Source organism: Rathayibacter sp. VKM Ac-2762 (assembly GCF_009866585.1).
In the GTDB taxonomy this organism is placed as follows: Bacteria; Actinomycetota; Actinomycetes; order Actinomycetales; family Microbacteriaceae; genus Rathayibacter.
In genome coordinates this window covers 2372172-2426925 of record NZ_CP047419.1, presented here as the reverse complement: position 1 = coordinate 2426925, position 54754 = coordinate 2372172, and the positions used below count along the sequence as shown (strand labels likewise).

Sequence of the window (54754 nt, the reverse complement as noted above, 5' to 3'; positions counted from 1 at the left end):
GCGCCCCCGGAGGGAGTAGGGGGCGATGGTCGTCTTCGCCGCGCTGTTCTGGCTCCAGTCGACGAGGACCTTGCCCTCGCGCAGGGTCTTCTTCATGTCCGAGACGACGAGGTCGCGGTGGTCCGACTCGAGCGCGCGCGCCAGCTCGTGCGCGACCGCCGAGATCTGGTCGCTGGAGGCGGAGGCGTCCAGCGGGCAGTAGAGGTGGATCCCCTTGCTCCCGCTGGTCACCGGCAGCGGAGCCAGCCCCATCCCCTCCAGCAGGTCGCGGGCGAGGAACGCGACCTCGGCGCACTCGGCGAGGCCCGCCCCCTCGCCCGGGTCGAGGTCGAGCACGAGGCGGTCGGGCGGACGGCGCTCGCCGTCGGAGCCCACCCGCCACTGCGGGACGTGCAGCTCGAGCGCCGCCTGCTGCGCCAGCCAGGTGAGCCCGGCGACGTCGTCGACCAGCGGGTACTCGACGTCGCGCGACGAGTGCGCGAGCCGGGTCCGGCTCAGCCAGTAGGGGGCGGAGGAGGGGAGGTTCTTCTCGAAGAAGACCTCGCCCGGATGCTCGGCGGTGCCCACTCCGTCGACCCAGCGCTTCCGGGTGACCGGGCGGCGCGCGAGATGGGGCAGCATCGCGGAGGCGACGGAGGCGTAGTAGGAGAGCACATCGGCTTTGGTGAAGCCCGTCTCCGGGTAGACGACCTTGTCGAGGTTCGTCAGCCGCAGCCTCCGCCCGCCGACCGAGACGATCTGCTGCGAGGCGGCCATCCCCCCATGGTGGAGGCAGGCGCGCGCGGAGGGAACCCCGGACCGTCGCGGGAACCCGCAGCGAGCCGCCTCCACGACTCGGGGTTCCCTCGGCGGCGGGGAGTAGCGTCGACGCACCACGTCCGAAGGAGCCCTCCGTGCCCGACACGATCGCCGACATCCCCCTCACCACGATCGACGGCACCACGTCGACCCTCGCCGACTACCCGCCCGTGCGGCTGATCGTCAACGTCGCCTCCCGCTGCGGCCTCGCCCCGCAGTACGAGAAGCTCGAGGCCCTGCAGAAGAGCTACGGGGAGCGCGGATTCACGGTCCTCGGCTTCCCGAGCAACCAGTTCCTCCAGGAGCTGAGCGATGAGGACAAGATCAAGGCGTACTGCTCGACGACCTGGGGGGTCACCTTCCCGATGTTCGAGAAGGTCCGCGTCAACGGCCGCTCGGCGCACCCGCTCTACGCGGAGCTCACCAAGGCGGAGGACGAGAACGGCAAGGCCGGCCGGGTGAAGTGGAACTTCGAGAAGTTCCTGATCACGGCCGACGGCACGGTCCACCGGTTCCGCCCGACGGTCGAGCCCGACGACCCTCGGATCGTCGACCTGATCGAGGCGTCGCTCCCCGCCTGATCCCGCTCAGCGGCGGGCGCGGGGCGGAGCACGCCACCCGTCGCGGATCAGCGGTCGCGGAGCCCCAGGGTCGAGCGGGCGTCCGCGGGCTCGACGCCCTCGGGGCAGACGATGTCCGAGACGTCGAACGGCGTCGCGCGCGAGAACGGGATCATCTCGATCCCGTCGACGTGGCGCAGCAGCACGAGGCCGCCCTCGCCCTCGCGCAGGCTCCGGCGCACCTGGCGCAGGAAGATGCCGGCCATGTCGAGCTCGACGACGAAGGAGCGGCCGCTCACGTCGATCCGGCAGCCGATGACCGGCTGGGAGCCGACGGAGACGGAGTCCGGCACGCGGCGCGGCTCGATCGGCTGCTCCTTGCGGAGCGTCCGCACCGGGGTGAGGGTGGGCAGGCCGGTCGCTCGCGCGGTGTCCGTCATGGTCGTCTCCGTCCGTCGACGTCCGCCGATGGTTCCGGGGACGTCTTCTCGACGGTACTTCGCGTCCCCCGCAGAGGGGACGGGGTTGACGGCCGTGCGATCAGGGGGCAGCGGGGCCCAGGAGCGGCGGAGCTCAGGAGCCCTGGCGCTGCTCCTCGGGCTCCGGCAGGACCGAGAGCTCGCCGTGCATGCTGGCGACGCTGAGCATCTGCTCGATCCACGCGCGGTTGAGCTTGGGCTGGGGCGCCTCGGTGAAGCGGAAGTGCAGCGGCACCGACGGGTGCAGCCAGACGGAGCTCCGGCCGTGTCCGGTGGAGGCGTCCTCCATCCACGAGAGCGAGAAGGCTTCGTTGCGGCGCAGCTTCGAGAGGACGGCGACCTTCAGGTGCGCGAGGACGCGCTCCTCGAATTCGATCTCGAGGTTCTGCGGTCCGTAGATGAGCGTGGCCACGGGCCCCCTTCGTTCATCGGGCCGGCCCTGGCGGACGGCTCCTCGGGGGACGGTATCCGCTCGGACCCCGGTGCGGGGAATCGGGCGGGAGACACGCCGGACCCCCATTGACAGTCCCGCGGACGGGACGTAGCACTGCCGGGCGTGCTGGGCGCCACGTTAGCCGACGCATGTAGCGAGAGTCGATGCTCCGTCGCGGATCTCCCGTCGGCCGGGGCCGGCCCGGGAGCGAGCGCGGGCACCTCCGGCTGCCGGCCGCGCCGCTCAGGATCCCGTCACGGCCCGGCCGGCGCGTCCCACCCCTCCTGCGGAGTCGCGCAGGTGCCGCGGAAGACGTACTGCGACGGAAGCTTCCGCTGGTGCGAGGACCAGTCGATCGCCGGCCGCCGCTGCTCCGGAGGCAGGTAGCCGAGCCGGTACACCGCCATCAGCTCCAGCTCGTCGGGCACGGCGAGCAGCGACTCGATCCGCGCCCACGCTCCCGGCACCTCCATCGGGAACGACACGAACTGGATCCCCATCCCCAGCTCGACCGTGCTCAGCCAGACGTTCTCCATCGCGGCGCCCATGCTGAACACCGAGTAGAAGGAGGAGAGCTCGCCCGGCCGGTACTCGGAGCGGTCGAGCATCACCCCGAGCAGCAGCGGCGATCCCGCGACGAGCCGGCGGTTCTCCTCACCGAGCGTCTGCGGGACGCGGAGGGAGTTCATCAGGAACTGCCCGCGCTTCGTGAAGACCTGCTTCGTGAAGGGGCGGAGCGGAGCCGGCAGCTTGTCGAACAGCATCCCGTCGCGCCGCCGCTCCATCTCCTCGCTGCTGAAGCGGAAGTAGGGCTTGTAGCGCTCGAAGAACGTGCCGTTCGACATCGCGGTGGTCATGCTCTCGCCGCTGATCGCGGCGATCCGGTCGATCGTCTCGCGCTCCTCGACGAGCACGAACCGCCACGGCTGGCTGTTGAGCTGCGAGGGCGCCCGGCCGGCCACCTCCATCAGGAGCCGCTGGTGCTCCTCGGAGACGGGGTCGGGCAGGAACGCGCCGTTGGTGGTCTTCCGGCGCCGGACGACATCGAGGAACTCCATGCCTCGATCCTGCCCCGATCGATCGCGCAGAGGGGGGAGCGGCGGCGGCCCGGGGCGCGCGCGGTAGCATCGAGGGTCCTGTGCAGGCTCGAGGGAAGCGGTGGAACGGTGAAGACGAGGGTCATCTTCTACCTTCTCGGAGGTGTGTTCGTGCTCGGCGCGGGCATCAACTCGGTCGTGGGCAGCGGCTTCTCGGTCCCGAACCTGCTGACGATGCTCTGCGGCGCGCTGATCCTCGCGATCGCGGGCTGGCAGGCGCTGCGCTCCTACCGCTCCGACCCCGACCGCGACGTCGAGCCCCCGCGCTAGAAGCCGGGCGCGTCAGTGCAGGGCTGACCCGGCCCTGAGTCGCTGGAGCACGCTTCGGCGCCGCGCCGGCCGCCGCGTCCGCCCCAGAGCCGCGAGCACGAACGGAGCAGCCGCCAGCGCGATCGCCGGGTGCCGGCGTCCGTGCGTCCCCGCGAAGGGGATCACCGCCAGCGGGACAGCGGCGGGAGCCAGCGCGGACGCGGCGCGGGGGTCCGACCGTCGCAGCGTCGCCCAGGCCAGAGCGGTGAGCGTCGACGTGCAGATGTAGAGCGCGTGGTGGATCCAGTGCCAGCGGCCCGTGCGGAGAGCGCCGGTGGCGACGGCGGTGCCGAGGGCGCAGTTGGCGGAGTAGCTGACAGCGGCGGCGCGCAGCCAGAGCGGACCGGACGCGCTCGCCCTCCGCCGCGTCCTCACACCTCGCCCCGCGCGAGCAGCAGCCGGTAGGGCGCCACGCGCTCGACCCGCCACCCCTCGGGCGCCACCGCCCGCAGCTCGGCGGCGGTGAAGCTGCGTCGCACAGACAGCGACCCGTCGTAGTGGAGGAACGATCCGGCCGCGATCGGTCGCGTGGCCAGCAGGTAGGCCGTGTAGGCCAGCCGCGAGCGCTCGATGTCGTTGTGGAGGGCGCGCGGGGCCAGGCTCTCGCTGTCGGCGAGCAGGTCGGCGAGTGATTCCGGCGACAGGTGGTGCAGCACGTGGTTGGAGGTCACCAGGTCGAAGTGCTCGCCCTCGGCGACCAGGTCGGCGCTGCTCGCGCGGCGGAACTCGACTCCGGGCGGCGCGGGCGTCGACGTGGCGAAGGCGGAGGCGCGCTCGTCCGGATCGACGGCGGTGATCGCCAGGCGGAGGCCGTCCTCGCGGGCCCAGCCGGCGAGGGAGCGGGCGACGTCGCCGCCTCCGGAGCCGATGTCGAGCAGGCGGAACGGCTCGTCGGGCCGCAGCAGCGGACGGAGGCGCGAGCGGTAGAGGCCACGCCACCCCGAGACCAGCCGGTTCACGGTGCCGAAGCGGGCGTAGGTGGCGTCGAGCAGGGTGCGGTCGCAGTCCGGGTCGTCCATCAGCTCCTGCTCGGAGACCTCGCGGTGGCGCAGGTCCGGCGCGAGAGGGGCTCGCGGAGTCACTCCCCGCCCCGCTTGGTGAGCAGCGCGAGCTCGACGGTGAGGCCGGGGCCGAACGCCATCGCGCCGATCCGCTCGCCGTCGGCCGCCTCGCCGTGCAGCAGGCGCCGCAGGATGAAGAGGACGGTCGCGCTCGACATGTTGCCGTTGGTCCGCAGCACCTCGCGCGACGGGGCCAGCTGCTCGTCGCTGAGGGCGAGCGAGGCCTGCACCTTGTCGAGGATGCTGCGGCCGCCGGGGTGGATCGCCCAGCGCTGCACGTCGCTCCGCTCGACCTCGGCGCCGGCCAGCAGCGGGGCGACGGCCGCCTCGATGTTCGCTCCGATGATCGAGGGCACGTAGGTGCTCAGCCGCATCGAGAAGCCGTGGTCGCCGATCGTCCACGCCATCTCGGTCTCGCCCTCGTCGGTGAGCGTCGTGGCGAGCGCGTCGAGCTCGAGCACCGGGGTGCCGGGCGCGGCCTCGCGGGCGGTGACGACGGCCGCCGCACCGCCGTCGGCGAAGACGGAGGTCGCGACGATCTGCTCCGGGTCGTTGGAGCTCGTGAGGTGGATGGTGCACAGCTCGACCGCGACGACGAGGACGACCGCCTCCGGGTCGGCCTCGCAGAACTGGCGGGCGGCGCGCAGGCCGGGGAAGGCGCCGTAGCAGCCCATGAAGCCGAGGTGGAAGCGCTGCGTCGAGGGTGCGAGGCCGAGGCGGCGGACCAGCTGGTAGTCGGGCCCCGGGGCGTAGAAGCCGGTGCAGGAGACCGTCACCACGTGGGTGACGTCCTCGGGGGTCATCGACGCGGACGAGAGGGCGCGGCGGGCCGCCTCCGTGAAGAGCTCGGGAGCGCGCTCGGTGTAGACGGCGTTGCGCGCGGCCGTCCCCGGGTCGAGCACCAGGCCGCTCCCCGCGTCGTAGAAGACGCTCGCACCCTCCCGCTCGACCCGGTCGAGCTCGTCGACCACCGTGCTGCGGGTGTCGATCCCGGACGCGTCGAAGGCCGCGCCGATCAGGCGGGACCCGAGCCGGGTCATCGCGGGCTGGGACGCGAAGAGGTCGCGCACCTCGGACTGGCGCAGGACCGTGGTCGGCACCGCCGTCTCGATGCTGCGGATGTGCACACTCACCCGCAGGAACCTATCGCGGAATCCTGCGGGTGAGCGGTGCCCTGGAGCGTGATCAGAGGATCGGCTTCCCGCCGGTGACGGCGATCGTCGACCCGCTGATGTAGCTCGCCTCGTCGGAGGCGAGGAGGACGTAGGCGGGGGCCACCTCGGCCGGCTGCCCCGGGCGGCCCAGCGGGACCTGCTCGCCGAACTCGGCGACGGCCTCCTCCGGCATGGTCGAGGGGATGAGCGGCGTCCAGATCGGGCCGGGCGCGACCGAGTTGGCGCGGATGCCCTTCTCGCCGAGCGCCTGCGCGAACGAGGCGGTGAGGCTGAGGATCGCCGACTTCGTGGCGGCGTAGGGGAGCAGCTGGTACGACGGCTGGTCGGACTGCACCGAGCTCGTCGCGATGATCGACGCGCCCTCCTTCAGGTGGGGCAGCGCCGACTTCACGAGGTGGAAGTAGGCGCTGATGTTCGTCGCGATCGTGCGGTCCCACTCCTCGTCCGGGATGTCGGTGACGCTCTCGCGGCTCATCTGGAAGGCGGCGTTGCTGACGAGCACCTCGAGGTGGCCGAAGCGCTCGACGGTCTCGGTGACGACGGCGCGGCAGTGCGCCGGGTCCTGCAGGTCGCCGGGGAGGAGCAGCGCCTCGCGGCCGGCCTCCCGGACCCACTTGGCGGTGTCCTCGGCGTCGTCGTGCTCGTCGAGGTACGAGATCGCGACGTCGGCGCCCTCGCGCGCGAACGCGATCGCGACGGCCTTGCCGATGCCGCTGTCGCCGCCCGTGATGAGGGCGACCTTGCCGCTGAGGCGGCCGGTGCCGCGGTAGCTGGTCTCGCCGTGGTCGGCCTTCGGCGTCAGCTCGGCCTCGGTGCCGGGCGGTGTCTGCTCGGGGGATTCCGGAGTCATGACTCTCCCTCTCGTGTCGTCGGTCGGTGCCTCCATGCAAGCGGGTGGGAGGGAGGGGGCGCAGGGGGTTGACGACCGGACCGCTCCGTCCTGTCGTCAAGCCCGCGACACCGAGGGCTCCCTGGGTCTTGACTGAGCGTGTCGCCCTTCTTCGGGGCGCTCGGCCAGGAGGTTCGACATGAGCACGACAGACAGGGATCCGGCTGACGGCGGACTGCCGCGACGGGCAGAGGGCTCGGCGGCGGGCGGCACGGCGCGCATCGACTCAGCGCGGGACACGGGAGCGGCTGCGGCGACGGACCGCTCCGCGACTCCGGACCGTTCCGCCTCCTCGGACCGTTCCGCCTCGACGGACCGCTCCGCCTCGACGGACCGCTCCGCCTCGACGGACCGCTCCGACTCGGCGCACTCGGCCCCCGAGCACCGCGCGCCCGTCGACCCCGACTCCGCCGAGGCGAAGCAGGCCCGTGCGGCCGCGCGCAAGGACATCCACCAGCGCGAGCGCGACCGCTTCGGCGGCTTCAAGATCGGCTGCGCCTTCTTCGGCTGGCTCGCCGCCACCGGACTCGCCGTCCTCCTGACCGCCCTCGTCACCGCGATCGGGGCCGCCGTCATCGGCACCCAGGACGTCACCGGCGACCTCGCGGCCGACCCCGCCGCGTTCGGCTGGGCGGGCGCGATCGCACTGCTGGTCATCCTCCTCGTCGCCTACTACTGCGGCGGCTACGTGGCCGGCCGCATGGCCCGCTTCAGCGGAGCGAAGCAGGGCGTCGGAGTGTGGGCCTGGGCGGTCGTCGTCGCGATCGTCGTGGGCATCGTCTCGGCGATCACCGGCGGCAGCCAGGCGCTCTCCGCGGTGAGCGGCTTCCCGACGATCCCCCTGGACGCCGGCGACGCCACGGCCGCGGCGGTCGTGACGGCGCTCGCCGCCCTGATCGTCGCGCTGGTCGGCGCCGTGCTCGGCGGTCTCGCCGGCATGCGCTTCCACCGCCGCGTCGACCGCGAGGGCCTCTCCGGCCTCTCCGTCTGACGCTCCCGTCCCTCCTCCCTCCGCGAGACGCCGCTCCGGTACGCCACGCACGCCGTGCCGCGCACCGGAGGGGCAGCTCGCGGAGGGGAGGTAGGGTCCTTCGCGTGACGGGGGAGCGAGGGACGCGGCTGGCGGGCGAGCTGCGGGAGTGGGACGCGGGCGCGCTCGCGGACCTGCGGGACGAGTACCTGGCGTTCCTCGAGCAGCGCGGCGAGTCGGCGCTCGAGCGCGACGGCGGCCCCGAGCACGTCACGGCGAGCTGCTTCGTGCTCTCGCCGAATCTGGCGCAGGTGCTGCTCTGCTTCCACCGCAAGGGCCGGTTCTGGGTGCAGCTCGGCGGTCATGTCGAGCCCGGCGACGACTCCACGGCCGACGCGGCCCTCCGCGAGGCGCGGGAGGAGAGCGGAGCGGCACGGCTGCAGCCGCTCGGCGTCCTGCCCCTCGACCTCGACCGGCACGCGCTCGGCGACGGCTTCGGCCGCTGCTCCTGCCACTGGGACGTGGGCTACGGTGCGATCGCCGATCCGGACGCTCCGGTGAGCGTCAGCGACGAGAGCGACGACGTGGCCTGGTGGCCGGTCGATGCGCTGCCCGCCGAGGTGCCGCCGGGGTTCGCCGAGCGGCTGGCCGGGGCGCTCGCCGCGGCGCGTCTCCTCCGCGGTGCGGGGTCGCTCGGCGGCTGATCGAGGCCCGCCTCCACCCATTCCGCGTCCCGGCAGCGCGCCTGCGACGAGTCCTCCCCGTGACTCCGGCGCCGTGCGGCACGATGGGGCGATGAGCAGCACCGCTGACCCCGTCGTCGTCCTCGCCGGTGCGAGCGGATTCCTCGGGACGGACCTCACCCGCCGCTTCACGGCAGACGGCTGGACGGTGCGGAGGATCGGCCGCTCCGGGCCGGACGCGCGCTGGGGCGACACCGCCGGCATCACCCGGGTCCTCGACGGTGCGCGCCTCCTGGTGAACCTGGCCGGCAAGAGCGTCGACTGCCGGTACACCGCGGCGAACCGCGCCGAGATCCTCCGCTCGCGCGTGGCGACCACCGCGGAGCTGCACCGGGCGGTCGCGGCGGCCGCGACTCCTCCGCCGGTCTGGATGAACGCGAGCACGGCCACGATCTACCGGCACGAGGAGGAGCGGGCGAACACCGAGGACGAGGGCGTGCTCGGCGAGGGCTTCTCGGTCGACGTGGCGCGGGCGTGGGAGTCGGAGTTCTTCGCCGGGGAGACGCCCGGCGTGCGGCGCGTGGCGCTGCGGATGTCCATCGTGCTCGGAGACGGTCCGGCGACGGCGATCCTGCTGCGGCTGGCGCGGCTCGGCCTCGGCGGTCCGCAGTTCGACGGGCCGTGGCCCTCGACGCGCGCGCGCCGCGAGGCCGGTGTGCACCACGAGCACCGGCGCACCCGCGGCCGTCAGCACTTCAGCTGGATCCACGTGGAGGACGTCCACCGGTCGATCCGCTTCCTCGAGGAGTCGACCCTCGACGGGCCGGTGAACCTCGCGTCGCCGAATCCGAGCGACAACACCGAGCTCTCCCGGCTGCTCCGTGCCGCCGTCGGCCGCCGGATCGGCGTGCCGGCTCCGCGCTTCGTCCTCGAGCCCGCGACGCTCCTGCTCCGCACCGAATCCGAGCTCCTGCTCAAGTCCCGCTGGGTCGTGCCGGCCCGCCTCGAGGACGCCGGCTTCACCTTCGCGCATCCCCACCTCGCCGAGGCCCTCCGCACCCTGGCCTGACCCGCCCCCGCGGGGCGACCGACCTCCGCCGCGAGCCCGTGTCGCGGAGGTCTGAGTCCGAGCGCGGATCCACCCCACCCCCGGCCACCTCGCGGCGTCGACCGGAACGCGTGCCGAGCGTTTCGGACGCGCCGAACGCTCCCCGGTCTCCGAGACCCGGCCACTCTCCCAGCCGACTGCGCCACGCCGCGCGGGGAGCGGCGTGGCCGACATCACGTCGGAGGTCGCGCTACTGCGCGACCTTCGCCGCGATGTCGCTCCGATACAGCCCGCCGTCGAGGTGGATCAGGTCGAGCGCGCGGTACGCCCGCTCCCGCGCCTCGGCGAAGTCGGCGCCGCGCGCGACGACGTTGAGCACGCGGCCGCCGGTGGCGACGAAGCTCCCGTCGACCAGCTGGGTCGCCGCGTGGGCGATGGTGACGCCGGGGACGTCCGCCGCCGCGTCGAGTCCGGTGATGGTCCGTCCGGTGACGGCGTTCTCGGGGTAGCCCTCGCTCGCGAGGACGACGGTGACGGCGACCTCGTCCGTGAACGCGGGCCACGGGACGGAGGCGAGCGCGCCGGTCGCCGCCGCGTGCAGCAGCGCGGACAGCGGGGAGGCGAGGCGCGGGAGGACGACCTGGGTCTCGGGGTCTCCGAAGCGGGCGTTGAACTCGATCACGCGCAGGCCCGCGTCGGTCACGATGAGGCCGCAGTAGAGGAGTCCGACGAAGGGGGTGCGCTCGCGCTCGAGCTGGCGGATGGTCGGGATGGCGACCGTGTCGATCACCTCGTCGACGAAGGCGCGCTCGCTCTCCCAGCGGTCGGCGAGCCAGGGGAGCGGGGAGTAGGCGCCCATGCCGCCGGTGTTCGGCCCCTCGTCGCCGTCGCTCAGGCGCTTGAAGTCCTGCGCGGGGGAGAGGGGGACGACGTCGTGGCCGTCGGAGAGGAGGAAGAGGGAGACCTCCTGGCCGGCGAGGAACTCCTCGATGAGGACGTCGCCGGACTGCAGCCAGAACTCGGCGTGCGCGATCGCGGCGCTGCGCGACTCCGTCACCAGGACGCCCTTGCCCGCGGCGAGGCCGTCGGCCTTGACGACCGAGGGGAGTCCGTACTCGTCGATGGCGCGGGTGGCGTCGACCAGGGTGGAGACGCGGGTCGCGCGGCCGGTGGGCACGCGGGCCATGTCCATCACGCGCTTCGCGAAGGTCTTCGAGCCCTCGAGTGCGGCGGCGGCCCGGTCGGGGCCGAAGGTGGGGATGCGGCGCTTGCGGAGCGCGTCGGCGACTCCGGCGACCAGGGGCGCCTCGGGGCCGATGACGACGAGCTCGATGCCCTGCTCCACCGCGAAGTCGCTGACCAGCCGGGGGCTGTTCGTGTCGAAGTGGATGACCTCGACGTCGCGCGCGATGCCGGCGTTGCCGGGCGCCGCGATGATCTCGTGGTGCTCCTCCTCCGCGAGGAGAGCCGTGATGATGGCGTGCTCACGGGCACCCGAACCGAGGACGAGGATCTTCACCCTGACAGGATAGGGCGCCCCGCGCCGGGGCTGGTCCCTGTGACGTCCTCCTCCGCAGGGCGCCGCTGCGGACGCCGACACGCCGGGCGGAGCCCCGCGGAGGCCTCCGGGAGCGAGCGGCGGCGGCAGGATGGGTGGATGGCCAAGGGCAGGATCGACGAGGCGAGCGGGCAGTCCGCGGTGCGGGCGGCGCTCGCCGGAGGAGCGGACCGGAACACGACGGCGACGGCGGTGCGGTTCCTCCTGCAGATCATCGAGACGAACGTCCCCGGACGCAGCGTCGAGGTGCGCGTTCCGCCGTTCGGCGCGGCCCAGTGCGTCGAGGGACCGGGCCACACCCGCGGGACTCCGCCGAACGTGATCGAGATGGACGCGGCGACCTGGCTGCCGCTCGCGACAGGCTCCCTGCCGTGGAGCGAGGGCCTCGCGAGCGGGCGGATCCACGCCTCCGGAGTGCGCGCGGACCTCACGCCGTTCCTCCCCATCCTGCGCGTCGGCTGAGCGTCGGCGAGTTAACTTCTCGTAAACGCGGCGGCGAGCCGTCGTCCGAACGTTTGACCTGCGGTCCGCCGTCGGGTTGTCTGGGAATAACCCCCTCACGCGGCACGAATCCTCTCCGGATCCACCGCTCGATGCTTGGAGTCCCCTTCACGATGCGCAGTACTTCCCCGGGCCGACGCGGCCTCACCCGACTCCTCTCCGCGACCGCCGTCGGCGCCGTCGCCGGAGCGGCCCTCCTCGGCGCCACGCCCGCCGCGGCGGCCGAGGGCGATGTCGCCATCGACATCCTCTCGATCAACGACTTCCACGGGCGGCTCGCCGCCGACCGCGCCGTCGCCGGAGCCGCCGTGCTCGCCGGTGCCGTCGACTCCTACCGCGCCGCCAACCCGAACACGCTGTTCGTCTCGGCCGGCGACAACATCGGCGCCTCGACCTTCGTGTCGAAGGTGCAGGGCGACATCCCCACGCTCGACTCGCTGAACGCGATGGGCCTCGACGTCAGCACCCTGGGCAACCACGAGTTCGACCAGGGCCGCGCCGACGTCGACGGCCGCGTCGTGGACGCCTCGGCGTTCCCCTACGTGAACGCGAACCTCTACGACACCGCGACCGGCGAGCGCGCCTACTCCCCGTACGTGATCACCGAGCAGGACGGCGTCTCCGTCGCCTTCATCGGCGCGATCACCGAGGACCTCGGCAAGCTCGTCAGCCCCGCCACGATCTCGACGCTCTCCGTCGAGCCGATCGCCGAGAACGTCAACGAGGTCGCCGCGCAGCTCCAGGACGGCGACGCCGCCAACGACGAGGCCGACGTGGTCGTCCTGCTCCTGCACGAGGGAGCCGACGCCGACGCGGCCGAACTGAACACTCCGGAGGCGGACCCCAAGTTCGGCGCGATCGTCAACGCGGTCGCCCCGAACGTCGACGCGATCGTCTCGGGCCACAGCCACCAGGAGTACGACGCGGGCATCGACGCGGGCCGGGCCTTCCCGACCGTCGTGTCGCAGACCGGCAGCTACGCCGAGAACATCGGCCGCATGTCCCTGACCGTCGACCCGGCGACCAAGCAGCTCACCTCGCTCACCAGCGAGGTCGTGCCGCTGACGAAGGTCGTCGACGACCCGGCCTCCGACGACCCGGCCAAGACGATCGTCGTCGGCGCCTTCGAGCCCGACCCCGAGGTCGAGACCATCGTCGCCGACGCCCAGGCCGTCGCCGTCCGCGAGGGCAGCGTGAAGGTCGGCACCATCACCGAGGACATCTCGCGCGCCTACCGCCCGGACGGCACCACGACCAACCGCGGCTCGGAGTCGACCCTCGGCAACCTCGTCTCGGACGCCCAGCTGTGGGCCACCCGTGAGCTCGGCACGCAGATCGCCTTCTCGAACGCGGGCGGCCTGCGCGACGACCTGTCCTACACCGCGACTCCGGACCAGCCCGGCGACGCGGACGGCGTGGTCACCTACGCCGAGGCCTCCGACGCCCAGCCCTTCGCGAACACCCTGGTGACCCTGCAGCTGACCGGCGAGCAGATCTCCGACCTGCTCGAGGAGCAGTGGGTGGGCAGCTCCAGCTACCCGCAGCTGAACCTCTCCACCTCGAAGGACCTCACGTACGTCTTCGACGCCACGGCGCCCGAGGGCTCGCGCATCTCGCAGGTGTTCTTCCAGAACGAGCCGATCGACCCGGCCGCGACCTTCACCGTCGTGACCAGCAGCTTCCTCGCGAGCGGCGGCGACGGCTTCAGCACCTTCACCGAGGGCACCGGCACGGCCGACTCCGGCCGCATCGACCTGGACGCCTTCGTCGGCTACATCCAGGATCTCGGCACCGTCAGCCCCGACCCCGTGCAGCGCACGATCGGCCTGACCGACAACGTCCCGGACTCGGGCGAGTACGCGGTCGGCGACACCATGACCGTCGACCTCTCCTCGCTCCTGTTCAGCACCGGAGCCGCGGCCGACACCACCGTGACCGCGAGCGTCGACGGCACCGTCGTCGGCACCGCGACGATCGACCCGACCCGGGCCGTCACCGACGACTCGACCGGTCGCGCCTCGTTCTCGGTCCCGATCGACGAGAGTCTGGCGGGCGGCGCGCACACCGCGACGTTCGCGCTCGACACCACCGGCACCGAGATCAGCGTCGGCTTCGCCGTCGCGGCCGGCGCCGGAGCGGGCACCCCGACTCCCGGACCGACCACGGAGCCGACGCCCGCGCCGACCACGCCGCCCACCACGGGCCCCGCGCCGACGCCGACCACCGCTCCGGTCGCCGGCTCGCACCACCTCGCCGAGACCGGAGTGGACGCGACCCCCGCGTTCGCCGCCGGGATCGCCGCTCTGCTGCTCGGTCTGGGCATGACGGTCGCGCGCCTGCGCCGCCGCACCGCTGCGAAGTAGCCGCACCGCGCGCACGACGGGCCCTCGACTCCGGTCGGGGGCCCGTCGTCGTGTGCGGGGCGAGCCGATGGTCGACCCCTGGGAACCGTGGCGGGGAGGCGCTCCCCGAGGAGCGGCAGGAGCCCCCGGAGACGCGAGAACGCCGCCTCCCGATCGGGAGACGGCGTCGGAACGCGATGAGGTGCTGTCGCGGAGCGGCGGGGCTCAGTGCTGCGCGGGGACCTGACGGTAGCCGTCGCGGCTGGCGACGAGCACCGTCGACACCGTGCCCCATGCGGCGAGGCCACTGAGGACGACGAGGATTGCGATGCTCATGAGTGTTCTGCCTTTCGTTGCGGCGGCTTCTGATCCATCCGCCGGGATGCTGTGTACAACGTACAGTGTCCGGCCCCGTGTTCCGTAGGACAATCGAACTGTTCTTGCCTTGACGTGTAGTTTCTCTACATGGACGTGCGACGGCTGGAACTGCTCCGCGAGCTCTCGATGCGCCGCTCGATCACGGCCGTGGCGGAGGCGACGCACCGCACGCCCTCCGCGGTCTCGCAGCAGCTCAAGGTGCTCGAGCGCGAGGCCGGCGTGCCGCTGATCGAGCGCTCCGGCCGCGGCGTGGTGCTCACGGCGGCGGGACGCGAGCTCGCCCGGAGCGCCACCGAGATCGCGATCGCGCTCGAGCGGGCCGACGCCGTCTGGCAGACGTTCAAGAACAACCCGATCGGCGAGGTCACCATCGCGACCTTCCCCACCGCGGGCCAGATGCTCCTCCCGAACGCGCTGGTCGCGCTCCGGAGCGTCGAGGGGCTCGTCGTGCAGTGCGAGGACGCGGACCCCGGCACCGACGAGTTCGCCGACCTGACCGCCGACTTCGACATCGTGCTCGCCCACTCGCCCACCGGCAGAAGCGCCTGGGCCGGCCGCGGCCTCGCGATGGCGGAGCTGATGATCGAGCCTCTCGACATCGGCCTGCCGGCCGGGCACCGCCTCGCGGACCGGGCGACGGTCTCGGCGGCGGATCTGGTCGGCGAGACCTGGATCGGCGTCCCGGACGGGTTCCCGTTCGAGCGCGTGATGCAGGACATCGAGACCGCGTCCGGCGAGGCGGTGCGGGTGGAGCAGCGCTTCGCGTCGACCCGCGTGACGGAGGCGTTCGTCGCGGCGGGCCTGGGCATCGCGGTGCTCCCGCGCTACACGGCGGGCGGCGCGGGAGTGGTGGTGAAGCCGCTCCGCGGGGTGAACTCCGTGCGGCACATCGTCGCGCTGATGCGGCCGGACCGGGCGGAGCGGCTCTCGGTCCGCACCGTCGTCCGCGAGCTGCGCGCGCAGGCGGGCCGGCTCGTGCACGCGCTCTGAGCGATCACGGTGCCGTGCCCTCGCCCGCGCGGGGGAGAATGGAGGCATGAGCGATCCCGCCCGCCCCGAGGTCACCCGCGAAGAGGTCGACGTCCGCCGCTCCCCGCGCGTCTGGCGCATCCTGACCCTCGGCGTCGGGCTCGGAGCGATCGCGGCCTTCGTGCTGACCTTCGCGTTGCCCGAGACGCAGGGCTTCTCCCGCGGGCAGGTCTTCGGCTTCAGCCTGCTGCTCTTCGTGACGCTGTTCGGCGCCCTCGCGGGGCTCGTCGTGGTGCTGCTCGACCGGGTCGTCGGCAGGAAGGTCGTCCGGACCACCGCCGAGCGGATCGTCGAGCGCGAGGACGCGGCCGAGGAGCCCGGGGCCGAGGAGGCCCTGCCCGACGCGCGGACGACGTCCGATGAGGACGACCCGCAGACGGGGTCCGACCGGGTCTAGCCGGCGGAGGCGGGCCGCCCTGCGGCCGCTGCACTCCGCCCTGCGCTGAAGGTCCCGCCCGCGGCTCGCGCTCGCGGACGGGACCGCGGCGTCAGCGTCCCCGGCGCGACGAGGAGCGGCGGCTGCTGCTCGGGGTGGACGTCGGGCGCTTGGCGGCGGCGCGCTTGGCCTTCTGCGACTTCGAGATCTTCTTGGCCACGAAGGTGAGCAGGAACGGAAGGATTCGGTAGATCACGGGGGACTCCTCGGGTGCATGCGCGCGGGGCCGCGCACCCTCCGATCATGGAGCGGCGCACGGATCCGCGGCACCCGTTGCGCCGCGCCCGGCGCTGTGCAGAGCTCAGCTCAGCTGCGTGCGCTCCACCCAGTCGAGGTACTCCGGGGTGACGGTGCCCGTGACGTACTCGCCGGTGAAGCAGCTGGTCTCGAGGTCGGTGACGTCCGAGCCCTCGAGGATCGCCGCCTTCATGTCGGCGACCTCCTGATAGATCAGCTGGTCGGCGCCGATCGCCTCCGAGATCTCGGGGATGCGGCGGTTGTGGGCGACGAGCTCCTGGCGCGAGGGCATGTTGATCCCGTACACGTGCGGGTAGCGCACGGGGGGCGCGGCGGATGCGAAGGTGACCGTGTTCGCGCCGGCCGCGCGGGCCATGTCGACGATCTCCTTGGAGGTGGTGCCGCGGACGATCGAGTCGTCGACGATCAGGACGTTCTTGCCCTTGAACTCGCTCGACATCGCGTTGAGCTTCTGCCGCACCGACTTCTTGCGGATCGCCTGCCCGGGCATGATGAACGTCCGGCCGACGTAGCGGTTCTTGTAGAAGCCCTCGCGGTACTCGATCCCGAGCTTCTGCGCGACCTGCATCGCGGCGGGGCGGGAGGAGTCGGGGATCGGCATGACGACGTCGATCGCTCCGCCCGGGGTGTACTGCGCGATGGTGTCGGCGAGGCGGTCGCCCAGCCGCAGGCGCGCCTCGTAGACCGAGATGCCCGACATCACGGAGTCGGGGCGGGCGAGGTAGACGTACTCGAACGAGCACGGGATGAGTCGCGGGTCCTTCGCGCACTGGCGGCTGGCCATCCGGCCGTCGGGGGTGATGAAGACCGCCTCGCCGGGAGCGACGTCGCGGACGATCTCGAAGCCCTGCGCCTCGAGTACGAGCGACTCGGAGGCGACGACCCAGTCGTCCGGCGCGCCCGTGTTGCTGCGGCGGCCGACGATGAGCGGGCGGATCCCGAAGGGGTCGCGGAACGCCAGCAGCCCGACGCCGGCGATCAGCGCGATGGTGGCGTAGGAGCCCTCGACGCGCTCGTGCACGCGGGCGACGGCGTCGAATACCTCGTCGGCGTCGAGGTCGCGGCCCGACATCGAGGCCTGCAGCTCGTTCGCCAGCACGTTGACCAGCAGCTCCGTGTCGGAGGTGGTGTTGAGGTGGCGGCGGTCGATGCGGAAGAGCTCCTCGGTGAGCTCGCGCGTGTTCGTGAGGTTGCCGTTGTGGACGAGGATGATGCCGTACGGCGCGTTCACGTAGAACGGCTGGGCCTCCTCCTCGCGCTCGGCGTTGCCCTTCGTCGCGTAGCGCACGTGGCCGAGGCCCATGGATCCGAGCAGCGAGCGCATGTCGCGGGTGCGGAACGCCTCGCGGACCTGTCCCGCGGCCTTCTTGATGTGCAGGGTGCTGCCGTCGGCGGTCGCGATGCCGGTCGAGTCCTGGCCGCGGTGCTGCAGGAGGGAGAGGCTGTCGTAGATGGACTGGTTGACCGGTCCGGAGGACACGATCCCAACGATTCCGCACATGCCGGAGGGGCTCCCAAGGGGATAGCAGGGGGGTTTGACGGTCCATCCTGGCACGCGGGGGACTCATCCCCTAATGGTTCGCCGTGGGCGGATCCGTGGTCGCGGGGGTGCTCAGGGCGGGGCCGACCGGCGGATCGGCCGGGCGGTCGGTCGGGGAGCCGTGCGGCCGCTCAGCTGCTCGGAGCCGTCCAGGCGCCGGCGAGGCTGCGGTCCAGGACGCGGCGCCAGCCCTGCGGAGCCGCGGACTCGCGGCTGGTCGTGCCCGCCATCCAGAGCAGGGCCATCAGGTCGTCGTGGGTGAAGTCGGGGGAGAGGGATCCGTCGCGGTGGGCGGCCTCGACGAGATCCCGGCCGAGCTCGATCGAGCGGTCGTCAGGAGAAGCTGGACGGCCTGGCCGCCCGCCTCGCCGAGGAGGGCATCGAGGCGACGGGGTTCGCCGCCGACATCGCGCAGCCCGAGACCCTGACCGCCGCGCTGCGGGCGATCCGTGCCGACCTCGGTCCGATCGACGTCCTCGAGTTCTCCCCCCGCCGACTCCGCTCTCACCCCGGTCGGCGTCCTGGACGTCACGCCCGAGAACCTGCAGCCGCAGATCGACTTCTACCTCGGCGGCGCGCTCCGCGCCGTCGGCGAGGTGGTTCCGGACATGATCGCCGCCGGCAGCGGGACGATCCTCGTCACCACCGGCGGCGGCTCCGTCTCCCCGCACGCGGCGCTGGCGAACATCAACATCGCCGCCGCGGGCCTGCGGAACTGGGTCCTCAACCTCCACTCCGCGCTCGAGCCCCGGGGCGTCTACGCCGCCCACGTGGCGATCACCGCGCTCATCGACGGCGGCCACCCGGACGCGGCGGCCGAGGTCATCGCCCGGTCCTACCTCGACCTCCACCGCAGCCGCGACCGCGCCGAGCTGCACTACGTGGCCTGGGACGCGTGACCGCGGGCGCGGAGCGGGAGCCGCCGGTGCGGCGGACCCGGATCCGCGCCGCGGCGGGAGAGGGCAGTCGGTAGGGTCGTCGCGTGAGTGATGAGACGAGCAGCTACGCCCGCGCAGGAGTCGACACGGCGGCGGGGGACCTCGCCGTCGAGCTGATGAAGTCGGCGGTATCGGCGACGCACGACAGCCGGGTCCTCGGCGGGGTCGGCGGCTTCGCGGGTCTGTACGACGTCTCCTTCCTCCGCGACTTCCGAGCCCCCCTCCTCGCGACCTCGACCGACGGCGTCGGCACCAAGGTCGCGCTCGCCCAGGCGATCGACAAGCACGACACCATCGGGCAGGACCTCGTCGGCATGGTCGTCGACGACATCGTCGTGGTCGGCGCCCGCCCCTTCTTCATGACCGACTACATCGCGTGCGGCAAGGTGGTCCCGGCCCGCGTCGCCGACATCGTCGCCGGCATCGCGCGCGCCTGCTCCGAGACGGGCACCGCGCTCGTCGGCGGCGAGACGGCCGAGCACCCGGGCCTGCTCGGACCCGACGACTACGACGTGGCGGGCGCGGCGGTCGGCGCGATCGAGGCGGACCAGGTGCGCGGCGCCGACCGCGTGCGCGACGGCGACGTCGTGGTGGCGATGGCCTCCTCCGGACTGCACTCGAACGGCTACTCGCTCGTGCGCCACATCCTCGCCGAGCGCGGCATCGGCTTCACCGACCGCTCCGAGGAGCTGGGCGGCGTGGTCGGCGAGGTGCTGCTGGAGCCGACCCGCCTCTACACCCGGCCCCTCCTCGATCTGCTCGACGACGCCGAGCTCGGCCCGGCCGTCCACTCCATCAGCCACGTCACCGGCGGCGGGATCGCGGCGAACCTCGCCCGGGTGCTGCCGCGCGGCTCCTGGGTCGAGGTCGAGCGGGCGAGCTGGAGCCCGTCCGACGTGTTCCGCGCGCTCGCCGGGATGTCCGGCGCGACGCTCGAGAGCACCGAGGGCACCTGGAACCTCGGCATCGGCATGTTCGCCGTGGTCGCGGCGGAGGCGGCCGACGGCGTGATCGCACGCCTCGAGCACTCGGGCGTCCCGTCGTGGGTCGCGGGCCGCGTCTCGACGGCCGCGCGCGGGTTCGAGGGCTTCGAGCAGGGCGCGAAGGGCGTCGACGGCGGAGCGGTCCGCCTGGTCGGGTCCTACGCGGGCTGACCTCCGGAGGCGCCGCGGATCAGCGCGGTACGGCGTGCGCGCGCTCCCAGGAGTGCTCGTGCCGGGTCAGCAGCCACGAGCCCGCAGCGCAGAGCGCGCAGGCGGCCGCGGTGGCGAGCAGGGCGGTCGCCCAGGTCGGGGCGTCGCGGCTGACGAGCAGGTTCGCACAGGCGACCAGCACGCCGAGGCCGGCGCCCGCGCTGGTGCCCAGCACGAACGGGCCGTCGCGGCGGCTCGCGACGCGCACCGCGACCATGCCGGCGACCGCTCCCGCGCCTCCGACGACTCCGATGCCCGCGCCGGAGGCCGCTCCCATGAGCAGGCCGAAGCTCACCAGCCCGGGCGGGCCGTCGGCGGCGAGGACGCCGGGCAGGTAGAGGACCAGGGCGACGGCGGCGCCGACCGCGCCGCCCACCAGGATCGCGCCGACCAGCAGGGCGGCGGTGACGTAGCCGACCCGCGCGACAGGCCGCGCGGATCCTCCGGGTTCGAACATTCGCGGCTCCATCGACGCGGCCTGCGGGGCAGCGGGCGGTCCTCGGACAGTACGCCCGAACGCCCCTCGGCGGAACCGCCGTCGGGGATCGGCGGGACTAGCGCCGGAGGGTCTCGCTCGGGAGCTCGCCGAACCGCGTCGCGTAGTGCTGGGCGAAGCGGCCGCCGCTGATGAACCCCCAGCGTGCGGCGACGTCGCCGACCACCAGCGAGCCGATCGATCCGGCCGAGAGCTCCTCGTGCGCGCGCTCGAGGCGGACGTCGCGCAGGTAGTGCCGCGGGGTCTTGCCGAAGGCGCGCTGGAACGCCAGCTGCACGCCGCGGACCGTGAGCCCGGCCGCGTCGGCGATGTCGGCCACTCCGAGGGGCAGGTCGGCGTTGGCCTGCACGAACTCCACGGCCCGGCGGAGGCGCCGCGCGCTGACCGAGGGCGGCACGGCCGGCAGCGGGGCGATGCGGTGGGCGAAGGTCTGCAGGGCGGCGAGCGCGGCGATGCGGGCGACGCCGTCGCGCTGCAGCATGGTGGGCGTGTGCGCGGAGGCGAGGGTGTCGCGCAGGAGCCGGATCGCGGCCCACCAGGCGGTCGTGTCGCGCGCCACGGGGGCGAACCGCAGCGGGCCGGGCTCGGTGCCGTGCAGCTCGGCGGCGATCGCCTCGAGGTGGGCGGCCTCGAAGTGCACGAGCGCGTCGCGGTACTCGAGGGCCTCGAAGCCGAAGGGCCGGCCGCTCGGGAACATGGCCGGGCGCCCGACGACGAGGCGGTGCTCGTCGCGCCCCAGATCGAGGGAGGCGCGCCCCGCGGTCAGCCAGAGGGCGACGTAGACGTCGCTCGGGGCCACCGTGCCGCGCACCCGGCCGAGGAAGGAGGCGGAGTGGAGGCTCACGGGCCCGGGCCCGGTCGTGGTGTAGCGGAACGCGAACGGCACGACCGAGCGCTCGGCCCGGAAGCCGGAGCCGTTGTACGAGCCGGCGTAGAAGTCGCGCGCCTCGTCGAGGTCGTTCCCGCGACGCTCCGACTGCCACACGGGCAGCCGTGCGGGCGGGGAAGTGCTCATCCGGTCAGTGTCCCAGGGGGCACCGACATTCTGCACTCAGTGGCGGAAAGCGGGAGAACGTGCTCAGCCGAGCGACCCGCGCTCCAGGTGGAAGAGGGCGAGCGCGGCCACCGCGGCCGTCTCGACGATCGCCCCGGAGCGGACCATCTCCGCGATCTCCGCATCGGGGAACCACTGCTGCCGCATGTCCTGCTCGGTGTCCTCGCGCTCGTGCTCGCCGTGCTCGAGACCCTCGGCGAGGAAGACGTCCACGGACTGCGCGACGAAGCCGTACGCCTCCGCGAGCCTGCCCAGGTGCGTCAGGCGCTCGGCCCGGAGGCCCGTCTCCTCGCGCAGCTCGGCACGGGCGAGAGCCTCGGGGTCGCCGCCGGCCGAGCCGTGCGGCCAGCTGCCGGCGGGGAACTCCCACGCGCGGCGGCCGATCGGGTACCGGTACTGCTCGACCAGCCAGAACCCGCCGCGCTCCCGCGGAAGCACGAGGGCGTAGTCGTCGCGCTCGACGACCGAGTAGACGCCGCGCGTCCCGCCCGGCCAGAGCACCTCGTCCTCGCGGACGCGGATCCACGGGGTCTCGTAGGCGACCCGCGTCGACAGCTGCCGGACGGCGACGTCGGCGGGGGCTGCGCGGAGCGGCTCCTCGCTCTCGGGTCCCTCACCCGCCGGATCCCCGTCCGCACGCAAAACGGGGCCGCCCCGAGGGAGCGGCCCCGATTCACGGGAGGAGTCACGCACGCTTCTGGTGCGGCTCCTCGACGAGGTCCGTGTCGTCGCCGTCGTCCTCGGCGTCGATCCACTTCGAGTAGTCCGGCTCGTCCGGGTGGCTGAGCTCGCGCTCGAGCGCGCTGTAATCGACCGCCGGGCTGAACGACTTCAGCTCACGGGCGATCTTGGTGTTCTTCGCCTTCTGACGGCCGCGCCCCATGGGTGACCCCCTCACGATGACAGGCCAGACGGGCAGTGAGCCGGCTGGGGAAAAGAGCAGACAGGGAAAGTTGAAATCTACGCGGTAGTTTAGCAGACGGGGGACACGCCACCCCGGGCCTCGATCTGCCGGACGGCCGCCCATCCTCGACCGCGTCAGGAGCACCGTGGACAGCGTCGCCCCACCGCGTCCCGTCGTGGTGATCGGCGCGGGCCAGGCGGGTCTGTCCGTGGCCTACTACCTGCGCCGTCTCGGCCTCGTCCCTGGGCGCGACCTGATCGTCCTCGACCGCGGTCCGGAGCCCGGCGGGGCCTGGCAGTTCCGCTGGGAGGCCCTGCGGCTCGGCTCCGCGCACCGCGTGCACGATCTCCCGGGCATGGAGCGGATGGGGTTCTCGTTCCGCACGGCCGATCACCGGCGACCGGCACGGGACGTGGTCCGCGAGTACTACGGGCGCTACGAGGAGGAGCTCGGTCTCGAGATCCGCCGTCCGGAGTCTGTGCGGCGCGTCACGAGTGCGACGCCGCACGACACGGGGTCGCCGCTCGTCGTCGAGTCCGACCGCGCGGTCGAGCGCGCGAGCCTGCTCGTCAACGCGACCGGCACCTGGGGATCGCCCTTCGTCCCGCACTACCCCGGGCGCGACCGCTTCCGCGGCGTGCAGATCGACCCGACCGAGTACGTCCGCGCCGAGGACTTCGCCGGGAAGCAGGTGCTCGTGGTCGGCGGCGGCACCTCGGCGATCGGCTTCCTGCTGGAGCTCGAGCGGGTGGCGCGCTCCCTGACGTGGGCGACGCGGCGACCGGTCGTCTACCACGACGGCGAGCAGCTGGCGATGGAGTCGGCGGTGGAGGCGGTGGCCGAGCAGGACCGCGCCGCCCGCGCCGGGCTGCCCCTCCCGAGCATCGTCGGCGGCACGGGCGTGCAGCGCACCCGCCGGGTGGTCGCCGGGATCGAGCGCGGGCTCCTGCACGAGCGGGGGATGTTCTCGTCGATCGAGGAGGAGGGCGTGCGCTGGCCCGACGGCTCCTTCACGCGCGCCGACGCGATCATCTGGGCGACGGGCTTCCGGCCGGAGCTGCGCCACCTCGCTCCGCTCGGGCTGCGCGAGCGCGAGGGCGGCATCGCGGTCGCCGACGGAGCCTCGCTGACGGATCCGCGCGTCTTCTTCGCCGGCTACGGCCCGACGGCCTCGACCATCGGGGCGAACCGCTCGGGCCGGCGCATCGCGCGCGCGGTCGTGGCGCGCCTGCCTTGAGCGCGCCTGCCCTGAGCCGGCCTGATCTGAGCCGGTCCGCCCTGAGCGGCGCGGCGCCTCAGATCCTGCCGTCCCAGTCTACCGGCACAACGGAGCCGCGGTAGCGGATCCCGTCCACGCGGATCGGCCCGGCGAGCGCGGGCGAGAGCGGCGCGACGACCAGGGTGTCGCCTCCGGGAGCGAGCCCCAGCGCCGCCGACAGCACGGCGACGGACGCGGCCGCCGACCAGGCCTGCGGTCGGCAGGCCGCCGGGTACGGCACCGGCGCGTGCACCTCGGCGGCGGGGTCGCCCGAGTGCAGCTCGGGCATCCGGTAGCCGAAGCCCTCGGCCGCGGCGATCAGTCCGCGCGAGAGGGTCGTCGCCTCCGCCCCGAAGCCCTCCCGGGCGAGCCCGGTGACGGCGATCGCGGTGTCGTGGGCCCAGACCGAGCCGCCGTGGTACGACAGCGGCCAGTAGCCGCCCGAGCCGGTGTCCAGGGTGCGCAGGCCGAAGCCCGAGTCGAGCCCGGGGGAGACCAGCAGCTCGGCGACCCGGGCGGCGTGCTCGGGGGAGAGGATGCCGGTGCCGAGGAGGTGGCCGAGGTTGCTGGTGATCGTGTCGACCGGGCGCCCGGCCGCGTCGAGCGCGATCGCCGGGTAGCCGCCGTCGGCGTCGTCGATCCAGAACGCCTCCGCGAAGCGCGCCTTCAGCGTCGACGCCGCCTCGCGCCACTCCGAGCCGTCGCGGCCGAGGTGCTCGAGCAGCGCCGCTCCGCCGACCATGGCCTCGTGGGCGTAGGCCTGCACCTCGCAGAGCGCGATCGGACCCTCCGCGAGCGTGCCGTCGCGCCACTGGATCGAGTCGCCCGAGTCCTTCCAGCCCTGGTTGGCGAGGCCGTGCCCCGTGGTGTCGACGTACTCGAGGAACCCGTCGCCGTCGGAGTCGCCGTCGTCGCGGAGCCAGCGCAGCGCCGCCTCCAGAGCGGGCAGCAGCTCCTCGACCTCGTCGTCCGGGAGCCCCCAGCGCCAGGCGTCGTGGAGGAGGCAGACCCAGAGCGCGGTGGCGTCGACCGTGCCGAAGTAGAGCGGGGGCAGCGAGACGCCCTCGCCGGGGATCTCGAGGGTCGTGGCGCGCAGCTCGTGCATGATCCTGCCCGGCTGCTCGGCGGTGTCCGCGACGTGGCGGGTGCCCTGCAGGCCGGCCAGGACGCGGAGGGTGGAGGCGGCGATCCCGGTCCCGAGGGGGAGGAGCATCCGCGCCGCCCAGATCGAGTCGCGGCCGAAGAGGGTGAAGAACCACGGCGCTCCCGCGGCGAGGAACGGCTCGCCGGGGCGCTCCACGGTGACCATGCGGAGGGCGTCGAGGTCGTCGAGCGCGGCGCGGCACCAGGAGGCGAGGCGGGAGTCGCCGGTCTCGAGCGCGGTCCCCGCCCATTCGGCCGGTCCGGACGCGGCGGCGACCACGGCGGAGGCGTCCTCCGCGGCGACGCTCCACACGACCTCGACGCTCCCGTGGGCCGGGACCACGACGCTCCAGGTGAGCACCGTGCCCGAGATCGAGGCGCCGGGTGCGCGCAGCTCGGCGCGGACCGGGCCGTGGGTCCAGTCGAGGCCGCCGTCCACCGGAGCGGTCGCGAAGGAGGGCTCGTCGCGGAGCCCCGCCTTCACCACGTGCACGAGCGAGAAGTCGGGGTCGAGGGTCAGCTCGACGGTGGTCGCGACCTCGTCGGGGAGCGCCGACTCGAGGCGGATGCTCTCGCGGACGCCGCCGGCGGAGACCTCCCGCGAGCGGACCACGCGGATCCGCGGGTCCGCGGCGGCGTCGTCGAGATGGCGGGCGAGCGCGGTGAAGCGGGCGGAGGAGGCGCCGTCGCGGCCGGTCGCGATCGCCTCGAGCGCCGCGCCGCCCACGCGGAGCGAGGCGCCCGCGAGCACGCGCACGTCGCCGAGGTAGAGCCCGTGCACGGGGCGGGAGCCGACCTCGCCCGTCTCGTCCGACCACAGCTGCACGGGTGCGCGGAGCAGGACGAGGGAGTCGTGGAGGAGGGGCTGGCGGGGCGGGGTCTGTCGGTCGTCGCGCTCGGTCGTCACGGTCGACTCCTCACTGGATCGTCGGTGCTGGGGGCGTGCCGCCGATCGTCCTCCGCCGGCCCCGGAGGTGCCGGAGCGTGGCGGACGGTTGACAGCGGCGTCGTCGGAGGTAACCTTACCGAAGGATTTGATCGATCAAACCGGTGGATCCCACCGGGTTGGAACGATCAAGAGCACGTCGAGGAGGACGCATGGCACTGCCGACCGTCGAGGACGTCGCCCGTGCCGCCGGCGTCTCGCGCCAGACCGTGTCGAACGTGCTCAACAGCCCGCACATCGTCCGCGACAGCACCCGCGAGCGCGTCGAGAAGGCGATCGGCGACCTCAACTACCGGCCGCACGCCTCGGCCCGCCGCCTCCGCACCCGCAAGTCCGGCACCATCGGCGTCCGGATGGACCGCGTGCTCGACGGCATCTCCGGCAGCCTGCTCGACCGCTTCCTCCACGCCGTCACCGAGCAGGCCGACGCGCGCGGCATGCGCATCCTCCTCTACACGGCGAAGAGCCCGGAGGAGGAGATCGAGCGGATCGGGCGCCTCCGCGACGGAGCCGACGTCGACGCCTTCGTGCTCACCTCCACCTTCTACGGCGACCCCCGGACCGCCTGGCTGATCGAGCAGGCCGTGCCCTTCGTCACCTTCGGCCGCCCCTGGGGCGTCGACGACCGCAACGACCCGCAGCACCTCTGGGTCGACGTCGACGGCGCCGCCGGGCTCGCCCAGGCCACGGCGCACCTCGCCGACAGCGGCTGCTCGCGCATCGGCTTCCTCGGCTGGCCGAGCGGATCCGCGACCGGCGACGACCGCCGCAGCGGCTGGGAGCGGGTGCACCGCGAGCGGTTCCGCGACGCGCCACTGCTCGCCGCCTCCTCCGAGGACGACGTCCAGCAGGCCCGGATCGCGGCCATCGAGTTCCTCCGCGCGACCCCGGAGCTCGACGGGCTGGTCTGCGTCTCCGACTCGCTCGCGCTCGGCGCCTCGATGGCCGCCGTGGCCGTCGGCCGGCCCTCCCTCCCGATCGTCGGCTTCGACAACACCCCCGTCGCCGCGGCCGTCGGCCTGCCGAGCATCGAGCAGGACCTCGACGCGGTGGCCGCGGGCGCGCTCGAGCTCCTGCTGGGCGAGCGCGGCGACGACGTCGTCCACCGCTCGCTCGCTCCGGGTGAGGCCCACCGCCTGATCGAGCCCCACCTCGTGCTCCGCACACCCCTTCACCACCCCGCCGACTGAGGCGCCGTCACTCCGACCGGCGCCCCTCCCCACGAAAGGCCAGACCATGACCCCCACCCACCGCGCGGCACGCTGGGGTGCCGCGATCCTCGCCGGAGGCCTGCTGCTCCCGCTCGCCGCCTGCTCGAGCGGCTCCGACTCCGGTGACGCGGGCGGCGACTCCGCCCTCACCGTGATGATCGGCTCGTCCGGCGACGCCGAGACGACCGCCGTCACCGACGCCGTGAACGCCTGGGGCGAGCAGAACAGCACGACGGTCGACGTGGTCGCCGCCAGCGACCTGACGCAGCAGCTCGGCCAGGGCTTCTCCGGCGGCAACCCGCCCGACCTCTTCTACATGAGCTGGGACCAGTTCCAGACCTACGCGAGCAACCGCTACCTCGAGCCGTACGCCCAGGACGCCGGGAACGCCGACGCCTTCTACCCGGCGCTGCGCGACGCGTTCAGCTACGACGACCGGTTCTACTGCGAGCCCAAGGACTTCTCCACGCTCGGCCTCGTGATCAACACGGACCTCTGGGCGGCGGCCGGCCTCACCGACGCGGACGTCCCCACCGACTGGGCCTCGCTCGAGTCGGCGGCGACGAAGCTGACCGCGAACGGAGTGACCGGGCTCTCCTTCGGCGCCGAGTACGCGCGCATCGGCACCTTCATGAACCAGGCCGGCGGGTCGCTCCTCTCGGAGGACGGCACCACCGTCACCGCGGACACCCCCGAGAACGTCGCGGGCCTGACCGAGGTGAAGACGCTGCTCACCGACGGCGTGCTGAAGTTCCCGGCCGCGCTCGACTCCGGCTGGTCCGGCGAGGCGTTCGGCAAGGGCGCGGCGGCGATGGTCATCGAGGGCCCGTGGATCAACGGAGCGCTCGCGGCCGACTACCCCGACGTGAACTACCGCGTCGCCGAGCTCCCCGCCGGCCCCGGCGGGAAGTCGACCTTCACCTTCAGCAACTGCTGGGGCATCCCCGTCGGCAGCGCCACGGCCGAGAAGACGGAGTCGCTCGTGTCGGCCCTGACCTCGGACGAGCAGCAGCTCGCCTTCTCGGACGCCTTCGGAGTCATCCCCTCCACCGAGACCGGAGCCGCCGAGTACGCGACGAAGTACCCCGAGAACGCCGCCTTCGTCTCCGGCAACGACTACGCGGTGAGCCCGGTGGCCTTCGCCGGCGCGGCGACCGTCATCACCGACTTCAACTCGGCGCTCGAGGGCCTCGCGACCGGCGACCCGGAGTCGATCCTCGGCGACCTGCAGACCAACCTGCAGGACGCGCTCGACACCGCGAACGCGAAGTAGCCCGGCCGGGAGGCGGCGGACCCGACCGCCGCCTCCCCGTGCCCGACCGGCACGCCCCACCCCGCGCACGTGAGTCGAAGGAGACGCATCGATGAGCACCACCGCCGCCCCCCGGAGCCGCCGCTCCGGCATCCGCGGGCACGAGGCCCGCTACGGCTGGCTCTTCACCCTCCCGGCGATCGTCGTGATCGGCGTGTTCCTCGTCGTCCCGATCGGCCTCGCCCTCTGGGTCAGCGTGAGCAACTGGAACGGGCTCGGCTCGCCCCTCGGGCCGACCGCGCAGTTCGTCGGAGCCGACAACTACCGCGCGGTGCTCACCGACTCCGGCCTGGCGCAGAAGGACTTCGGCACCGCGATCCGCAACAACGTCTACTACGTGCTGCTCGTGGTGCCGCTGCAGACCGCGCTCGCGCTCTTCCTCGCCGTGCAGGTGAACCGGCGGATCCTGCGGGGCCGGGGCTTCTTCCGCACCGCCTTCTACTTCCCCTCCGTCACCTCCTCGATCGCGATCACCGTGATCTTCCTGTTCCTCTTCTCCGCCTCGGGTGTCGTCAACGCGGTGCTCGGCTGGTTCGGCGCCGACGGGCCGACCTGGATGGCCGACCCGACCGGTGTCCTGCACTCGCTCCTGGGCGCCGTCGGCGTCGACGGCTCCGGGCCGCTGGCCGCGGGCGCCCCGCTCGGCCTCACCTGGTGGGACTGGCTGTCCGGCCCGTCCGTCGCGATGTGCGTGCTGATCACGATGGCGATCTTCACCACCTCGGGCACGTTCATGCTGCTGTTCCTCGCGGCGCTGCAGAACATCGGCGCCGAGATCGACGAGGCGGCGCTCATGGACGGCGCCGGCCCGCTCCGGAAGTTCTTCTCGGTCACTCTGCCGATGCTCAAGCCCACGCTCTTCACCGTGCTGACCCTCGGACTGATCGGCACCTGGCAGGTGTTCGACCAGATCTACCTCACCGGAGGAGGGGCGCCGGGCAAGACGCTGCTCACCCCGGCGTACCTCGCCTATGAGTCCTCGTTCACGGATCTCCGCTGGGGTCAGGGCGCCGCGATCGCCTTCATCCTCTTCTTCATCATCGTCGTGCTGACGCTCCTGCAGCGGGCGCTCCTCCGAGAGAAGGGGGAGCCGCGCCGGCGCCCCCGCCGCGCCGCTCGCGCCGACGCCGCGACGACCCTCACCACGGGAGGCATCCGATGAGCACGCTGACCGAGCCCGGCACCCGCGCCCGCGAGACCCCCGAGCCCGCCGCGCCGGTCCCGCACCGCCGCATCCGCCTCGGCGCGCGCGGCCGCGCGTCGCTGATCGGCGGCTACCTGCTGCTGATCGCGCTGGCGCTGGTGTACATCTACCCGTTCCTGATCTCGGTCGCCTCGTCGTTCAAGTCGGACGCCGATGCCACCGCGAACCCGCTGTCGCTGCTGCCCGCGACCTGGTCGTTCGCCTCCTACGAGCGGCTGTTCACCGACGTCCCGCTGCCGCTGTGGACGCTCAACTCGGTGATCGTCACCGTGTTCGTCACCGTCGGCCGGGTCTTCTTCGACTCGCTGGCCGGCTACGCGCTGTCGCGGCTGCGCTTCCGCGGACGGGGCCTGCTGTTCGCGCTGTTCATCGGAGTGATGAGCGTGCCCGCGGTGGTGCTGCTGATCCCGCGGTTCCTGATCCTCAAGCAGCTCGGCCTCTACGACAGCTACGCGGGGATGATCGTCCCGCTGATCGTGGACGCGGCGGGGATCTTCATCATGAAGCAGTTCTTCGACTCGATCCCGCTCTCCATCGAGGAGGCCGCGCGGATCGACGGGGCCGGAGTGTTCCGGACCTTCCGCTCGATCGTGGTGCCGATGGCGCGTCCGGCGATCGTGACGCTGTTCATCCTGTCGTTCCAGGGCTCGTGGAACGAGTTCTCGCACTTCGTGGTGTCTCGGCAGTCGCCGGAGCTCAACACGCTGACGACCGGAGTCGCGTCGCTCGTGTCGGGGCAGCTGGGCACCGGCAACCAGTACCCGCTGCAGCTCGCGGCCGCGGTGCTGATGTCGATCCCGGTGGCCGTGCTGTTCTTCGTCTTCCAGCGGCGGATCATGAACACGACCGAGGGCGCGGAGAAGGGCTGACGCGGGGGCTCCTGCTGATCGAGCAGCGCGCGCAGCGGGCGTATCGAGATCCGCCTCTGTGCGGAGGGCCTCGATACGCCCCTGCGGGGCTGCTCGACCAGCATGCGGGAGTGCCGCCGCTACTTCGCGAGGAACTCCAGGACGACGCGGTTCCACTCCTCCGGGTGGCTCACGGTCACTCCGTGGGGGGCGCCGTGGACGACGTGCAGCTCGGAGCCGGGGATCGCCGCGTGGGTGCGGGCGCCGGAGCCCTCGAACGGAACCGTGCCGTCGCCGTCGCCGTGGATGACGAGCGCGGGCACCGACACGTTGGGCAGGTCCTCGCGGAAGTCGGTGGTCGCGAACGCCGTCATGCAGGCGAGTGCCGCGTGCTTAGCCGACTGCTTCGCCAGGGCGATCGCCTCCTGGCGCTGCTCCTCCGTCACCTTCAGCACGCCGTCGACCGAGAAGAAGTCGGTGGTGAACCGGTCGTAGAAGTCGTCCTCGCTCTTCGTGAGGCCCGCGGTCATCTGCGCGGCCTGCGCCTTCTCGAGCGGGCCGTCCGGGTTGTCGTCCGTCTTCATCAGGTACGGCGGGACGGCCGAGGCGAAGACGACGCTGTGCAGGCGATCGGCGCCGTACTTCGTGAAGTAGCGGGCGACCTCGCCGCCGCCCATCGAGAAGCCGACCAGGGTGACGTCCTGCAGGTCGAGCTCGGTGAGGAGGGTGTGCAGGTCCTCGGTGAGCGTGTCGTAGCTGTAGCCGGTGAGCGGCTTGTCGCTGCGCCCGAAGCCGCGGCGGTCGTAGGTGACGACGCGGTAGCCGGCCTCGGCGAACGCGGGGACCTGCTCCTTCCACGACTCGCCCGAGAGGGGCCAGCCGTGGATGAGGACCACGGGGCGGCCCGATCCGCCGGTGTCGTCGACGTGCAGGTCCGTGTCCTTGAAGAGTCCGTGGTGGGCGGTGATCTCGGCCATGGCGAGTGCTCCTTCCGGCGCCGACGATCGGCGTCACTCGATGTTCGAGGACGTCCCTGCGAGCGGATGGCCGGGGCGGGGAGGGTTGACAACTCCCGTCACTCCGCGACGACGGCCGCGGCGAGGCCCCGCAGCGCGGTGTGCAGCCCGGGGCTCATGGGCAGCCCGGCGTCGAGCACCGCGTTCGCGGCGGCGACCAGCACCGGTGCCGCGGGGGAGGAGACCACGGTGAGGCCGGCGGGCGGATCCGCGTCGCCCGAGGGCCGCACGACCAGGACGAGCCGGGAGCTGGGAGCGCTCGTGCTGATCGTCGCTCCCGATCGGGCGGGCAGCACCGCGAGGGTGCCGCGGCCGACGAACTCGCGCTCCTCCCGACTGGCGACGGTGAACGCGCCCTCGAGCGGGAGCAGGAGCACCACCGACCCCGGGTCGGCGCGGGGGCTCGGGCGGAAGTCGATCGTGCCGGCCGTGTGCCAGATCCGCCGGAGGAGCACGCCCTCGGCGGCGGCCTCCTGACCGGTGACGGCGAACGCGGGGTCGGGCCCGGCCTCGGCGTGGCGGGCCCGCAGCCAGTGCCGGGCGGAGTCGCCGCGGAGGGGCATCGGGCAAATCAGCGGATCGGACACGGCGGCTCCCGAGGAACGCGGACCTGAATCGGCCGAGACAGTGAGGAACCATCATCCTAGGAGCGGCGGGAGGCGTCGTCCCCGGAGTGGCGCGTCCTCACATGCCGATGCCGCCCCGGCCGCGCTGAGCGCGACGCCGGAGCGGCATCCGAAGAGTGGTGCGGACTACTGGAATCCGCCGCCGCGGTCCTCCGGGTCCTCGATCGGGTCGGAGTCGGGCGTGTCGATCGAGTAGGTCACGTGGACCGCCTCGCCGACCTCCTTGGCGGAGACGGCGTTGTAGACGAGGTGCGTCTCCTGGCCGTCGACGGCGGCGTAGACGTCGACCTCCTTCTCGTAGCCCCCCTCGGTGCTGACGCGGTTCTCGGTCTGGCCGTCGAACGGCCCGCCCTGGAAGAAGGCGAGGTAGCTCTCGCCCTCGGCGAGTGCGCGGATGTCGTTGCTCATGCCCCCAGGTCTACCACTCGGCGCCTCCCCGCCGCTCGGCCTTGCGCTCGGCGGGCGGAGGAGGGCCGGGAGCGGCGGCGGCCGTGCCGCGAGGTGGCACTGCTCGACGGGATCTCTCCGCACGCGCCGTCAGGGCACGAGCCGCTGCGTGATCGAGGCGGTCGGCCCGCTCAGCGCGATCTCTGCGAGCGCGCCGTTGACCAGGGGCATCTGCGGCGGCTGGTGCCCGGTGTCGACGTCGAGGATCACCGGCACGCCGAGGTCGCCGAGCGCCCGCCGCACCGCGTCCTCCTGACTCAGCTCGGGCAGCCAGGCGCCCTCGGTCCGGCCGATCAGGACGCCGGCCGCCTGCTCGAACCAGCCCGCGAGCCGGAGGGAGGTGAGCATCCGGAGCACCGAGACGGAGTCGGACCCGGCCGCCTCCAGATAGACGACGGTGCCCTCCGGCGCGTGCCGGCGAGCGAAGCCCGGCACGTCGCCGTAGGGCGTGCCCGCGAGCAGGGACACCGTCTCGAGGCATCCGCCGATCAAGCGGCCGGACATCGCCGCGTCCGCTGCCCCGTCGAGCGAGCGCCAGCGGGTCGGCTCCTCGTAGGCCCGATCGCGGTCGAGCGGCTCGTCCGCCCACGCACCCCACGGACGGCTCCGGCGTCGCGGCGCGGCGTGCTGCGTGAACGCGGCTCCGGGCTCGAGGCCGGCGACCTCCGTCCAGCGGTGGAACCCGACCGGCAGCTCCCACGGCTCGTCCATCAGATTGGCGCCGTGGATCGTCGCGAGCCCGGTCGTCGTCGTCAGGGGCAGGAGGAGCGTCGAGACGTCCGACCAGCCGACGAACCAGGGCCGGGCCTCCGCGAGGGCGTGCCAGTCGAGCCTCTCCAGCAGCTCGACGGCGAGCTCGCCGCCCCACGGAGGAAGGACCGCGTCCCCGCTCCGGAAGGCGTCGTGCAGGTCGGCCGTCCGATCCGCGGCGGACGCCGGAGCGAGTCCGCCGAGGAGGGCGTGCGGCCGGACCCGGACGTCGTAGCCCGCCGAGCCGAGTCGGCGCGCGGCGTCCTGCAGCCGGTCGTGCAGGGGCTCGGGGACTCCCATCGAGGGCGCGGGCACCTCCACCCGGCCTCCGGCGCGGAGGGGCGCGGGGTACGTGATGCTCGCCATCCGACGACGCTAACGCCCCTCGCGGTGACGGGCTTCGAATGCTCCGTCCGGCGAGTACCTCCGCGCCCTTCCTGCCCCGACTCGCGGGCGGCCGCTGAGCGCGATCGCGAGAGGGGTCGGCGCGAGTGCCGCGCCGCCCACCCACCCACTCGTGCGCAGCGCCGCCCGCCGGGAAGAAAGATGGGGCCAGGAGGCGCACCGGAACGTGACGTCCCGGTCTCGCGCAGGCGTCTCGGCTCCGCTGCTGCCTGCGGCGATCAGCGCCACGCGGCGCCTTCAGCCCGTGAGGCGGCCGATCTCGTCCTCGGAGAGGAGGCGGTCGGAGTAGAGCACGATGCGAGCCGCGGGGTCAGGGCTGTGCGCGTCGGGGCCCGCCCACCTCCGTTCGAGACCGAGTCGAGCGACCGTGCGGTGCGATCGCTCGTTCCGTTCCGCGACGACCGCGGTCACGGGGAGCTCCGGCCGGAGCCGCCGCGCCCGAGCGATCCCTGCGGAGGCGACCTCCTGGGCGTACCCCCTGCCCCAGTGGTCCGGATGGACGGTGAACGCGACGTTCCAGGCCGTGTCGGCGAGGAGGGTGCATCCGCCGATCCCGATCGCGCCGTCCGCGCCGCCTTCGGGACTCCGCAGCCGGACGACCCAGCTGCTGAGGTCGTCCCGTGCCCACTGCGCCGTCCGGCGGGCGAGCACCGCCCGGGTCTGCTCGACGGAGTCGTGCCGGAGGAGGGGGTCGCCCGCCGCGATCCGCTCGTCGGAGTACAGCCGCCACAGCTCGTCCAGATCGCCCTCGGCGGGACGGAACAGCCGGAGCCGCTCGGTCGTCTCGTCGGGGCGATCACCGGCGCCGATGCTGCTGCCGCTCGCTCGAGGAGGGACTCGGGGCCATCGGGGCGGTCGCTGACGGGTGAGGCGAGCGCAATGACCACGCCAGGACGTCCACCCGCTCAGCCCGTGATCAGGCTGGTGAGGCGGTCGGCGGCGGCTCCGACGGTCGAGACCGCGCTGACCGTGAAGAGGCACGCGACGCCCCAGAACCAGGTGCGACCGGGTGCCCCGGCGCTGCGCCGCTCGAAGGCGAGCCACCAGGCGCCGACCACCGAGACGCACGCCGCGACCACCGAGCCGAGCGCCATGCGGACGTACTCCTCGGGACCGGGGGAGGACCAGGCCGTGGTCGCGAGGACGATGAGCAGCGGGACCACGATCATGCCCAGCGCGCCGAGCAGCACCGCGTGGAGGTGACTGCGGGGAGGGGCCCCGGCCGTCGTCGTCGCGGTCCGCGTCGTGTCCATGCCGCGTCCCCCGTCGCCGCGGTCCGGTCCGCGCTGCCCCGACGCTATCCGCTCGCCGTCCCGCCGTCACCCCGCACCTCCGAGCGGGCCGCGTGCCCGGTGGCGTCAGCACCGCGCCGCCCGCGCCGCCCCGGCCGAACGCCGAGAACGTAGGATGTCCGGGATGACGATCGGACGCCGCCTCTTCCTCTCGGGAGCCGCCACGGGAGTCGGGCTCCTGGCCCTCGCGGGCTGCACGCCGTCGCGTCCGACGCCGACCCGCTCCGTCACGAAGGCCCCCGTGCCCACGCCGAGCACCACCGCCGTCCCCGCGCCGGCCGCCTTCGTGCGCTCCGCCTGGGCCGAGGATCCGTACGCGCTCGGCTCCGTCTCGTACCTGCCCGTCGGCGCGACGCCGCAGCACCGCACCGACCTGGGTACCGCGGTCCTCGACCGCGTCTTCCTCGCGGGCGAGGCCACCGACACGGAGGCGCCCGGCACGCTCCAGGGCGCCTGGAGCTCCGGGGTCCGCGCGGCCGCCGAGATCAGCGCCGTCGCCGACGAGGGCGAGCGGATCGCGATCGTCGGGGCCGGTCTCGCCGGAGCGGTCGCCGCGCGGCGCCTGTCCGACGCGGGCTTCGACGTCACCGTGGTCGAGGCGCGCGAGCGCACCGGCGGCCGCATCGCCACCGCGACTCCGGACGGCTGGCCGATCGCCGTCGAGACCGGCGCATGGGCCCTCACCGGCGCGGGAGCCGCCCTGCGCGAGAGCATCGCGGACGCGGGCGTGGTCACGACCGCGGTCGACCTCGCCGACGTCCGCTCGAGCGACGCCGACGGCGCGGCTCTCGACACCGGCACCACGGGTGCCGACGCCCTGACCCGTGCTCTCGAGTGGGGAGCGGAGCAGCCGGAGGACCTGGCGCTCGCCGAGTCGTTCGCCGGCTCCGGAGCGCCCGATCCCGCCGAGGCCGAGCCGGGCTCCGGCGACGGCGACGCCGCCCGCGTGGCGGCGCACCTCGCCGGGACGACCGCGCTGCGCACCGGCGCCGCTCCCGAGGAGCTCTCCTCCTGGTACGGACTGGGCGACGCCTCCGCCGCCACGACCGCGGAGGAGCTGAGCGACGACTCCGGCGACGCGCTGCTGACCGACGGGCTCGCGCCCCTGGTCGACACCTTGCTCGCCGACGTCGAGGTCTCGCTGCGCGCCGTGGTGAGCGGCATCGGCTACACGGAGACCGGCGTCAGCATCCGCCTGGGCACCGGCGAGTCGTTCACAGCCGACCGGGTGCTGGTCACCGTGCCGATCGGGGTGCTCCAGACGGACGCGATCGCCTTCGACCCGCCGCTCCCGTTCGCGCAGCGCGCGGCCGTCGCGGCCCTCGGCTCCGGCGTCGTCGAGACGCTGTGGCTGCGCTTCGACGAGGCGTTCTGGGAGGCCGACGCCCCCGCGCGCTGGTCGCTCGTCGGCTCCGAGGCGGGCATCACCGAGTGGCTCAACCTCCAGCCGTCGACCGGCGAGGCGGTGCTCGTCGGGCTGGTCGGAGCGGATCAGGCCCTCTCGCTGCAGGATCTCAGCGACGACGAGCTGGTCACCCTCGCGCAGACGGCGCTCGAGCCGTTCGCCGTCGTCCCCGGCTGACGAGCTCGCGGAGCCGCGCCAGCGGCCCCCGCCACTCCGACGCGTGCGCCGCCCCGAGCGGCCGCACCCGGCTGAGCGCGAGGACGAACGCGGCGATGCCGGAGATCAGGCTCAGCACGATCACGTCGTAGAGCACGAACATCACGGGTCCGTCGACCTGGCCGGGGTCGAGGAAGAAGTACGGGTACCAGCCGATGAGGGCCCCGCGGACCAGGGTGATGACGCCCCAGACGATCGGGAAGCCGAGCACGGTCAGCGCCCCGCGCCAGGCGACCGGGCGGCGGCCGGGTCCGAGGATCCAGTCGAGGATCGCGAGCGTCGGTATCACGAAGTGCAGGAGCGCGCTCGACCAGGGCACGTCGACCCGCACGCCGCGGTTGTTGGCCTCGACCGCGATCAGCCCGAAGACGATCCCCGACACGACCATGTAGGTGAGCACGAGCGCCCGCACGGTGCTGAGCCAGCGCGGCTCCCGCTCGCGCGCGAGGGCGACCAGGCCGGACAGGCCCAGCACCACGACCCCGGCCATGTTCGACTGCGTCGTGAAGTAGGCGAAGAAGTTGTCGATCTGGAACGCGCGGAAGCCCAGCGTGTAGAAGAAGTCGCCGACGAGTCCGACCGCGCCCAGCCCGGCGAGGGCCAGGCGGAGGATCGCGAACGCCTTCCGCACACCCGCTCCGATCCGTCGCCGCTGGGCCCGGAGGGCCGGACTTCCGGACGATTCTACGGTCGCCGCGCTCGGAGCTCCCCGAGCGCGCGGCTCCGCCGGACGGGGGAGGCGGGCCTCGCGGAGGCGATCTAGCGTGGAGGGATGGTGCGCGCACAGGACGGGAAGGGTTCGGGTCGGATGTCGTCGGAGGAGGCGTCCCGGCGCTGGAACGCGGTCACGGGTCCGCTGTTCCTCGCGGCGGGAGCGGTCTTCGCGGTCCTCGGGAATCCGGTCTGGCCGGTGTTCCTCGTCCTGGGGATCACGTTCCTCGGGCTGACCGCCGGCCCCGGGGGGCCGACGCGCCGGAGTGGAGCCCAGGAGCCGGACCGCGATCGGTGACGCGCGCTTCGCGACGCGGACACTCGCCGGCCGCGTTGCCGGGATAGCGTGCGTGTCATGCCCTTCACGCCGAGCCACGCCGTCGTCGCGCTCGCGTTCTCGAACGGCCGGATCCCCGCCGCGGCCGTCGCCATCGGCGCGATGGTCCCGGACATCGGCATGTACCTCCCGATCGCCGTCGCCCGCGAGTCCACCCACTCCCTCCTCGGCGTCGTCACCGTCGACCTGCTGCTCGGGATGCTCGGCCTCGCGCTGTGGAGCGCGGTCGTCGCTCCGGCCTGGCGCGACCTCGCGCCCGCGCTGGTCCGCTCGCGCCTGCGTCCCCGGCGCTCGCCGCCCCGCGGGGCCGCCGAGTGGATCCGCGTGCTCGTCTTCGCGGCCGCCGGCATCGCCATCGGAGCCGCCAGCCACGTGATGTGGGACGGCTTCACCCACAGGGGCGGCCTCTTCGTCTCGGCGATCCCGCTGCTGCAGCAGGAGCTCGGGCCCTTCCCCGGCTTCCGATGGGCGCAGTACGCGAGCGGCGTGCTCGGGCTGCTCGGGCTCGGGATCGGCGCGGTGGTCTGGTACGTCGGCCGCCGTCCCCGGAAGCTCCGCTCCGACGGCCGGCAGCCGGTGCGCATCGCGGCCGCGGCCGTGGTGCTCGCGGCCGCGGTGGTTCCCGCCGGGATCGTGCTGGCGGGGGCGGGCATCGATCCGCTCGACGCCGCCTACCGGGCGCACGTGGTGCGGGCGGCGATCCTGCTCGTGGGCGGCGGCGCTGCGGCCGCGGTCGCCGTCGCGGCGGTCTGGTGGCTCACCGGCCGAGGGGTGCGCGGGGCCGTCGTCTGAGACGACGGAGGACGAGCCTGTCGTCTCAAGGGAGCACGGGCATCCGTCGCGAGGAGGATGCGCCGGTGCATAGCCCACCGATAGCGTCGGACACGGCCCGTTGGGGCGGGCCGCCTTCGGGGGAAGGCACTAAGGGGAAATCGGGGGCTCGCGGCACACGCCGCGGGCCCTCTACCCGTTTCCGGGCTCCCGTCGCCTCAGCGCCGCTTCGAGCGCGGCCGGTTCTGCGCGGCCGGGCGCTGCGGGATGCGCGGAGCGCCCTCGCCGGCGGCACCCTGGGGGAGCGAGGACGCGGGCGGGATCGGGCGGCGGGTCACCGGGCGCACCGGCTCGCCGCGGCGCGTCTGGCCGGGAATCGGCCGCGAGCGGCGTCCGTAGATCAGCTCGGACGAGTCCAGCAGCCACGGCACCAGCGCCACCGTCACTCCGTGCACCAGCAGGAGCTTCTGGCGGATCCGCCGCGACTTGTGGTTGTGGAGGAACGCCTCCCACCAGTGCCCGACGATGTACTGCGGCATGTAGACCGTCGTGATCTCGGAGCCGTGCTCGAGGCGGTGGGCCTTGATGTACTTGATCAGCGGGTACGAGATGTCGCGGTAGGGAGAGGCCACGCAGCGCAGCGGCACCTCGATGTCCATCTGCGCCCAGTCGGCCTTGAGCTGCGCGGTCTGCGCGTCGTCGATGGAGGAGTGCACCGCCTCCAGCGTCTCGTGCCGCGCCGCGATGGCGTAGTCGAGCGCCTTCAGCGTGGGCTTGTTCATCCGACCCACCAGCACGATCGCATGGTCGCCGTTGGCGCCGAAGGTCGTGGTCGGGTCGACCTCGATCTCCTTCTCGACGTCGCGGTAGTAGCGGTAGACGCCGGCCATCAGGACACCGAGGATCGGCATCACCAGGTAGACGAGCCAGGCGCCGTGGGTGAACTTCGTGATCGTGACGACGACGAGCACCGCGAACGTCAGCGTCGCGCCGAACAGGTTGATGGCCAGGCTCGTGTAGACGGTGCGCGAGCCCTCGCCGTTGCGGATCATCCGGACCCAGTGCTTGACCATGCCCGACTGCCCGAGCGTGAACGAGACGAAGACGCCGATGATGTACAGCTGCACGAGGCTCGTGAGCGAGGCCTGGTAGACGAGCAGGATGATCGCGGCGACGAGCGCCAGGATGATCACTCCGTTGGAGTAGATGAGGCGGTCGCCGCGGGTGTTCAGCGACTTGGGCGCGTAGCCGTCGCGGGCCAGCACGGAGCCCAGCAGCGGGAAGCCGTTGAACGCGGTGTTCGCCGCGAGGAGCAGGACGGCGGCGGTCGCGGCCTGGATGATGAAGAACAGGATCGTGTTGTTGCCGAACGTGGCGGCGGCGACCTGCGCGATCACGGAGCGCTGCGGGGTGGTGGCGCAGTCGGCGAAGCCCACCAGGTGGCAGGCGTTCTCGGCGTAGTGCACGTTCGAGAGCAGGGCGAGGGCGGTCAGGCCGACGAAGAGCACGATCGCGATCGTGCCCATCGCGACGAGGGTGCGCTGGGCGTTCTTGACCTTCGGGGCGCGGAACGCGGGCACGCCGTTCGAGATGGCCTCGACGCCCGTGAGCGCCGCGCAGCCGCTCGCGAAGGAGCGCAGCAGCAGGAGGACGACGGCCGCCTGCGTGAGCTGCTCGCCCTGCACGGTGAAGCCCGCCGACTCCGCGACCGGGGTGTCGCCGAAGGCGGTGCGGACCAGGCCGACGACGACCATGACGAAGACGCTCGCGACGAAGAGGTACGTCGGGACGGCGAAGGCGCGGCTCGACTCCGAGACGCCGCGGAGGTTCACGGCCGCCAGCAGCACGACGAAGAGGATGGCCAGCTCGACCCGCAGCGGCGCCAGCTCGGGCACCGCGGAGATGATGTTGTCGACTCCGGAGGCGACCGACACGGCCACGGTGAGCACGTAGTCCACGAGGAGGGCGGCGGCGACCGTGAGGCCCGCCGTCTCGCCCAGGTTGGTGCGGGCGACCTCGTAGTCGCCGCCGCCGGACGGGTACGCCCGGATCAGCTGGCGGTAGCTCAGCACCACCACGACGAGGAGGACGACCACGCATGCGGCCACCCAGGGGGCGAAGGTGAGGAAGGAGAGCCCGCCGAGCAGCAGGATCATCAGCAGTTCCTGCGGCGCGTAGGCCACGGAGGAGAGCGGGTCGCTGGCGAAGATGGGGAGCGCGAGCCGCTTCTGCAGCAGCTGTCCCTCGAGCTTGTCGCTGGGGAGCGGCTCGCCGATGAAGAAGTGCTTGGCGGTGCGCAGCTCGGTCGCGTCGGCCGACGATCCGTCCGCGGCGGACGGGGGGCCCTCGTGTGTCACGAGCGATGACACTACTCCGTACGAGGGGGCAGTCAAGACGGCCGGGAGCGGGCCGAGCGGAGGCTGATCTCGCGCTGTGACCGGGAGTTTCCCGGTGCGGCGGGGAGCGACGGCCGGCGTCCTCGCGGCCGGCGCCCCGAGCGGGGGGTCAGCGGCCGTCGCGGGTCGCGGCTCCGATCAGGCCGGTGAGGCTGTCGCGGAGCGCGGTGAGCTCCTCGAGGGGGACGTCGAGCCGCTCCACGATCTGCGGAGGAACCTGCAGGGCCTGCTCGCGGAGGGCCGCTCCGGAGGGGGTCAGCGCGACGTCGAGGCGGCGCTCGTCGTCGCTGCTCCGGGCCCGCGTGACGTGGCCGCTCGCCTCCAGGCGCTTCACGAGCGGGCTGAGCGTGGCCGGCTCGAGGCGGAGGGCGGAGCCGAGGTCGGCGAGCGAGCGGGGGCTGCGCTCCCAGAGCGCGAGCATCACGAGGTACTGCGGGTGCGTGAGTCCGAGCGGCTCGAGCACGGGTCGGTACAGCCCGATGACGGTGCGCGCCGCGACGGCGAGGGAGAAGCAGACCTGGTTCTGGAGGGCGAGCGGGTCGGTTTCCACGGCGTCATCCTCTCATCGTGCCCTGATGGTTAGTACACTAAGGATATGACGCGGAAGAAGACCGGCTCCCTCTACCAGCGCTTCAACGCGCGGCTGTTCCCCTGGATCGGCCCGCCGCCGCTCGGCCCGTACGACCAGCCCGAGCAGGAGGCGCCGGCGGGGCAGGCGTGCCCGCTCTGCGGCCGGCCGATGTCCGAGCACGTCATCGACCGCTCCGGTCCGCGCACGCAGCTGTACTGCCCGAGCGACCCCTCCTGAGTCGCACGCCCCCGTTCGGGGGTCAGGGGCTTCGGGCGGCGGGGGCGGATGATGAGCGCATGTCCCGTCTGAGCCCCACCGCCGCCCGCGTCGTCCAGTACAGCCGTTTCGGCGACGCGGACGTCCTCGAGATCGTCGAGGTCGAGCGGCCGAAGCCCGGGGCGGGCGAGGTGCTGGTCGAGGTGCTCTCCGCCGGGGTGAACCACATGGAGGCGTTCATCCGGCAGGGCCAGTTCGACTCCGACCACTCCGCGGCCTTCCCGATGCGCCAGGGCACCGACTTCTCGGGCGTCGTCGTCGCCCTCGGCGAGGGCGTCACCGACATCAGGCTCCGCAGCGACGTGGTCGGCCACGCGCTCGTCGGCTCGCACGCGACCCACGTCGTGGTGCCGCGCCGCAACCTCGTCGCCAAGCCCGCCTCCGTGAGCTGGGAGGTCGGCGGCGCGCTGTTCCTCGCCGGAGTGACCTCCTGGCGCGCGCTGGAGGCCACGCATGTCGGACCCGACGACACCGTCCTCGTCTCCGCCGCGGCCGGAGGAGTGGGCAGTCTCGAGATCCAGCTGGCGAAGCTCCGCGGCGCGACGGTGATCGGCACCTGCGGCGAGCGCAACTTCGACTACCTCCGCCAGATCGGCGTGAAGCCGGTGGTCTACGGCGACGGGATCGCCGACCGCATCCGGGCCGCGGCGCCCGGCGGGGTCACGGTGTTCCTCGACAACTTCGGCGGGGAGAACGACGCCCTCGCCGACGAGCTCGGCATCGCGGCCGGCCGATTCCACTCCAGCGACGACCGCAAGGAGATCGAGCTGCGCGCCGTCTGGCCCGACGCCGAGACCGCCCAGCGCGACACCGAGATCCTCGGCGAGCTGGTCGGCCTCGTCGGCGAGCAGAAGCTGCGGGTGCTCGTCTCGGGCTTCTACCCCTTCGACCAGGTGCAGGACGCCTTCGACGACCTCGAGAAGCGGCACTCGCGCGGCAAGATCGTGCTCGGCATGAACCCGGTGGACCCGGCGAAGGTCACCAAGGCGCGCGACATCCACGAGGCCGGCCGCTAGCCGCACCCTCCCGGCGGCTGTCCGGGCTGCTCTCCGGGCGGCCACAATGGGGCCGTGGCGCGCGGACGCCCGGGAGGAGTGACGCGATGGAGGAGCCCGTCGTCGCGATCGTCTGGATCGTCTCGTTCGTGGTGGTGACCGTCCTGGTCACCGGGCTGTCGGGGCGGGTGAACTGGTCCGCTCCCGTGGCGCTCGTCGCCGTCGGAGCCCTCGCCTCCTTCGTCCCCGGGATCCCGGAGGTGGTCGTCGAGCCGGACGTGGTGCTGTTCGGGATCCTGCCGCCGCTGCTCTACGCGGCGGCGATCCGCACCTCCGTCCTCGACGTCCGCGCTCGTGGCGACAGCATCCTCCTGCTGTCGGTCGGGCTCGTCGTCTTCACGGTCGCGGTGGTCGGCGCGGTGGCCTGGATGGTCGTCCCGGCGATCACGGTCGCCGCGGCCCTCGCGTTCGGCGCGATCGTGGCGCCCACGGACGCGGTGGCGGTCACGGCGATCGCGGGGCGGCTCCGCCTGCCGCGGCGCATGCTCACGGTGCTCGAGGGCGAGAGCCTCCTCAACGACGCGACCGCGCTGGTGGCACTGAACGCCTCCCTCCTGGCGATCGTCAGCACGGTCACTCCCGGGCGCATCGCGCTCGACTTCGTGCTGGCCGTGGCGGTGGGCGGCGGGGTCGGGATCGGCATCGCCGTGCTGCTCGGGTTCGTGCGCAAGCAGGTGCAGTCGTCCGTCCTGGACACGAGCCTCTCGCTGGTGACGCCCTACGTCGCGTTCATCCCGGCGCAGCTGCTGCACGGCTCCGGGGTGCTGGCGGTCGTGGTCGCGGGGCTCTACCTGGGCTACCGGGCGCCGGTCATCCAGTCGGCGCAGGCGCGGATCGCGGAGTCGCTCAACTGGCGGACGATCCAGTTCCTGCTCGAGAACGCGGTGTTCCTCTTCATCGGGCTGAGCCTCTCGTCGGTGGTGGAGGCGACGGCCGACTCGGGCATCGGGGTCTGGCAGACGGTCGGCATCGGCGCGGCCGTGCTCGCGGCGCTGGTCGGGAGCCGCGTGGCCTGGATGTGCATGACGACGCTGCTGTTCCGGCACGGTCCGCGCCGGCTGCAGCAGCGCGGATGGACCTGGCCGACCGCGATCGGGGTGTCGTTCGCGGGCATCCGCGGCGTGGTCACCCTCGCCGCCGCGTTCCTCCTGCCCGCGGAGACGCCGCAGCGCGCGTTCCTGCAGTTCCTCGCCTTCATCGTGGTGGCGGGGACGCTCGTCGAGGGGCTCGCGCTCCCGCGGCTCGTCCGCGCCCTGAAGCTCCCGGCCCCGAACGAGATGCAGGAGCACGTCGAGAAGCAGATGCTGCTCGCGGAGGCACAGGCCGCCGGGCTCGCCCGGCTCGACGCGGAGCCGCAGGACGGAGTGGAGGACCGCGTTCTCGACCGGCTGCGGCGGAACGCGACGTTCCTCGCCGACGCCCTGGAGAACCCGCCGGAGGGCGAGGGCGTGGAGCCGCTCCCGCAGGCCTACAACCGGCTCCGGCGCGTGATGATCGCGGCCGAGCGGGAGGCGGTGCTCCGCGCGCGCTCCGAGGGGCGGTACCAGGAGCCGGCGGTGGTGAGCGCTCTGGCGTTCCTCGACGTGGAGGAGGAGGCGCTGGCGGTCGGGCGGCAGTAGCGCCGGGAGGGCGGGGACCCCGGGCGGGATCCCCGCCCTCTCGGCGCTGAGGTGTCCGGGCTCAGCCCAGGGTGGAGCGGACCGAGGTGCGGGCCTCGTCGAGCGCGGCGCGCAGGGCGTCGACGCTCGCGGTCGTCACGGATCCCGAGGAGGCGGCGGTGCGCAGCTCCGCGCGCAGCTCGTCGCGGAACTCGGTGAGCAGCACCTCGGCGTCGCGCAGGGCGATCCGCGAGGCGGTGCGCGCGTCGGGCGAGGCCGGTGCGGCCGGCTCCGGCGCGGGCTGCTCGGAGGGGGTGCCGGACGTGTCCTGCGGGCGCGGCTCCTCGGCGGAGTGCTCCGGTCGGCGTCCGGGCTCCCGCGAGTCGCGGGCGGCGCTGGCCAGGTCGGCGCGGAGGCTCTTCATCGCCTCCGCGACGCCGAGGCGGACCTCGTCGGCGAGCCTGCGGACGGAGTCGGTGAGCTCCTCCTCGATGTCGCCCAGGTCGGTCGCGCGGTTCGCGAGCTCGGCGCGGCCGGCGTCGGTGATGGAGTAGACGGTCTTGCGGCCGTCGGCCTCCTTCGTGACGAGTCCCTCCTCCTCGAGCTTCGCGAGGCGCGGGTAGACCGTGCCGGCGCTGGGCGCGTAGGTGCCGCCGAAGCGCTCGCTGAGCGCCTGGATCAGCTCGTAGCCGTGGCGCGGCGACTCGGCGAGGAGGTTGAGCAGATAGAGGCGCAGGCGGCCGTGCGCGAAGACGGGGCTCACAGCGAGCTCCCGTCCATCGGGCGGCGGTCGTCGGCGGGGCCGGTGCCGGGGGAGCCCCAGCCCTCGCCCACCGAGGCGGAGGACGCGGCGACGGACCGGCGGACGACGACCACGTCTCCCGAGACGGAGTTGGCGGCGACGTCGACCCACTTCGAGTCGAGCGAGCCCGTGGTCGAGGTGAAGCCCCGGCCGAAGGTGCCCTTGACGACGGAGCCGTCGAGCTGGAGCGTGCCCGAGACGGTGTTGATGCGGTAGCGGGCGCCGAGGCCCTCGTCGACGCGGATCGTGAGGTCGCCGCTGACGGTGTTGGCCTGGATCCGGTCGGGGGTGCCCTCGGCGTCGACGAACACGCTGCCCGAGACGCCGTCGACGGTGAAGCGGGTGAGCTCGCCGGTCGCGGTGACGTCGCCGGAGACGGTGCGCGCGGTGACGCGGCCGGTGTGGCTGCGGACCGAGAGCTCGCCGTGGACGGTGTTCACCTCGATGTCGCCGTGCAGGCCGTCGACGACGATGTCGCCGCCGACCGTCGAGACGCGGGCGTCGCTGTGGAGGCCCGAGACCAGGCCGTCGGCCGAGACGGTGTCGAACTTGAGGTCGACGCCGCGGGGGACGAGGAGGCTGATGTCGGCGCGGTCGCCGCGGCGGCCGAGGCCCTTCACGACGTCGACGATGGTGTCCCAGCGGAGCTGGACGTGGTCGATCTCGAGGCGGTCGCCGTCCATCGAGACCTTGAGCGGGCGGCCGTCGACGCTGTGGACCTCCACGCGAGCGGTCGGCTCGTCGTGGGCGATGACGTCGATCTGGCCGCCGACGAGGGCGACCTTGACCGAGCGGACGACGTCGAGGTCGATGACCTTCGTCTCGCCGGCCTGTACGAGCCATTTCTCGAGGGACATGAGCTCCTCCTCCTGCACCGGAGTGCCTTTCTGAAACGCGATACATCGCGAGTGGACGAGAGTCACGATATATCTCGATCGCTGCGCTCGGCAACGGGGCTCGGCCGGTTCCCAGCGTCGAGCGGCCGGGACCGGGGCGGCGCCGCGGCGCGGCCATGCCGGGGGCCGGAGCCGGCGCCACCGTCGGGGGGGGGTGAGGGCGCGGCGGGCGCCGTGGTAGACCGGGCGCATGGACCCGATCGCGGCACTCGAGGAGATCGCGGCACTGCTCGAGCGGGAGCGGGCCTCCCGCTACCGGGCGAAGGCGTTCCGCCGGGCGGCCGCGGTGCTGGAGGGGATGGCGTCCGCCGAGCGGGACGACCTCGCCCTCGTGCGGCGGGCCTCCGGGATCGGCGACACGACCTTCACGGTGATCGAGCAGGCGCGGTCGGGCCGGGTGCCCGACTACCTCGCGGAGCTGCGCGGCTCGGCTCCTCCGCCCGCGAGCGCCTTGCGGGGACGGCTGCGCGGCGATCTCCACAGCCACAGCGAGTGGTCCGACGGGGCGACGCCCGTCCTCGCAATGGCGGACGCGGCCCGCGCGCTCGGCCACGAGTACCTGGCGCTCACCGACCACTCGCCGCGGCTCCGGGTCGCCCACGGTCTCAGCGCGGAGCGGCTGGAGGAGCAGCTCGCCCATCTCGCGGGCCTCGACACCGGGCCCCTGCGCCTGCTCAGCGGGATCGAGGTGGACGTCCTCGAGGACGGCGCGCTCGACCAGACGGACGAGCTGCTGGACCGCCTCGACGTGGTCGTCGCGAGCGCCCACTCGAAGCTGCGGCTGCCCTCCCGCGAGATGACGGCCCGGCTGGTCGCGGCGGCCTCGGATCCGCGGACCGACGTCCTCGGCCATGTCACGGGGCGGCTGGTGTCGGGCGAGCGCGGCACCCGCCCGCCGTCGACCTTCGACGCCCGGGCCGTGTTCCGGGCGTGCGCCGACCACTCCACCGCGGTCGAGATCAACGCCCGCCCCGAGCGCGAGGACCCGCCGGACGAGCTGATCGCGGTCGCGCTCGAGGAGGGCTGCCTGTTCTCGATCGACAGCGACGCGCACGCTCCGGGCCAGCTGGGCCTGCTCGACTACGGAGCCGAGCGGGCGGAGCGGCTCGGCGTCCCGGAGGAGCGGATCGTGACCACCTGGCCGGTCGAGCGGCTCCTGGAGTGGACCCGCGGCTGAGGATCCTCGCGCGTTGCGCAAACGAACTGCGGCCATCACCCCCTTGACAGGAGGCCGTACCGCGGGAGGAGATCCGACGCAAGTGGCGAAATCCCAGCCGCCCACGCGGCATGCTCGGTACCGGTCCGCTCCTCCTGGGCCGCTCCAGCGGTCGGGAGTCGCGCTCCGTCGCACTCTCCGCTCCGACAGACCAGGTGAACCATGGCCACGCAGACCGCTCTCGACGCCGTGCGCGCCGCTCCCACTCTGCTCGAGGCCGTCCGGATGGCCGACGAGCTGACGGTCGCCGCGGTGAGCGACGGTGGTGGCCGCGCGGTGCGCCTGCTCACCCGCGCAGCCCTGGACCCCTCGGACCAGCTCACTGCGATCGCGGCCGTGCACTCGCTCGCGCAGGTCTTCGACGAGGAGGCCGACCTCGCGCTGCTGATGCTGCTCGAGGACGAGCGCCCGTACCTCCGCGAGCACGCCGCCTGGGCCTTCGGCGGGCGCCTGCCCCGCCCCGCCGCGCTCGGACCGCTGCTGCGCCTGGTCCGCGACGGCGGCTTCTCCGGCATGCTCGCGCAGCGCACCGTCCTGCTCTGGGCCTCCTCGACCCCCGACCTCGTCGCCGTCGCGCTCGAGGGCGCGCTGCTCGGCGAGCGCGAAGCGGCGGCCCGGGCACGGCTCGTCGAGACCCTGGGCCTCGCGCCCGGCACGATCGCCGAGCGCACCCTCCTGCACGTGGCCGCCGATCGCGCGGAGGGGCTGGAGGCGCGGGCCGCCGCGACGGACGCGCTCGGCGAGCGCGGCTCCGACGACGCCGAGCTCCTGCTCACCGGCCTGGCCGAGGAGGCGGCGCCGATCGGGCCCCTCGCCCGGCTCGCCCTCGGCGACCTCGCCCCCGCACCGGCCGTGGAGGCCGGGCCGACGGTCGCGCAGCTCTTCGTCCACGCCGACATCGACGGCACCCTGACGCGGGTGGGCGCCGGCGACAACGGCGGCATCGCGACCCTGCTGGTGCGCCTGGGCGACTCCCTCGTCGAGCAGGAGGGCATCGACCGGGTGCTCACGCTCTCGCGCGGGACCCCGGCCGAGGCCGAGCGCGCGCTCGGCGAGCTGCCCGACTCCGGCCACGGCTTCGCTCCGGTCCCGTTCGTGGGGCCGCCCGTCGCCATGCCCCAGGCGTGGAGCCGACGCATCGCCGCCGAGCGCGGCATCCGCCGGATCCTGCGCGCGGCCGGCCGGGTCGACGTGCTGCACCTGCGGATGGCGGACGTCGGATCCCTCGCGGCGGCCGCGGTCGCCCGGGAGCTCGAGATCCCCGTCGTGTTCACCCTCGCTCCGGACCCGCACGCCCTGATCGCGGGCCTGGACGCCTCCGGCGCCCTCACCCGCGCGGACTTCGGTGAGCGCGACGCCGCCGAGCACTTCTGGTTCCGCGTGCGCCTGGTGCAGCGCCTGGCCGCCGACGCCGCGCACACCGTCCTGTTCCCCCGGGAGGAGCTGGCGGCGACCATCCGCGAGCTGATCGGCGTCGACATCACCGCGCACCCGGAGCGGCACACGATCGTCCCGGAGGGGATCGACGTCGGCCTGGTCGAGCGCGGCGAGTCGGCCGCACGGGCCTCCGCCGCCGGTGAGCCGGTCGCGCTGGACGAGGGCGGGGACCTGGCCTCGCTCGACCTCCTGCTGGAGGAGCTGCCCGAGCACCGCCGCGGCCTCCCGCTGCTGCTCAGCGTGGGCCGCCTGCACCGGGTGAAGGGGATGGCGGCGCTCGCCGAGGCCTGGGCGTCCGACCCCTCGCTCCGGGAGCGCGCCAACCTGTTCCTGGTCGGCGGCGACCTCGCCGACCCGAGCCCCGACGAGCGCGAGCAGCTCGACCGCGTCCGCGCCGTCGCGTCCGACGGGCTGCTCCTGGCTGGCCACCGCCCGAACGGGACCGTGGCCCGCTGGCTCGGCGCGATCCGGCACGGCCGACCGGGGCTCTCTGCTCCGGGAGGCGCCTACGTCTGCGCGAGCGTCAAGGAGGAGTTCGGCATCGCCCTCCTCGAGGCGCTCTCCGCAGGACTGGTCGTCGTCGCTCCGGCGACAGGCGGGCCCGCGACCTACGTCGAGGAGGGGGAGACCGGCTTCCTGGTCGACACCGCCGACCCCGCGGCGCTCGCCGCCGGCGCCGCCGCCGCACTGGATCTCGCAGGAGGGCCTCTCGGCGAGCACGCCGCGGCCCGCGGGCACGCGATGGTCGCCGAGCGCTACACGGTGCGGGCCATGGCTCATGCCCTCTCGGGGGTCTACGCGCACGCGACCGCGGACCAGGAGCGTCCCCTCCGCTCGCCGCTCGTGCTGGGGGCCTCGTGACCCTGCTGATCATCAGCCCCGACTACGCGTCGCACCTGCTGCCGCTGGCGACCCTCGGCACGGCCTGGCAGGAGGCGGGCGAGCGCGTCGTCGTGGCCACCGGCGACGCGACGCGCTCCATCGTGGACGGCTTCGGATTCGAGCACATCGCGCTCCGGCTGGGGCGCGGCTCCAACCCGGGCACGATCCGCGCGGAGGAGCAGGCGCCCGACGAGGGCGCGTCCCTCCGCGGCTTCTTCGACGCCACCCGGCGCGGGATGGTCCCGACCCTCGCCTACCAGGCACGGGAGCGGCTCACCGACCTGCTCTGGGATCCGGCCGGCGTCGCCGCGCGCCTGCGCGTGATCCTCGACGAGGTGCAGCCCGACGCGATCGTGGTCGACCACCTCGCCTTCACCGCGCGCGTGGCGCTGAAGGCACTCCGCGTGCCCTACGGCGACGTCGTGCTCGGCCACCCCAGCGCGCTCACGGTGCCCGGCGAGGTCTACGGCTTCCCTCCGGTCTGGCCGGACGCCTTCGCTCCGGAGCCCGACGACCTCGATGCGCTCCGCGCCCTCTGCGAGCAGGTGCGCGACTCCTTCACCGCGGAGTGGAACGCCGCCCTCACCACCCTCGACCCCGGGGCGGCGCCCAGCGCCGACGCCTTCGCCGAGAGCGGCGACGTCCTGCTGCTCAACTACCCGGGCGAGCTCCACGACTCGGCCCGCACCGCTCAGCTGCCGCCGCACGCGTTCCTCGGCTCCGCCGTCCGCGAGGAGCCCGACGACGCGGAGGTCGAGGAGTGGCTCGCCGCGTCCGAGGACCCGGTCGTCTACGTGAGCTTCGGCAGCTTCCTCTCGGTGCGCGACGACGTGCTCGCCCGGGTCGTCGAGGCCCTGGCCGGTGTCGAGGTCGGGGGCAGGCCCGTCCGCGTGGCTCTCGCCTCCGGCGCGACCGAGCGCTCGGCTCTGGGCGAGATCCCCGAGGGCTGGCTGGTCCGCGGCTTCCTGCCGCAGGTCGCGCTCCTGCGCCGGGCCGTGCTCGCGGTCAGCCACGGCGGCAACAACAGCGTCACGGAGGCGATGACCGCGGGCGTGCCGCTCGTCGTCCTGCCGTTCTCGACGGACCAGTTCGCGGGGGCGGCCGCGCTCGAGGACGCCGGGTTCGCCGCCGTGCTCGACCCCAACGCCGCCTCCGCGGGAGAGCTCGCGGAGGCTGCGCGGCGGATGCTCGCACTCGACGCTCCCGCCCGGGAACGGCTGACGGCGCTCGCCGAGGGCCTCGCCCGCGAGACGGGGCCGCAGCGGGCCCTCTCCGCCCTGAGCGGAGCGACCGTCCAGCGCTAGCCTGGGCCGATGGTCGAGCCGACACCCCGGGACGCGCCCCTGCGCGCCGAGCGGGACGCTGGGCGGGCGGAGCCGATGCTGCGCGCTCTCGGCGCCTTCGGGCGCTTCGAGGGGATCGTCCCGCCGCTGTTCGAGGCGGCCGTGCGGATCCTGCACCCCTCCGACGACCCGCCCCGGCGCTGGCGCGAGGTCGCCGAGCGGGAGGGGACGCTCCTGCATCCGCTCGCGCAGTGGTACTCGCTCACCGGCGAGCATCCCGACGAGTACGCGGAGCCCCGCCTCGGAGTGCTCCCGCTCGACGAGCTCGCGGCCGTCGCCGCCGTGCTCGCGGAGCACACGAGCACCCCCGACGACTGCCTCGCCGTGTTCTGGGAGGGGTTCGGCGTGCTGAGCGGCGGGTCGCGGATCCTGATCTCCCGCTCGGACGCCTCGGACGAGCTGCCCGAGTGGATGAGCGACACCCGGCCGACCGGCTGGGAGCACCCCGAGACCGCCGCCGCGGCGACGGTCGAGCTGCCGGGGCGGGAGGGGCCTCTGCTCTCGCTCGACGTCAGGGTGCTCGAGGACACCGCGTGGGCGCGCGCGGCGGGCTTCGCCGACGCCTCCGGGCTCGTCGTGCAGACTCCACTCGCGCTCTGGCCGGAGGACCGGGCCTGGTACCTCGCGAGCGAGGTCGACTTCGACTCGACGCTGATCGGCGGCTCGCGCGCCCTCGTCGACGACCTGCTGCGGCTCTCCGCCGCGGGGCGCATCGAGGCGCTCCTGCTGCCGGAGCAGGTGGACCTCACGAGCACCGGTGACCGGCTCAACCCGAGGCGGCGGTGACGGGGTGAGCGACGAGGACGACGAGCGCTGGCTCGTGGTGAAGGGCCGCCGGTGGCGGCGCACCGACCCCTCGCTGCCGGAGGACGTGGTCGCCGTCCTCACCTCGCACCTCGGGCGCGGGCGCTCGGGAGTGCGCTCGGCCAGGATGCACGAGGACGCGGAGGCGGAGGCGCTGGCGCGCAGGAGGGTCGGGCTCGCCAAGCACGGGCTGGGTGAGCGCGGACCGGCATGGTGGGACGAGCCCGAGGCCGATCGTCTCGAGCGCGCCCGCGAGGCGCTGCGGGCGCTCGAGGAACTCGACGCTCCGGAGGACTGACTCGGCTTCTGCATCCCCCGAGCGTGCTCGCCGGGCGAGGCGGGCGGGGAGTGCCCGAGCGGATCCGGGGAGAGCGCGCGGAACCGCGGCCTGTGGAGGAGGACCGCCCCCGCTGAGGCCGCCGACCGAGGCCGCCCGCCGAGGCCGCCAGCCGAGCCCGCCCGCCCCTAGCGGAACCTCACCACGAAGCCGTCCTCCGGCCCGGTCGGAAAGCTCTGCAGGCTCACGCGCAGATCCTGCCCGTCCTCGACGTCGTACGGGTGCCCCGCGGCCAGGAGCTCCAGCGCCGCGGACAGCAGGTCGACGGTCGCCGGCTCGCCCGGGCACCGGTGGTCGCCTCCGTAGTGCCCGCCGCCCTGGGCGATGAAGCCGTTGCGGTCGACCGGCGACCGGAACCGCTCCGGATCGAAGCGGCCCGGCGCCTCCCAGTGCGAGCCGTGGTCCGTCGCGTAGAGGTCGAGCAGCATCCACTGCCCCGCGGGAAGCGTCTCGCCGCGGAAGTCCAGCTCCCGGCGGGCCCTTCCTCCGACCATCGGGAAGAACGGGTAGAAGCGCCGCACCTCGTTCGCGAACGCGACGCGCTCCTCCTGGTCGGCGAGCCGCTCCCGCCACTCCGGATGCCGGTGCAGCGCGAGCGCCGCCAGGACCACGAAGCGCCCCACCGCGACCGTGGGCCGCAGCACGTTGATCAGCTCCACCGCGGCGACCTCGACGGGCAGGAGGCCGCCGTCCTCCTTCTCGTGCGCGATCCGGTGCAGGGGAGTCGGGGAGGGTCCGGCCGTCCGGCTCGCCTCGATCAGGCCGCGCGCCCATCGCTCGGTCGAGCGGCGGCGGAGTCGTGCGGCCCAGTTGGGCGGGCCGAAGCGCCCGGCGTTGTCGATCATCGCCCGGAGCTCGTCCGTGCGCCGCAGCACCTCCTCCTCGTCGGCCTCGATGCCGGCCCACGACAGGACCGCGCGGCCCAGGACCTCGGCGGCGACGTCCTGGAGGCGGACCCGCTCGCCGGTCAGCCGGGCGGCGGACGCCTGCCACTCCCGCGCGAAGGCCGAGACCAGCCTCGACCGCTGCTCGGGCGTCTCCACCAGATCCAGGAACATCCGCTTCCGCCTCCGGTGCGGCTCGTCCTCGAGGGTCTGCACGCTGCCCTCGTCCTGCAGGAGGTGCAGCACGGAGCCGGGCAGCGCGCCCTCGCGGTCGAAGCGCCCGCCCTCGTAGAAGAAGCGCGCCGCCTCGATGCCGCGCGCCATGATCACGGGCCGTCCGAGGATCCGGGTGCGGAACGCGTCCGCGCCCACGTCGTCGAAGCGCCGCGTCCCGAAGAGGTAGCCGTCGGCGAGGACGGCCGCGCTGCTGTCGATCGCGGGGAGGACGGGGATCGAGGCGGCGATCAGCCGGCCGATCCCTCGGTGTCGTCGCCCTCGGCCTGCGAGGGCTTGTCGACGCCCGCGTCGTCGACGTGGTCGTGGTTCTGCGGGTTCTCCTGCGGCTGCTCGGTCCGGTCGGTCATGGTGCTCCTCTCGCGTCGGCGCGGTGCGCGCCTCGCGGCCACGGTAGGAAGAGCGCGGCGGACCCGGGTACCCCGTTGACTCGCGGGGGAGGGGCGGGCAGACTCCGCCGCCCTCAGCGCCTCCGCAGGAGGACCGGCGCGGTCGCCCAGACCACGGCGAGCAGCAGCAGCACGCCTCCGCCCGCCCAGAGGCCCGCCGGCCCGCCCAGCACGACGTCGAACACGAAGCCCACGACTCCGACGAACAGCAGCGATCCCGCCGCGAGGCACACCGTGACCACCCGGTTGCCGAACCGCACCAGCTCGGCCTTCCTCCGCCGCTGGAACAGCAGCCGGTGGGCGATGACGGGCGCCAGCGCCAGGATCGTGACGCACGCGGCGAGCAGGACGAGCACGAGGTAGAGCGCCACGTCGGGCGGCGCGAGGTCGGCGAAGCGCTGCTGGAAGCACAGCGTCAGCAGGAAGCCGCCCAGGATCTGCGTGCCGGTCTGCACGACCCGCAGCTCCTGCAGGATCTCGTTCCAGTTGCGGTCGGATCGCTCCTCCACCGTCTCGTCGCGACCGGAGTCGGGGGCGGAGGGGTCGACGGGTCGGTCGCTCATGGGACGAGGGTAGAGCTCAGGCGAGCAGGGACTCCGCCAGCGAGATCGCCCCGCGCACCCCGGACTCGTCGCCGAGGGCCGGGCGCACGATGCGGATCCGCCCGCCGCCCGTCCCCGTCGCTCCGGGCGCGCCCATCAGCCGCTCGACCTCGGCCTCGACCGCGGGGACGAGCCCCGGCGTCTTCGACACGCCTCCGCCGACGACCGCGAGCCGCACGCCCGCGACGTAAGCGAGCGTCGTGACGAGCTGCGCGAGGTAGTAGGAGCTGAAGCGGAGGTTCGCGGCCGCCTCCTCGGTGCCGAGGCGGGAGCCGTCGACGCCCCAGCGCGCCGAGATCGCGGGACCGGCGACCAGGCCCTCGAGGCAGTCGCCGTGGAACGGGCAGGTGCCGGCGAAGCCGTCCTCGGGGTGGCGGCGGGGCAGCAGGTGCGCGACCTCGGGCCAGCCGCTGCCGGCGAGGAGCCGTCCGCCCGCGATCACGCCGCCGCCGACTCCGGTGCCGACCGTCAGGTAGACGAAGTCGTCGACTCCGGCTCCGGCGCCCCAGCGGGCCTCGCCCAGGGCGGCTCCGTTGACGTCGGTGACCAGCGCGAGCCGGGCGCCCGGTGCGGCCGCGCCGACCGGGCCGAGGACGTCGGTGCCCTCCCAGCCGAGCTTCGGCGTGGAGGTGAGGTGCCCGTAGGTCGGCGAGCCGGGGTCGATGTCGAGCGGGCCGAAGGAGGCGACGCCGACCGCGGCGACGGTGCCGTCGACTCCGTGGCCGCTGACGAAGCCGGCCAGATCGACGAGAGTCTCGGCGGGCCCGCGGGTCGGCAGGGTCGTCGTCGCGAGGATCCGCTCGGGATCAGCGGCGTCGGCGACCGCCGCGACGACCTTCGTGCCCCCGGTCTCGATGCCGACGAGGAGGGGACGGTCGGCGGTGGCGCTCATGGATCTCCAGGGCTCGTGCGGTGCGTCTCGGGTCTCAGCAGGCGGACAGCGAGCGCACCTGCGCCGACAGGGTCAGGGGGCTGCCGAGGAGCAGCACCTGATCGAGGTCGTGG

At 73.6% G+C, this 54754-nt stretch carries 58 protein-coding genes (2 of these 58 only partly in view); 27 read left to right on the top strand and 31 right to left on the bottom strand.

Going from position 1 to position 54754, the window contains the following annotated elements; all coding sequences use genetic code 11:
* Positions 1-756, bottom strand: the 5' end (the start) of a protein-coding gene (locus tag GTU71_RS11430) for an ATP-dependent DNA ligase (protein ID WP_159940154.1). 1749 nt of this gene lie to the left of the window's left edge; 756 of the gene's 2505 nt are visible here — the first part of the coding sequence; it begins with the start codon at positions 754-756; its stop codon lies beyond the left edge, outside the window.
* A 137-nt stretch (positions 757-893) separates the two neighbouring features.
* Between GTU71_RS11430 and GTU71_RS11425 the strand changes: the two genes are divergently transcribed.
* Positions 894-1379, top strand: coding sequence for a glutathione peroxidase (locus tag GTU71_RS11425; protein WP_244229546.1), 486 nt, complete (start codon positions 894-896; stop codon positions 1377-1379).
* Positions 1380-1426: 47 nt separating this feature from the next.
* Here the strand turns inward: GTU71_RS11425 and GTU71_RS11420 are convergent, their stop codons facing one another.
* From GTU71_RS11420 to GTU71_RS11410, 3 genes are all read right to left on the bottom strand, one after another.
* A complete protein-coding gene (locus GTU71_RS11420; RefSeq protein WP_104313572.1) occupies positions 1427-1798 on the bottom strand; it encodes a hypothetical protein in 372 nt (123 codons plus the stop codon).
* A 133-nt stretch (positions 1799-1931) separates the two neighbouring features.
* Positions 1932-2249: a hypothetical protein gene (locus GTU71_RS11415; protein WP_244230536.1), complete on the bottom strand. Its 318-nt coding sequence runs from the start codon at positions 2247-2249 to the stop codon at positions 1932-1934.
* Positions 2250-2524: 275 nt separating this feature from the next.
* Positions 2525-3328, bottom strand: a complete 804-nt coding sequence (locus GTU71_RS11410; RefSeq protein ID WP_104233823.1) for a nitroreductase family protein — start codon at positions 3326-3328, stop codon at positions 2525-2527.
* Between the two features lie 108 nt (positions 3329-3436).
* Between GTU71_RS11410 and GTU71_RS11405 the strand changes: the two genes are divergently transcribed.
* A complete protein-coding gene (locus tag GTU71_RS11405) occupies positions 3437-3637 on the top strand; it encodes a hypothetical protein (RefSeq protein ID WP_104223776.1) in 201 nt (66 codons plus the stop codon).
* Between the two features lie 12 nt (positions 3638-3649).
* Here the strand turns inward: GTU71_RS11405 and GTU71_RS11400 are convergent, their stop codons facing one another.
* The 4 genes from GTU71_RS11400 to GTU71_RS11385 are packed head-to-tail and all read right to left on the bottom strand — an operon-like array spanning position 3650 to position 6762.
* Positions 3650-4051: a hypothetical protein gene (locus tag GTU71_RS11400; RefSeq protein WP_159940152.1), complete on the bottom strand. Its 402-nt coding sequence runs from the start codon at positions 4049-4051 to the stop codon at positions 3650-3652.
* Positions 4048-4758, bottom strand: a complete 711-nt coding sequence (locus GTU71_RS11395) for a class I SAM-dependent methyltransferase (protein WP_244230535.1) — start codon at positions 4756-4758, stop codon at positions 4048-4050. The genes GTU71_RS11400 and GTU71_RS11395 overlap by 4 nt, the downstream gene beginning before the upstream one ends.
* Positions 4755-5870: a 3-oxoacyl-[acyl-carrier-protein] synthase III C-terminal domain-containing protein gene (locus GTU71_RS11390; protein ID WP_104288444.1), complete on the bottom strand. Its 1116-nt coding sequence runs from the start codon at positions 5868-5870 to the stop codon at positions 4755-4757. The genes GTU71_RS11395 and GTU71_RS11390 overlap by 4 nt, the downstream gene beginning before the upstream one ends.
* A gap of 52 nt (positions 5871-5922) precedes the next feature.
* Entirely contained in the window at positions 5923-6762 is an 840-nt protein-coding gene (locus GTU71_RS11385) for an SDR family oxidoreductase (protein ID WP_104239006.1), read from the bottom strand.
* Positions 6763-6940: 178 nt separating this feature from the next.
* Here GTU71_RS11385 and GTU71_RS11380 point away from each other — a divergent pair, with 178 nt between their 5' ends.
* The 3 genes from GTU71_RS11380 (at position 6941) to GTU71_RS11370 (ending at position 9523) form a co-directional block, all read left to right on the top strand.
* Entirely contained in the window at positions 6941-7792 is an 852-nt protein-coding gene (locus tag GTU71_RS11380; protein WP_208543584.1) for a hypothetical protein, read from the top strand.
* 104 nt (positions 7793-7896) lie between these two features.
* The gene (locus GTU71_RS11375; protein ID WP_244230534.1) at positions 7897-8475 is read left to right on the top strand and encodes an NUDIX domain-containing protein; all 579 of its coding nucleotides are present in this window, start codon (positions 7897-7899) and stop codon (positions 8473-8475) included.
* A 91-nt stretch (positions 8476-8566) separates the two neighbouring features.
* Positions 8567-9523, top strand: a complete 957-nt coding sequence (locus tag GTU71_RS11370) for a DUF1731 domain-containing protein (protein WP_104269334.1) — start codon at positions 8567-8569, stop codon at positions 9521-9523.
* 229 nt (positions 9524-9752) lie between these two features.
* On the opposite strand, the gene purD is transcribed toward GTU71_RS11370, so the two are convergent.
* Positions 9753-11021 (bottom strand): phosphoribosylamine--glycine ligase, encoded by a 1269-nt coding sequence (gene purD / locus GTU71_RS11365; protein ID WP_104223771.1) that lies wholly within the window; start codon positions 11019-11021, stop codon positions 9753-9755.
* A gap of 138 nt (positions 11022-11159) precedes the next feature.
* Here purD and GTU71_RS11360 point away from each other — a divergent pair, with 138 nt between their 5' ends.
* The 4 genes from GTU71_RS11360 (at position 11160) to GTU71_RS11345 (ending at position 15707) form a co-directional block, all read left to right on the top strand.
* Positions 11160-11522 carry a sterol carrier family protein gene (locus GTU71_RS11360; protein ID WP_104223770.1) on the top strand — a complete coding sequence of 121 codons (363 nt, stop codon included), beginning with the start codon at positions 11160-11162 and terminating at the stop codon, positions 11520-11522.
* Positions 11523-11674: 152 nt separating this feature from the next.
* Positions 11675-13924, top strand: coding sequence for a bifunctional UDP-sugar hydrolase/5'-nucleotidase (locus GTU71_RS11355; RefSeq protein WP_159940150.1), 2250 nt, complete (start codon positions 11675-11677; stop codon positions 13922-13924).
* 444 nt (positions 13925-14368) lie between these two features.
* Positions 14369-15271, top strand: coding sequence for a LysR family transcriptional regulator (locus tag GTU71_RS11350; protein WP_104223768.1), 903 nt, complete (start codon positions 14369-14371; stop codon positions 15269-15271).
* A 46-nt stretch (positions 15272-15317) separates the two neighbouring features.
* The gene (locus GTU71_RS11345; RefSeq protein ID WP_159940148.1) at positions 15318-15707 is read left to right on the top strand and encodes a hypothetical protein; all 390 of its coding nucleotides are present in this window, start codon (positions 15318-15320) and stop codon (positions 15705-15707) included.
* Positions 15708-15798: 91 nt separating this feature from the next.
* On the opposite strand, the gene GTU71_RS11340 is transcribed toward GTU71_RS11345, so the two are convergent.
* Together GTU71_RS11340 and purF are read right to left on the bottom strand one after the other, a co-directional pair.
* The gene (locus tag GTU71_RS11340) at positions 15799-15942 is read right to left on the bottom strand and encodes a hypothetical protein (RefSeq protein ID WP_159940146.1); all 144 of its coding nucleotides are present in this window, start codon (positions 15940-15942) and stop codon (positions 15799-15801) included.
* A 105-nt stretch (positions 15943-16047) separates the two neighbouring features.
* The gene (gene purF / locus GTU71_RS11335; protein WP_159940144.1) at positions 16048-17505 is read right to left on the bottom strand and encodes an amidophosphoribosyltransferase; all 1458 of its coding nucleotides are present in this window, start codon (positions 17503-17505) and stop codon (positions 16048-16050) included.
* A 488-nt stretch (positions 17506-17993) separates the two neighbouring features.
* Between purF and GTU71_RS11330 the strand changes: the two genes are divergently transcribed.
* Both GTU71_RS11330 and purM read left to right on the top strand, forming a co-directional pair.
* The gene (locus GTU71_RS11330) at positions 17994-18443 is read left to right on the top strand and encodes a hypothetical protein (RefSeq protein WP_159940142.1); all 450 of its coding nucleotides are present in this window, start codon (positions 17994-17996) and stop codon (positions 18441-18443) included.
* An 83-nt stretch (positions 18444-18526) separates the two neighbouring features.
* Positions 18527-19636, top strand: coding sequence for a phosphoribosylformylglycinamidine cyclo-ligase (gene purM, locus GTU71_RS11325; RefSeq protein ID WP_159940140.1), 1110 nt, complete (start codon positions 18527-18529; stop codon positions 19634-19636).
* A gap of 19 nt (positions 19637-19655) precedes the next feature.
* On the opposite strand, the gene GTU71_RS11320 is transcribed toward purM, so the two are convergent.
* The 4 genes from GTU71_RS11320 to GTU71_RS11305 form a co-directional block, all read right to left on the bottom strand.
* Positions 19656-20132: a hypothetical protein gene (locus GTU71_RS11320; RefSeq protein ID WP_104354929.1), complete on the bottom strand. Its 477-nt coding sequence runs from the start codon at positions 20130-20132 to the stop codon at positions 19656-19658.
* A 97-nt stretch (positions 20133-20229) separates the two neighbouring features.
* Positions 20230-21186: an AraC family transcriptional regulator gene (locus tag GTU71_RS11315; protein ID WP_159940138.1), complete on the bottom strand. Its 957-nt coding sequence runs from the start codon at positions 21184-21186 to the stop codon at positions 20230-20232.
* A 63-nt stretch (positions 21187-21249) separates the two neighbouring features.
* Positions 21250-21867, bottom strand: coding sequence for an NUDIX hydrolase (locus GTU71_RS11310; RefSeq protein ID WP_167305254.1), 618 nt, complete (start codon positions 21865-21867; stop codon positions 21250-21252).
* A 43-nt stretch (positions 21868-21910) separates the two neighbouring features.
* The gene (locus tag GTU71_RS11305; RefSeq protein WP_097167615.1) at positions 21911-22108 is read right to left on the bottom strand and encodes a DUF3073 domain-containing protein; all 198 of its coding nucleotides are present in this window, start codon (positions 22106-22108) and stop codon (positions 21911-21913) included.
* A gap of 166 nt (positions 22109-22274) precedes the next feature.
* Here GTU71_RS11305 and GTU71_RS11300 point away from each other — a divergent pair, with 166 nt between their 5' ends.
* Positions 22275-23366, top strand: coding sequence for an FAD-dependent oxidoreductase (locus GTU71_RS11300; RefSeq protein WP_104233838.1), 1092 nt, complete (start codon positions 22275-22277; stop codon positions 23364-23366).
* A gap of 58 nt (positions 23367-23424) precedes the next feature.
* On the opposite strand, the gene GTU71_RS11295 is transcribed toward GTU71_RS11300, so the two are convergent.
* Complete coding sequence (locus GTU71_RS11295) at positions 23425-25437, bottom strand: glycogen debranching N-terminal domain-containing protein (RefSeq protein WP_159940136.1); 2013 nt, start codon at positions 25435-25437, stop codon at positions 23425-23427.
* Positions 25438-25628: 191 nt separating this feature from the next.
* Between GTU71_RS11295 and GTU71_RS11290 the strand changes: the two genes are divergently transcribed.
* The 4 genes from GTU71_RS11290 (at position 25629) to GTU71_RS11275 (ending at position 30072) form a co-directional block, all read left to right on the top strand.
* The gene (locus GTU71_RS11290) at positions 25629-26666 is read left to right on the top strand and encodes a LacI family DNA-binding transcriptional regulator (protein WP_104353583.1); all 1038 of its coding nucleotides are present in this window, start codon (positions 25629-25631) and stop codon (positions 26664-26666) included.
* Positions 26667-26712: 46 nt separating this feature from the next.
* Positions 26713-27960 carry an extracellular solute-binding protein gene (locus tag GTU71_RS11285; protein ID WP_104282650.1) on the top strand — a complete coding sequence of 416 codons (1248 nt, stop codon included), beginning with the start codon at positions 26713-26715 and terminating at the stop codon, positions 27958-27960.
* A gap of 91 nt (positions 27961-28051) precedes the next feature.
* Complete coding sequence (locus GTU71_RS11280) at positions 28052-29161, top strand: sugar ABC transporter permease (RefSeq protein WP_104238714.1); 1110 nt, start codon at positions 28052-28054, stop codon at positions 29159-29161.
* Positions 29158-30072 (top strand): carbohydrate ABC transporter permease, encoded by a 915-nt coding sequence (locus GTU71_RS11275; RefSeq protein WP_159940134.1) that lies wholly within the window; start codon positions 29158-29160, stop codon positions 30070-30072. The genes GTU71_RS11280 and GTU71_RS11275 overlap by 4 nt, the downstream gene beginning before the upstream one ends.
* A 119-nt stretch (positions 30073-30191) precedes the next feature.
* Here GTU71_RS11275 and GTU71_RS11270 read toward each other — a convergent pair whose 3' ends face one another.
* The 6 genes from GTU71_RS11270 to GTU71_RS11245 form a co-directional block, all read right to left on the bottom strand.
* Positions 30192-31028, bottom strand: a complete 837-nt coding sequence (locus GTU71_RS11270) for an alpha/beta hydrolase (RefSeq protein WP_104233839.1) — start codon at positions 31026-31028, stop codon at positions 30192-30194.
* 98 nt (positions 31029-31126) lie between these two features.
* Positions 31127-31630, bottom strand: a complete 504-nt coding sequence (locus GTU71_RS11265) for a hypothetical protein (protein WP_159940132.1) — start codon at positions 31628-31630, stop codon at positions 31127-31129.
* 189 nt (positions 31631-31819) lie between these two features.
* Complete coding sequence (locus GTU71_RS11260) at positions 31820-32101, bottom strand: oligoribonuclease (protein WP_104223758.1); 282 nt, start codon at positions 32099-32101, stop codon at positions 31820-31822.
* Positions 32102-32230: 129 nt separating this feature from the next.
* Positions 32231-33256 (bottom strand): S66 peptidase family protein, encoded by a 1026-nt coding sequence (locus GTU71_RS11255; RefSeq protein WP_159940130.1) that lies wholly within the window; start codon positions 33254-33256, stop codon positions 32231-32233.
* Between the two features lie 276 nt (positions 33257-33532).
* On the bottom strand, positions 33533-34276 hold the full coding sequence (locus GTU71_RS11250) for a GNAT family N-acetyltransferase (protein ID WP_159940128.1): 744 nt from the start codon (positions 34274-34276) through the stop codon (positions 33533-33535).
* Complete coding sequence (locus tag GTU71_RS11245; protein ID WP_159940126.1) at positions 34201-34548, bottom strand: hypothetical protein; 348 nt, start codon at positions 34546-34548, stop codon at positions 34201-34203. The genes GTU71_RS11250 and GTU71_RS11245 overlap by 76 nt, the downstream gene beginning before the upstream one ends.
* 163 nt (positions 34549-34711) lie before the next feature.
* On the opposite strand from GTU71_RS11245, the gene GTU71_RS11240 reads away from it, so the two are divergent.
* Positions 34712-36169: an NAD(P)/FAD-dependent oxidoreductase gene (locus GTU71_RS11240; protein ID WP_159940124.1), complete on the top strand. Its 1458-nt coding sequence runs from the start codon at positions 34712-34714 to the stop codon at positions 36167-36169.
* On the opposite strand, the gene GTU71_RS11235 is transcribed toward GTU71_RS11240, so the two are convergent.
* A complete protein-coding gene (locus tag GTU71_RS11235) occupies positions 36120-36839 on the bottom strand; it encodes a Pr6Pr family membrane protein (protein WP_104233845.1) in 720 nt (239 codons plus the stop codon). The genes GTU71_RS11240 and GTU71_RS11235 overlap by 50 nt on opposite strands.
* 141 nt (positions 36840-36980) lie before the next feature.
* Here GTU71_RS11235 and GTU71_RS11230 point away from each other — a divergent pair, with 141 nt between their 5' ends.
* On the top strand, positions 36981-37217 hold the full coding sequence (locus GTU71_RS11230) for a hypothetical protein (protein WP_159940122.1): 237 nt from the start codon (positions 36981-36983) through the stop codon (positions 37215-37217).
* A 57-nt stretch (positions 37218-37274) separates the two neighbouring features.
* Complete coding sequence (locus tag GTU71_RS11225; RefSeq protein ID WP_104256060.1) at positions 37275-38048, top strand: DUF4184 family protein; 774 nt, start codon at positions 37275-37277, stop codon at positions 38046-38048.
* A 197-nt stretch (positions 38049-38245) separates the two neighbouring features.
* On the opposite strand, the gene GTU71_RS11220 is transcribed toward GTU71_RS11225, so the two are convergent.
* A complete protein-coding gene (locus GTU71_RS11220; RefSeq protein ID WP_104223800.1) occupies positions 38246-40327 on the bottom strand; it encodes an APC family permease in 2082 nt (693 codons plus the stop codon).
* Between the two features lie 205 nt (positions 40328-40532).
* Positions 40533-40973 carry a MarR family transcriptional regulator gene (locus tag GTU71_RS11215; RefSeq protein ID WP_104223751.1) on the bottom strand — a complete coding sequence of 147 codons (441 nt, stop codon included), beginning with the start codon at positions 40971-40973 and terminating at the stop codon, positions 40533-40535.
* Positions 40974-41018: 45 nt separating this feature from the next.
* Between GTU71_RS11215 and GTU71_RS11210 the strand changes: the two genes are divergently transcribed.
* The 3 genes from GTU71_RS11210 (at position 41019) to GTU71_RS11200 (ending at position 43944) form a co-directional block, all read left to right on the top strand.
* Positions 41019-41231 (top strand): hypothetical protein, encoded by a 213-nt coding sequence (locus GTU71_RS11210; RefSeq protein WP_104223750.1) that lies wholly within the window; start codon positions 41019-41021, stop codon positions 41229-41231.
* A 59-nt stretch (positions 41232-41290) separates the two neighbouring features.
* A complete protein-coding gene (locus GTU71_RS11205; RefSeq protein WP_159940120.1) occupies positions 41291-42286 on the top strand; it encodes an NADP-dependent oxidoreductase in 996 nt (331 codons plus the stop codon).
* A gap of 86 nt (positions 42287-42372) precedes the next feature.
* Positions 42373-43944: a sodium:proton antiporter gene (locus tag GTU71_RS11200; RefSeq protein WP_104223748.1), complete on the top strand. Its 1572-nt coding sequence runs from the start codon at positions 42373-42375 to the stop codon at positions 43942-43944.
* A 61-nt stretch (positions 43945-44005) separates the two neighbouring features.
* On the opposite strand, the gene GTU71_RS11195 is transcribed toward GTU71_RS11200, so the two are convergent.
* Positions 44006-44686, bottom strand: a complete 681-nt coding sequence (locus GTU71_RS11195; RefSeq protein ID WP_159940118.1) for a PadR family transcriptional regulator — start codon at positions 44684-44686, stop codon at positions 44006-44008.
* Positions 44683-45582, bottom strand: a complete 900-nt coding sequence (locus GTU71_RS11190; RefSeq protein ID WP_244230533.1) for a hypothetical protein — start codon at positions 45580-45582, stop codon at positions 44683-44685. Before GTU71_RS11190 ends, GTU71_RS11195 begins: the two co-directional genes overlap by 4 nt.
* 229 nt (positions 45583-45811) lie before the next feature.
* On the opposite strand from GTU71_RS11190, the gene GTU71_RS11185 reads away from it, so the two are divergent.
* The 5 genes from GTU71_RS11185 (at position 45812) to GTU71_RS11165 (ending at position 51601) form a co-directional block, all read left to right on the top strand.
* Positions 45812-46798: a PHP domain-containing protein gene (locus tag GTU71_RS11185; RefSeq protein ID WP_104263102.1), complete on the top strand. Its 987-nt coding sequence runs from the start codon at positions 45812-45814 to the stop codon at positions 46796-46798.
* Positions 46799-46999: 201 nt separating this feature from the next.
* Entirely contained in the window at positions 47000-49135 is a 2136-nt protein-coding gene (locus GTU71_RS11180) for a glycosyltransferase (protein ID WP_159940116.1), read from the top strand.
* Positions 49132-50460: a glycosyltransferase gene (locus GTU71_RS11175; protein ID WP_159940114.1), complete on the top strand. Its 1329-nt coding sequence runs from the start codon at positions 49132-49134 to the stop codon at positions 50458-50460. The genes GTU71_RS11180 and GTU71_RS11175 overlap by 4 nt, the downstream gene beginning before the upstream one ends.
* A gap of 9 nt (positions 50461-50469) precedes the next feature.
* On the top strand, positions 50470-51285 hold the full coding sequence (locus GTU71_RS11170) for a hypothetical protein (protein WP_159940112.1): 816 nt from the start codon (positions 50470-50472) through the stop codon (positions 51283-51285).
* A gap of 4 nt (positions 51286-51289) precedes the next feature.
* On the top strand, positions 51290-51601 hold the full coding sequence (locus GTU71_RS11165) for a biopolymer transporter Tol (protein ID WP_104273215.1): 312 nt from the start codon (positions 51290-51292) through the stop codon (positions 51599-51601).
* A gap of 167 nt (positions 51602-51768) precedes the next feature.
* Here the strand turns inward: GTU71_RS11165 and GTU71_RS11160 are convergent, their stop codons facing one another.
* The 4 genes from GTU71_RS11160 to GTU71_RS11145 all read right to left on the bottom strand — a co-directional run.
* Positions 51769-52896, bottom strand: coding sequence for a cytochrome P450 (locus GTU71_RS11160; protein ID WP_104282638.1), 1128 nt, complete (start codon positions 52894-52896; stop codon positions 51769-51771).
* A gap of 325 nt (positions 52897-53221) precedes the next feature.
* On the bottom strand, positions 53222-53710 hold the full coding sequence (locus GTU71_RS11155; protein WP_104223741.1) for a DUF6328 family protein: 489 nt from the start codon (positions 53708-53710) through the stop codon (positions 53222-53224).
* A gap of 16 nt (positions 53711-53726) precedes the next feature.
* On the bottom strand, positions 53727-54641 hold the full coding sequence (locus GTU71_RS11150; RefSeq protein WP_159940110.1) for an ROK family protein: 915 nt from the start codon (positions 54639-54641) through the stop codon (positions 53727-53729).
* Positions 54642-54675: 34 nt separating this feature from the next.
* Positions 54676-54754, bottom strand: the end of a protein-coding gene (locus GTU71_RS11145; protein ID WP_159940108.1) for a cell wall-binding repeat-containing protein. 1583 nt of this gene lie beyond the right edge of the window; the window shows 79 of its 1662 coding nt (coding positions 1584-1662); its start codon lies off the right edge, out of view — the gene reads right to left on this strand; its stop codon occupies positions 54676-54678.

What these genes read in the sequence shown, in the direction of transcription:
- GTU71_RS11420 (WP_104313572.1), bottom strand. Translation starts at nt 1,798, where the DNA reads ATGACGGACACCGCGCGAGCGACCGGCCTGCCCACCCTCACCCCGGTG.
- GTU71_RS11410 (WP_104233823.1), bottom strand. Translation starts at nt 3,328, where the DNA reads ATGGAGTTCCTCGATGTCGTCCGGCGCCGGAAGACCACCAACGGCGCG.
- GTU71_RS11385 (WP_104239006.1), bottom strand. Translation starts at nt 6,762, where the DNA reads ATGACTCCGGAATCCCCCGAGCAGACACCGCCCGGCACCGAGGCCGAG.
- GTU71_RS11380 (WP_208543584.1), top strand. Translation starts at nt 6,941, where the DNA reads ATGAGCACGACAGACAGGGATCCGGCTGACGGCGGACTGCCGCGACGG.
- GTU71_RS11370 (WP_104269334.1), top strand. Translation starts at nt 8,567, where the DNA reads ATGAGCAGCACCGCTGACCCCGTCGTCGTCCTCGCCGGTGCGAGCGGA.
- GTU71_RS11360 (WP_104223770.1), top strand. Translation starts at nt 11,160, where the DNA reads ATGGCCAAGGGCAGGATCGACGAGGCGAGCGGGCAGTCCGCGGTGCGG.
- GTU71_RS11355 (WP_159940150.1), top strand. Translation starts at nt 11,675, where the DNA reads ATGCGCAGTACTTCCCCGGGCCGACGCGGCCTCACCCGACTCCTCTCC.
- GTU71_RS11350 (WP_104223768.1), top strand. Translation starts at nt 14,369, where the DNA reads ATGGACGTGCGACGGCTGGAACTGCTCCGCGAGCTCTCGATGCGCCGC.
- GTU71_RS11345 (WP_159940148.1), top strand. Translation starts at nt 15,318, where the DNA reads ATGAGCGATCCCGCCCGCCCCGAGGTCACCCGCGAAGAGGTCGACGTC.
- purF (WP_159940144.1), bottom strand. Translation starts at nt 17,505, where the DNA reads ATGTGCGGAATCGTTGGGATCGTGTCCTCCGGACCGGTCAACCAGTCC.
- GTU71_RS11320 (WP_104354929.1), bottom strand. Translation starts at nt 20,132, where the DNA reads ATGTTCGAACCCGGAGGATCCGCGCGGCCTGTCGCGCGGGTCGGCTAC.
- GTU71_RS11315 (WP_159940138.1), bottom strand. Translation starts at nt 21,186, where the DNA reads ATGAGCACTTCCCCGCCCGCACGGCTGCCCGTGTGGCAGTCGGAGCGT.
- GTU71_RS11305 (WP_097167615.1), bottom strand. Translation starts at nt 22,108, where the DNA reads ATGGGGCGCGGCCGTCAGAAGGCGAAGAACACCAAGATCGCCCGTGAG.
- GTU71_RS11290 (WP_104353583.1), top strand. Translation starts at nt 25,629, where the DNA reads ATGGCACTGCCGACCGTCGAGGACGTCGCCCGTGCCGCCGGCGTCTCG.
- GTU71_RS11285 (WP_104282650.1), top strand. Translation starts at nt 26,713, where the DNA reads ATGACCCCCACCCACCGCGCGGCACGCTGGGGTGCCGCGATCCTCGCC.
- GTU71_RS11280 (WP_104238714.1), top strand. Translation starts at nt 28,052, where the DNA reads ATGAGCACCACCGCCGCCCCCCGGAGCCGCCGCTCCGGCATCCGCGGG.
- GTU71_RS11275 (WP_159940134.1), top strand. Translation starts at nt 29,158, where the DNA reads ATGAGCACGCTGACCGAGCCCGGCACCCGCGCCCGCGAGACCCCCGAG.
- GTU71_RS11270 (WP_104233839.1), bottom strand. Translation starts at nt 31,028, where the DNA reads ATGGCCGAGATCACCGCCCACCACGGACTCTTCAAGGACACGGACCTG.
- GTU71_RS11265 (WP_159940132.1), bottom strand. Translation starts at nt 31,630, where the DNA reads ATGCCCCTCCGCGGCGACTCCGCCCGGCACTGGCTGCGGGCCCGCCAC.
- GTU71_RS11260 (WP_104223758.1), bottom strand. Translation starts at nt 32,101, where the DNA reads ATGAGCAACGACATCCGCGCACTCGCCGAGGGCGAGAGCTACCTCGCC.
- GTU71_RS11255 (WP_159940130.1), bottom strand. Translation starts at nt 33,256, where the DNA reads ATGGCGAGCATCACGTACCCCGCGCCCCTCCGCGCCGGAGGCCGGGTG.
- GTU71_RS11245 (WP_159940126.1), bottom strand. Translation starts at nt 34,548, where the DNA reads ATGGACACGACGCGGACCGCGACGACGACGGCCGGGGCCCCTCCCCGC.
- GTU71_RS11240 (WP_159940124.1), top strand. Translation starts at nt 34,712, where the DNA reads ATGACGATCGGACGCCGCCTCTTCCTCTCGGGAGCCGCCACGGGAGTC.
- GTU71_RS11230 (WP_159940122.1), top strand. Translation starts at nt 36,981, where the DNA reads ATGGTGCGCGCACAGGACGGGAAGGGTTCGGGTCGGATGTCGTCGGAG.
- GTU71_RS11225 (WP_104256060.1), top strand. Translation starts at nt 37,275, where the DNA reads ATGCCCTTCACGCCGAGCCACGCCGTCGTCGCGCTCGCGTTCTCGAAC.
- GTU71_RS11210 (WP_104223750.1), top strand. Translation starts at nt 41,019, where the DNA reads ATGACGCGGAAGAAGACCGGCTCCCTCTACCAGCGCTTCAACGCGCGG.
- GTU71_RS11205 (WP_159940120.1), top strand. Translation starts at nt 41,291, where the DNA reads ATGTCCCGTCTGAGCCCCACCGCCGCCCGCGTCGTCCAGTACAGCCGT.
- GTU71_RS11200 (WP_104223748.1), top strand. Translation starts at nt 42,373, where the DNA reads ATGGAGGAGCCCGTCGTCGCGATCGTCTGGATCGTCTCGTTCGTGGTG.
- GTU71_RS11190 (WP_244230533.1), bottom strand. Translation starts at nt 45,582, where the DNA reads ATGTCCCTCGAGAAATGGCTCGTACAGGCCGGCGAGACGAAGGTCATC.
- GTU71_RS11185 (WP_104263102.1), top strand. Translation starts at nt 45,812, where the DNA reads ATGGACCCGATCGCGGCACTCGAGGAGATCGCGGCACTGCTCGAGCGG.
- GTU71_RS11180 (WP_159940116.1), top strand. Translation starts at nt 47,000, where the DNA reads ATGGCCACGCAGACCGCTCTCGACGCCGTGCGCGCCGCTCCCACTCTG.
- GTU71_RS11170 (WP_159940112.1), top strand. Translation starts at nt 50,470, where the DNA reads ATGGTCGAGCCGACACCCCGGGACGCGCCCCTGCGCGCCGAGCGGGAC.
- GTU71_RS11155 (WP_104223741.1), bottom strand. Translation starts at nt 53,710, where the DNA reads ATGAGCGACCGACCCGTCGACCCCTCCGCCCCCGACTCCGGTCGCGAC.
- GTU71_RS11150 (WP_159940110.1), bottom strand. Translation starts at nt 54,641, where the DNA reads ATGAGCGCCACCGCCGACCGTCCCCTCCTCGTCGGCATCGAGACCGGG.